This window comes from Methanobacterium aggregans, assembly GCF_017874455.1.
In the GTDB taxonomy this organism is placed as follows: domain Archaea; phylum Methanobacteriota; class Methanobacteria; order Methanobacteriales; family Methanobacteriaceae; genus Methanobacterium_C; species Methanobacterium_C aggregans.
Genome location: NZ_JAGGLN010000003.1, coordinates 1 through 57,671, shown reverse-complemented (window position 1 = coordinate 57,671; position 57,671 = coordinate 1). Strand labels below are relative to the sequence as shown.

Below are 57,671 nucleotides of genomic sequence, written 5' to 3'. Positions count from 1 at the left end.
AAGGAAGGGGTTGTGCCACCCATGGGACCTGAAAAATAGAATTCCATAGATCCTATACATGATCTAATAATCATCCACAAAATCCAAGGAGGTGAAAGCTTGTACTTAAGCGAGTTTATCAAAAAAACAGTCATAAATCAGGAAGGAAATAGATTAGCCCGAGTTAAAGATGTTATAGTGTCCTCAGACATTCCATATCCAATAATAAAGGCTTTGAGCATAGAAACGTCTTCAAAGGATCAGTTAACAGTTCCCTGGAAGTACGTAGATGAAATGAAAAGGGAAATAAAGCTCAAAACAGATTTAGATGGTATTGAAGAGTATAAAATTACCAGAAGCGATATAAGGCTTGTGGAAGACGTGTTGGACCGACAGGTTGTTGACATAGAGGACAAGAAGATAAGACGGGTTAACGATTTGAAACTGTCAGCCACCAATGGTTATTACCACGTGATCGGGGTGGATATAGGGGTTCACGGCATATTGAGAAGACTGGGCTTTGAAAGGATCATAAAAACCCTTGGCATAAAAACGGAAGAGGACATAATTGCCTGGAATGACATAGACACCCTTAGAAGTGACTACTCAAAGGTAAAACTCAAAGTACCAAAACAGAACCTTAAAAAGCTTCACCCTGCAGATATAGCAGAGATTGTGGATCAGCTGGGCCTTAACGAGTCCATAACAATACTGAATTCATTGGATGATGAAGCTGCTGCAGACACCCTTGAAGAAGTTTCACCTGAAAGACAAGTATCTCTCCTTGAAGGAATGGACAGCAAACGTGCCGCAGACCTCCTGGATGAAATGTCACCTGACGATGCTGCAGATCTTCTCGGAGACCTTCCTGATGAAAAAGCAGAGGAACTCTTAACCTTGATGAAACCTGAGGAGTCCAAAGACCTCCGAAAACTTCTTGAATACCCTGAAAACACAGCTGGTGGAATAATGACAACAGAATTTGCATCAGTTGAGGAGGATATGACTGTTCAGGAGGTTCTGAACTTTTTAAGGAAACTGGGGCAGGATGTTGAAACCATTTACTACATCTACGTGAAATCGGTTTCTGGTGATCTTGTGGGGGTAATGTCCCTCAGAGAACTTTTACTTGCAGATCCAACCAAAAAAATCTCTGATTTCATGGTGACGGACATAATAAATGCTGATGTTATGGAGGATCAGTACGAGGTTGCAAAGAAGATAGCCAAGTACAACCTCTTGGCACTGCCCGTGGTTGAGAATGAGAAAAATATAAGGGGAATAATCACTGTTGATGATGCAATAGACATAGTACTGCCTACAGCATGGAAGAAAAAAGTTCCAAGGATGTTCAGGTAGTTTATACGGATTTCATGGCTGATAATTGATAGAATCAGTTTTAACAGATTATTTTAAACCTCTTACTCTTATAATTTAAGATTTGTTTCAAGATTAGTTTCAGTTAACATGTTTATTTAAAAGTTCAGATCCCTTAAAAGATAAGATACTTTAAAATTTAAAAATAATGAGTAACAGTGTTCTTAAGGATTTCAGACTTTACAACTTTGATAGTTTCAACGATCTCTGAATTGGGGATGATACATTGGATTTCAAAATTTTGCTTAGATCATTTAAAGGCCCAAGAATGGCCAGTTTAATCCTCTTTCTGTCAATTATGGGTCCTGGTATAATAACAGCCACGGTTGACAACGATGCTGGGGGAATAACCACATACAGCCTTGCAGGTGCCAACTTCGGCTACACCCTGCTCTGGACCTTCATACCAATGCTAGTAGCGCTTGCTGTTGTACAGGAAATGGGAGTGCGTATGGGTGTTGTATCTGGAAAAGGTCTTGCAGACCTTATAAGAGAGAAAGTTGGGGTTAAAATCACATTTTTCGTGATGATAGCCCTTCTGGTGGCCAACTTCGGAAACACCCTGGCTGAATTTTCAGGTATTGCAGTGAGCACAGGAATGTTTGGGATACCCAAGTACATTGCCCTGCCAGTAGCGGCCCTATTTGTCTGGGGACTAGTTATAAAGGGCAACTACCGCAGTGTTGAGAAGATATTCATAGGCGCATCCCTTGTGTACCTTTCCTACATCATTGCGGGCCTTCTTGCCCATCCTAACTGGGGACTGGCCCTTCACAGTGTTGCGGTGCCCCAGATAGACATGAGTGCAGCTTACATAACCATGGTAATAGGACTGGTGGGTACAACCATAGCTCCCTGGATGCAGTTTTACCTCCAGTCCTCGGTTGTTGAGAAGGGAATCTCCATCAAGGATCTGAAGTACTCCAAAATCGATGCAATAGTTGGGCCTGCATTCACATGTATCGTGGCATTTTTCATAGTCCTTGCATGCGCATCAACCATATTCTCAAACGGTGTGGTTGTAAACGATGTTGGAGATGTTTCAAGGGCGTTGCTTCCACTTGCAGGGCAGTATGCCAGTGGACTTTTTGCACTGGGATTTTTAAATGCATCACTATTTGCAGCAGTTATACTACCTCTGTCAACTGCTTACTACGTCTGTGAAAGTCTGGGTCTTGAAACCGGAATTTCAAAAAGCTTCAGGGAAGCACCGGTATTCCATGGACTGTACCTGGGAATTATAGTGCTTGCAGCAATCGTTATAATGCTCCCTAACATCCCACTTTTACCTATACTCTACCTTTCACAGGTTGCAAATGGAATATTGCTCCCATTCATCCTGATATTCATGCTGCTCATAATAAACGATAGAAGTATCATGGGGGAATACGTTAACTCCAGGATTTTCAACTACATAGCCTGGGCCACTGTGATAATAGTCATTGGGTTAAGTCTGGGCCTTGTTGCAACGAGTTTCATGTGATCCTACTTCAGAAGGGGATTCATGTAGCTTCAGCTTAAAAAAAGAGATTATGTATTTAAATATGTATTTAAAATTATTTATTTAATCATATCTTTTTATTTTATTATTTTTTTTATTTCTTTAAAAGATGTATCTACTTTAAAATTCCAGTTATAACTACAATCTCTTCAAAGAAAGCATGCTCCTTTGCAGTTATGCTGGCTTCAAATCCCATACTCTCCAGTTTTTCAAGGGTTTTATCATTATCAGAGAGTGAAGACTGAACGAGCTGAACCCTTCCATTGGAATTCAGATGTTCAATGAGATCATCAAGAAATCTGTCAATAACTTCTCTTCCATCTTTGCCCCCATCCCACGCAGCATTTAACTCGTTTTCAATAAATTCATCCTCTCCAGTTGGAAGGTATGGGGTGTTGAACAGGATTAAATCAAATTTCTCACCTTCAACAGCTTCGAAAAGATCTCCTCTCCTGAGTTCAACATTGTAGGTTCTGTTGGTTATTATGTTTTTTGAGGCACATTCAATTGCATGGGGGTTTATGTCGGTTGCAACAACGTTCATGGATTTTTTGGCAGCAGTGATTGCTATTAAACCGGTTCCGGTTCCTATTTCAAGTACACGATCTTTTCTACCAGTTTGAAGGTTGCTGGCAAGGAGGAATGTGTCCTCTGCAGGTTCATACACGTTTTCGTGGATGTAGTAGTAAGTTTCATTGTATTCAAACATTTCTCTCATCTAAAATCACCTTACACAATTGAATTTTGTTATTGTCCTCTTCAGGGTATGATCGGCTTGCAGAAACAGTAATTGAGGGCCTACTACTTTCTAGAGATGCTTCGTGTTTACATCAAACCCTTCAACTGCAGCTGGAAGACATTCCAGTACATTTGCAAGGCCTGAAAGGTGAAGGTTCATTGCAACTGCACCAATCACTTCTTCCCTTTTCGCACCAGATTTCTTGGCCATAGCTGCATGCATCTTAACTCCCATGGGGTTTTTATTTGCAGTTTGGATGGCTATGTTTATTAACTGCTTAGTTTTTGGGTCCAATCCTTTTAAATCACGCTGTACTTCTACCAAATCGTTGAAACGTGCTGCAAGCTCAGGAAGTTCCTTTTGAAATAACTCGTAGGGATTTTTGTTCATTAAAACACCTTTTTACACTAAATCCTCTTTAATATAAAATCAATTAATTGATTAGGGGTAAAACCATTTAATTATTATGGCCCATGATAGGAACTAATCTTCCAATTTATCTAAAACTGATCTTATTTCCTTTGAAATCTCCAGTATTTCCTCAGGATTTAGATTAACAGCTCTTTCATTAATAATATCAGAATTTAAACCTGTAACAATCGTTTTTGCTGTTTGTTTGTCAGTTTTGCGTATCTCATGGAATGAATCAAGGAGTGCGTTCCCCACCTTTTTACGTTTATGCTGGAAGAGGGCCCTTGAAGTTCTAATAAAGATATCATCGCCACATGCATTTTCTTTTTTGTCAGGAGTTAATTTGATAACTGCAGATGATACTTTAGGTGATGGAATGAAGGCAGATGGTGGAACCTCAAAGAGCATCTGAACCTCTGCACAGAAGTGCATCATAACAGACAACCTTGAATAATTCTTTTCACCGGACTTTGCAATCATTCTTTCTGCAAATTCCTTTTGATACATGAGTACCGCAAAATCGAAGTCATGTTCAAGGAGTTTGAATGTTATTGGGGATGAAATTTTGTAGGGAAGGTTTGAAACAACCTTGTTGAATTCAGGAAAATCTATCCGGGTTGCATCTCCCACAACAACCTCAACGTTACGAATATCAAGGTCATTGATCCGTTTTTTCAGAACCTGTGCAATTTTATTGTCCTGTTCAACAGCCACAACCTTTTTTGTCTGTTCTGCAAGGGGGATGGTCAGTGTTCCAATACCCGCCCCAATTTCAAGAACAGTATCTTCAGGGGATAGTTCTGCACTGTCAACTATCCTTGATAGTATACCTTGATTTATGAGGTAATTTTGTCCCTTTCTTTTGTCAAGCCTTATGTTGTTGGATTTCAGTATGTTGGTGGTTTGAGACATTAGGTTCATATTTGACTCCTGAAAAAAATAGTTAAAATAATTAAAAAAAGTATAAGAATTGGTGTTGGTTATTGGAAACACCTAAAGATTAGAACTGACGTTTTGGAGGTCTTGTAAAGAGCACATATTTTCTCTTTCCTCTCTTATCGTCTGTTACTTCGAGTTCAAGAAGAACACGTTTCACAATAAGTTTTACAGGGTCTGATAACATGGGAACTCTTTTTTTGATATCATCAAAGCTCTCGAACTTCTTCTCCTGCCTTGCATTTATTATGTCCCACATGTGTTTCTTCCCAATTCCGGGCAGAAGTTCGATCTGGTGAAGTCTGGTGGATATTGGGCCGGCTTCATTGAAGAATTCCACGAATTTACTTTCGTTGTCCTTTATAATTTCTTCAATAACGTATCCCAGTTCTAACTTTGCTGTGGCAGTTAGTTTATCATTTCGCAGACGTCTGTTCACACGGGCTATTTTGTCCCTTTTTCCAGGGCCAATGTAAACCTTTTCATGTATGTCCAGTTGAACCATGTCCTTTGGAATAAGTTCGAGGATAGTAAATTCCTCTGTGCCCACGGCCTGAGCTATGGGTTTCCTTTTAAATGAAGGCGCACCTTCCTTAAAATAACCTAAAGGAAGATAGTCAAGAATAATCGCATGATCTTCCATTCAACCACCCGGATGGTTTTTTGATGTTAGACTTAAGTCTTGGGGGGACTCCCCTTCAATTTTTTTGTTCCGAATTATTCCCTGTACTTATCAACTATCTCTAATATCTGTTCTAAATCTTCCTTTTTATGTGAACCCCTCTCCTTTGCAAATATCAACCTTAAATCTGCGAGATCCACAGGCATGAGGTCTGCTATTTTAATAGCTTGACTTTTTTTAGCGATTTCCTGAAGCTCTTTCACTAGTTTTACTGCAGATTCTTCTTCTATTTTTGAAAGCTTTGTAACGTGGTCTAAAGCAAGGTTTTGTTCGTAAGTGAGTTCATAAGATTTTGAACGTTCCTCAAGCATGGTTTTAACTTCTACAATTGTTACAGGATCAGTTTCTACCACTTTTTTTCCAATCATCAATATCACTCTTGGATTTTGAGGTGTTCTGGTCTTATTATTAATTTTTTAGCTTTGTTACCATCGTTTATTTCTACTATGTATGCACTTCCCCTTTTCTTAGCCACTTTACCTGTTTTACCATGGAAACGTGGGTGGGGCTGACCTCGGTGTATGCTTGAATCGATTATTATGTGAACGATATCATTTGCATCAAAGGTTTGTATTTTTTTGGTTATTTGGTTTGGCCTGTTTGGCCTGATACTTCTTTTAAGTTTTGAACGTGTTCTACTTCTAAAACCTCTTGATCTTTTCACCATGTTTGAACCTCCATTTCAACCTTTTATAAGGTTGATTGAAATATGACTAAATGTCAGTTTTATCATTAAGCTAATGATTATTTTAGATTATTCATCTTTTTTAAACTTTTTTCATACTACAACGTGGATTTTATCTCAAATAAAAACTGATTCAGGAATATTACACAAAATTCGTTTTAAATCAGGCATTTGAAACTGGATGAAGTCTCAGTTTCAGGGTTATTTTAAATGATTAAATCTTTTTGTAGTTGATAGATGAGTTTGCATGAAATCCATATATATAATTGATCATTCAGTGGTACTTTTCGCTATATATTAATATTGATAATTACACTCTTAAATGTTCACTTCCATGACATCGAGCTTCTTGCATACCGCAGGGATTCCAATGACTTGGGATACACTGGGGTTTGTTCTATCTTCATCTCCAGATATGAGCTCTTTTATGTAGAGTCCTCCTTCACAGTGGATTAAAAGTTCGAATAAATTTGAATCCAACCTTTTAAACTCCAGATTTTTCACGTGACGTGTTCTTATTTTGTCTGCACGCCTGTGGGATACACGTATGGGGGTGCGTTGTTTTATCACGTCCAAGGATTTTAATGGTTCCAGATCTTCCTTGGCAACATCTCCTTCAGTCTGGACCAGTGCCCTGTAAACCTTGTATGTGTCTGTTGAAGATGTTTTTATTTGACTGCGCCTGTTTTTACCTACGAACTTCAGGTTCAAAACTTCAACTTTGCCCTCTGCATGCTGGTTAACCCTGTTTTCAAGTTCCTCAAGGTCTATGCTGCGAATATGGGGTTCCTTGATCTCCAGAACAAATGGTCTTCCACTACCGAGCATTTTAACGTCAATATCCTCACGGCCCGCACCATGAAACTTGGCAGAAGTTCCATTAGTCATTTCAAGCGCATCCTTTGATATGAATTCTTCAACGGTTTCTAGGTACATTTTACCGGTGTAATTACACCTTTCACATCCTCTGCCTTTACATGCTGTACATGGCCATTTTGTCTGGGGGATGCCCCTCACAAGTTTCCTGTATCTGCCTTCAATGAACAGGGGATTTGTCTGGAGCTCGATGTTCTCATTTTTAAAATCCACCATTACAACGAGATGGGGGTTGTCAAATTCCACTTCTCTATCAAGTCGAATGGACAGATCCTTACCTATCTCCCTGTTGATCTCCTTTTTAATGTTTTCAACGTCGAGGTCCAATGCATCATGAATTTCCTTTTCCCTATTGAGGATTTCAGGATCCACACGGCAACCAACGAGAAAGTTTGAAAATTCAATTTTAGATTCATCTATTCTTTTGATTATTTTGTCTGTGGTGCTGTTCTCTGTAGCATCAATCTCATCCAATAATCCGTTGCATACGTAACATGGATTCGGACTTCCTGCAGAGACCAGGTCCTTGGAAACTTCAGATGAAACTTCAGATGAAACTTCAGATGAAACTTCAGGTGCATTTTCAGACAGCAGATGTCTAACATATTCGCCCCTTTCCAGGTTTCCATCACCTTGAACTGTTTTTGAGAAGTTTCTACCTAAACAACGGCTGCATATATGTCCGTCACACATTTCAATAATTTTAAATGCGTTATTCATTATTTCAATTATTTCTGATTCCATTTTTACCTCATCCATGATAAATAAGAATTATATGTAGATCATTAGGGATTATCAAGTTTTTTTATTTTCAATGGTTTAAAATAAGGATTTTAACCCTATTCATCCACTTTTAACTAATTCCGTGAAAATTAGAAGTTAATTGATAATAATCCAGTAAGTAATGTTGATTTTAATGTTCATTGATTCACTCAGTTATAACAAACTTTAAACTCTAAATTTGAAATCAACCTCTAAAAAAAAGGTTTCATGGAATTGAAACCAATTTTCTATCAGCGCATCATCTGGCGCATCATCTGGCCCATGGGTCCGCCCATTTTTCTCTTTCCAAAACCCTTCATAGCCTTTTTTGTGGTGCTGTAGTACTTTAAAAGCTCTTTAACATCTTCATTTCTCATACCAGATCCGCGTGCTATCCTTTTGACCCGGGACTGTTTTATAACGTCAGGGTGTTCCAGTTCGTATTTTGTCATTGAATCCATGAGTATTTTGTACTTATCCAGCTTTTCTTCAGTCACCTTGGATGCATTCTTTGGGAGCTTGGCACCCATACCAGGGATCATGTTCATAACCTGCTGCATGGGCCCCATTTTATTCATCATCTCGAACTGAGAGTACATGTCCTTTAGTGTGAATTTACCGCTGAGCATAGCATCAACACTGTCCATATCCATGTCTTCTTCTGCTATTTCCTCGGCTTTTTCTATTAGGCTTTTGATGTCTCCCATTCCAAGTAGTCTTGATATGAAACGCTCTGGATCGAAGGCTTCAAAGTCGTCAACTCTTTCTCCAGTTCCTATGAATTTGATTGGAGCACCAATTTCAGCAACTGCAGACAGGGCACCTCCACCCTTTGCAGAGCCGTCAAGTTTGGTTATGATAATGGAACCAATGTCCGTGGTTTTACTGAATGCAAGGGCCTGTTCTTTGGCTTGTTGTCCTATGGTTCCGTCTATAACGAGTATAACTTCATCTGGTTGGACTATGGATGAGAGACTTTCCATCTCATCCAGAAGATCCTTCTCCTCCTTATGACGTCCTGCAGTGTCCACAATTACCAGATCTTTCTTCTTGAACTCTTCCAGACCCTTCCTTGCAAGGTCAAGGGCGTCCTGATTATCAGGGTCACCGTAGAGTGGCACGTTCATGGGCTCTGTGAGCTGTCGCAGCTGTTCGTATGCTGCAGGTCTCCAAGTGTCTGTACAGACTATTGCTGGGTTGAAACCCTTTTTCTGAAGGTAACGTGTGAGTTTGGATATGGTGGTTGTTTTACCGCTTCCCTGAAGTCCCATAAACAGGATTCTGTAGGGTTTTTTGTTAATTTCAACTTCCTGAGCCCTTTCCCCAACGAGGTTCACCAGTTCTTCATAGACTATTTTTATGACATGCTCTTTGGGAGTAACACCTTTCTGAGGCTCTTCATTCAAAGCCCTTTCCTCTATGGTTTTTGAAAGGTTGAGAACCAGTTTGATGTTAACATCCGACTGGATCAAAGCTCTCTGTATATCCTTTATAACCTCTTTAACGACTTCTTTGTCTATTATGCTCATTCCTGCCAGTTTTTTCATGGTTGTGGTCAGGTTTTTGCCAAGATTGCCCAGCATGATTTTCACCAATTTTTGTTGATCTGAATTAATAATAATCTAAACATGCTTTGAATTGCATGAATCATTCTAATAACCTATTTTTAAGTTTTAAAAGTTTGATCATTATTTTTAAGTGTAAATTGCCACTTCTGATTAAGTATAATTATTATTAAGACTTGGATGTTGATATGAATTTTATTTTTTTCTAATTTCATTTATTAAATCCTTGTTAAATTCTCTCATCAATTTATATTACAATCAACATTATAATAAATTTAGGTTAATATAATATGGTTGATAAAAATTTTACTAGAGAAATTTTTGCATATCATAAGTCATTAAAAATTCTATAAAATGTATATAATAATATAAAATTGTTTAATAGATTAATTCTTGTAACATAAATTTGAGGGATTATAGTATTTTAACCATTAATTAAAATTCTAATTTCCACTTTAAACAGTTTTAGGTGATAAAATGTTTGAAAAACTTAAAAAAAGTCTTATAGAATCTCCTGTAGTAAAAAAAGGAGATTATGATTATTTTGTACATCCTGTAACAGATGGAGTTCCTCTGGTAGAACCTAAAATACTTGAAGAAGTTGCAGACGGTATTTCAAGGTTTGGTAATATGGATGTTGATAAAATAGTCTGTGTTGAAGCCATGGGAATTCACATAGCAACAGCACTGTCCCTTAAAACAGGAAAACCCTTTGTTGTTATCCGTAAACGGTCTTATGGCCTTGAAGGTGAAGTTGCAGTACATCAGATGACAGGTTACAGTGAAGGGGAACTTTACATAAACGGACTGGATAAGGGGGATAAAATAATCCTGGTTGATGATGTTGTAAGCACTGGGGGGACCATGATAGCTGTCTTGAAAGCCCTTGAAGCCATGGAAGTTGAAATCGTTGATGTTATGGCGGTGATAGAGAAGGGAACTGGTAAGTACACAGTTGAAGACGAAACAGGTGTCACCGTCAGAAGTCTTGTGAAGTTGAACGTAGTTGATGGGAACGTTGTAATAGAGGGAAGTGCTGATGAAACCCTTTAATGGCAATTTTTCAGTAGGATGTAGGGGGCATTTTGTTGGGTTATGAATTCGATATAAAAAAGGTCATAGAAACCATAAAACAGTTCGATGCAGAAGTTGTTGGACTGCAGTTTCCAGAGGGTCTTAAAGTACATGCAACCAAAATTGCAAGACAAATTGAAGACGAAACTGGTTCAACCGTTATAATATCTGCTGATCCATGTTATGGAGCTTGTGATGCCGCTGATGTAGATATGAAGGATGTTTCAGACCTTTTAATTCACTTCGGCCACACTGCCCTGCCAATTGAGTATGATCTGCCGGTTATCTTCGTTGAAACGAAATCAGATATGGATGTTAAAGGAGCATTAATCAGTGCAGTGGAACTTCTTGGTGCTTATAAAAGGATAGGTTTGGTTACAACTGCTCAGCACCTTCATCTTCTCCCTGAGATGGAGAACTTTCTGGAAGAAAATGGGAAAGAGGTTGTTATGAAGGAGGGGGCAGGTACTCAGAAGGGCCAGATCCTTGGTTGTAACTTCTCTGCCATAAAAGACCTTGATGCTGATGCATTTCTTTACGTTGGAAGTGGAAACTTCCACACCCTTGGAATAAAACTCTTCACTGACAAACCAGTTGTAATAGCAGATCCCTACATCAACGAGGCAAGGGATATTGATGAATTTGCAGATAGGATTATGAGAATTCGTTTTGCAAGAATAGCCAAGGCTATGGATGCTGAAAGCTTTGGAATCATTGTTTCTTCCAAGAAGGGTCAGTCCAGAATGGAACTTGCAAAAGTTTTAAAGAAGATGATCCATAAAGAAAAAAAAGAAGCATTCATACTGATCATGGACGATGTTTCCCCAGAACTCTTAACGCCATTCATGAATATAGAAGTATTTATAATGACTGCATGTCCAAGAATAGCCATTGATGATGCTAATATGTACAAAAAGCCACTCTTAACCCCTCAGGAGCTTGAAATAGTCCTGGGTAAACGGGATTGGGAAGACTATGAAATGGATGAAATTGAGTACTGATACATGCAACTTCATGATCCTTTATTAACAATGTATAATACATAATAAAAACACATAAATAACAGTTTGTGGAAAATAATTTGATTCTTATGGTTTGCAGCATGATGTTTCATGGTGCCAGCATATGGATCAGGTATCAATCTCATGATAACTCATAGACTTATTTTAAGTTGAGGTGAATCAATGAAAACCAGATCTGGAGATTTTGTTCTACCCGGAGATTCTTTAGGGGTTACTGAAGAATTCCTTCCATCTGACTGGACCTATGAAGAGAACGGCGAAATAAGGTCACTCATTGCAGGAACAGTTTCAGTGGATGACAAAGAGAAAAAAATATCCATAATACCAAAAACCAGCTCCCCATCCATTATTAAGAAGGGAATAGTTGTTGTTGGCCAAATATCTGATGTCAGGGGTCAGAGGGCCCTTATGAAACTAGACAGTATCAAGGATAAAAGCAGGGGCCTTGTAACATCTTTTTCAGGTGCAATACACATATCCCAAGCTGAAAAGGGTTATGTGGATAAATTAACCGACGAATTCAGAATTGGCGACCTTTTAGAGGCAAGGGTTACTAAAGTCATGGGGATCGACAACGTTGACCTGACAACAGCAGAACCTGAACTCGGAGTTTTAAAGGCCATGTGCACTAACTGCAGACACTTCATGAAGCAAACAGGTAAAAAAGAAGTTACATGTCCAAATTGTGGAAAAAAAGAGAAGAGAAATCTTTCTTCAAAGTATGAGGGATAATTGCCCTTAATTTTTCATTTAAAGCGCTATTTTTCCTAATAATTTCTTCATATGGATAATATACCCTCGCTTTTTTCAAAAGCGTGTAAAACGTTACTTCGAAATGATCCTTTTGTTCTAGTGAGAGGGGGTAACATGAAGGTATTCCATAAAGTAGGAGATGAAGAAATATTCAAAGAGTTTTGTTTTGATCGTGGAATTAGAAAAGCTACTATCAGTGGTTATAAAGATGCTTTACAGAAGTATTCTAATTTTACAGGTAAAACACTAGAAGAATTAATTATAGAAGCCGAAAATGACGAAGAAAATGGTCTTAGATTAAAAAGACGTAAAATCAATAAATATCTAAGGAATTTTGAATTATATCTTAGAGAATTGGATTTTTTGGAAAGTACTGTTGAACAAAGGTTATTGCTTGTAAAATCTTTTTATAGACACAATGAGATAGAATTACCCCGAAATAAAAAGACAGGAGTTAGAAAAGCACGAAAACAGGAAACTATAGAAGATCTTCCTAAAATGGAAGAAATTAGAAGATTTATGGAACATTGTAATAGTGTTTATAAAGCAATGATTGTAATGGGTATTAGTTCAGGTATGGGAAGTAGTGAAGTTACTAGTTTGACATTTAGGCATTTATATAAAGCAACTGAACTTAAAACATACCCTGAAACGATAAAGCAATTAATAGAACAATTAAACGCTAAAGGAGATTTCATTCCTACATGGAAGATTATTAGAATCAAGAAGAATCATGAATATACAACTTTTAGTTCTCCTGAAAGCGTTAAGAGAATTATAATCTATCTTGAAGAATTAAATAACAAGTATCCGGATTATAAACCAGAATTAGAAGATAAACTTTTTAGAGGTTTACGTACTAATAAACCGTTAACAGCCAATGATTTCAGTGGTATGTTTGTATACGTAAACAAAGCATATTCTTTTAGGAAAACAGATGATGATCGTAACTTAATAAAGACTCATTCCTTAAGGAAATTTTTTGCTTCAACTCTGGAGAGAAATAAAGTACCCCATTTAACTACTAGACGGTTGTTAGGGCATAGTATTGATTCAACTACATCTGCATACTTTAAAGTCGATCTGAATAGTCTAAAAGAAGATTATTTAAAAGTTGTAAATGAATTGATGACAATTGAACAAAAAGTAGTTGTAATAAATAGATATGGTCATAAACATGAATTTGGTACTTTAAACGGGATTGTTTTAGAAAGTGGTTATCTTCCTCAAGATATCTTAGATCGTCTGAATTATGATGAGTATAAACTGAATCATGAGGAGTATAAGCTGACTCATAAAGGAGTTTATTGACTCCTTTTCTTGTTCAGATTTTTTATAAAAATATTAGTAATTGTTCAGTATATTGAGTTATTAGTTGTTACTTCGTTTAATTTATTAACTTTTTTATATTTTTGATTATTTAGTCATTTTTTGACCATTTTTTGAGTTTAAATTTTCTTGTTTTTCTTCTTTCCATCTCTATTTTTTAAATTGAAGGATTATTTTTATAACGAATCATGATTCTTATTGGTTCGTAAAATCTCAAATAGTTTTTAATTTCTTTATTTTCCTTGAAATCTTTATTTACCTAATGCGAATTTATTTAAAATTTGATTCGTAATTAAAATTTGATTTTATGAATGATATAATGCTTTTATAAATCTCAGAATTGCTATTACGAAAGGGGTCTGAAAAAAGTGCCAAAAAAATAAAAGTTTTTTTTATACCCCACTGTAAAAAATTTTAAAAAATGAACATTTTTCATTTTAAGCAAAAAAATATTTTAAAAAAATAGTAAATAAATATAAAAAAATTTACTCAATAGAAGGCACGATCTTTTTTTCTTGAGGGGTTTACTTAGTTTTAAACCAATTTAATATAAATATACTGCGTATTTGGGGCGACATTATGTTTTTGAGGAGTATATACCGTTATAACTTGGTTGGCTATAGAACAGGGGGTATACTTGGGATTTTTTCGCTGGTCGGTTGTATGATTTTACTTCGTCATAGATACATATAACGAAGTTAATGTTCAAACATTTTATTTATGTTTTTTATAATTATTTATAGTTTATTACATTGGTTAGTGGATATGAAACACTGTTGAAGTAGTTGAAAAATAATGCCTTTAATTAAAATGAATAGTTCCTTAATTTATTTATTAGGTTAGGATAATTCACTCTTTTATTTAATTGGAACTATGTATTTAATGAAAGTGTGTTGGATAGTTTGTATTCTCTGAATTGTAGTTGTATTAATAGTTTTTCAAAATAGTATTAAATGGTTATAATGTTTCATGGAGTATCATGTATGTGCATCAGTTTAGTACGTTTTACAAGGGATTATATCTGGCAATGTCGAAAAAAATGGAATCTAAAAATTTAAAACCTGTTCGTTGGGTGCATAATCTTAGATTTAAGCATAAAACTAAATATTAAATTTATACTATATTTCCATTTAAGGGGATTATTTTTATTTTATAAATGTCTAAACTACTTAAAATAATAAATAAAAGAATTTAAAAGTTATATTTCATTAAATTCTCCGTTTGAATTAAATAGAGTATAATCTAAAAGATTATCCTTATCTATTTTCATAATCAAATCAGGTCTATTGCTATCTCTGGCTCTTATTAATTCAAAATCATAATGCCTTTTATCATACAATTGCCATGTTTGATAAATATCTAATATTGAATCAATCTCATTGTCAAGTTTTAAGGGTCGCGCATCATTTGAATCTCTGATCATGTTTAAATTATCAATTACTTGCGATTTCAAAGATTTTACTGGTAACAAATAAGCGTTTATTAAAGAATTTTCAAGTATACTACCTCTAGGTTTATCATATGTATTTCTAATGAAAAACAAATAATCAGGATTCCTTTTAGATAATATACCTTTAATTTTAATATCCCTCCCCTTTGATTGCTTCTCTAATAAAACATCTTTATCATACCACTTTTTAGGTAAAAATTCCATTAACTTAACGAATATATGACCATCATTATCATAACTTCCAAAATTATTCGATCTATAATCCATAGAGAAAAAACCTTCATTGAAAGGTTTCACTCGTTTAAAAGTTAGAGGATCTTCTCCAGGAATTTCTCTAATACTTAATATATCATCTATTCCAATTTCAATACCTTCACAACCATCCAGTAACCTTTCAGGACATAAAGGCTGAGGATTATACCCAAATCCTCTTAATATACGTCTGCCTAGCTCCATAATGTCCTTATCCTTTCGACTGGATAAAAACTGATTTCTTCTTGCGTTTTCACTATATTTACCAGATACATCTTTTACTTTTTCTATTTTCATCATGTTGTTTTTCCTGAGGCTAACTTCATTAGTTACCCTCACTCTAAGAATAAGTATTTTCGATGTAACGTTTCAAGAAATTCGATATTGTGCTACGATTTTTTTTGAATGTCTGAAAAATTTTAAATTAATAACCTTAAACTTTTAATTTTATTAATAAAAGTTAATATTATAAATAATAGAAGTTAGCGTAGGTTAACTATAGATATTCTAAACGTAGGTGAAATCATGACGGAATTACCAATTGCTCCGGTTGGAAGAATCATAAAAAATGCAGGTGCTAAAAGAATAAGTGATGATGCAAAAGAAGCTTTAGCGAAAGTTCTTGAAGAAAAAGGTGAAGAAATAGCTTCACAAGCTGTTAAACTTGCTAAACATGCGGGTAGAAAAACAGTAAAAGCGTCTGATATCAGAATAGTACTTAAAGGAAGCAATGGTAAACTCTATGAAAGGAATGAATATGATTAAAGTTATAGAATGGGATTAGATGAATAATAAATTTGAAAATTTGAAAATTAGCAATATAGTAGCTTTTGAGCCTGGTTTTAAATTCAGTCCAGAAAATATTGATGCGTTGCGAAATAGTCTTATATTTAAATTTAATACAGTATCTGTATCTGTTAAAGAAACGAAGTTATGTGAACGAATATACTCTGAAATGTTTGTAGGAAGGTATCCTAAAACACTAGACATTCTTTTAAAGATTAATATTGCGGAGTATATTGATGAAATTAAAAGCATTCCAAATCCTAAATTAGAAAAGGAAACTTATAAATTCTTAAACTTAATATCAGAAAGTTGTAAGAATAATTATTTATCCCAATATGTAAAACTTAAAATTTGTTTTGATAAAATGGGAATAAGTAGTGCTAGATTTGATTTTTTAGTAAACCAACCCCTTGAAGCAAATGAATTAATAGATACAGCTCATAATACTGCTAGTTTCATAGATATCTTTCTTTTTCCTGAACTAAATAATTTGATGCGTTCAATTCCAAATGTAATTGATAAAATTACATTAAAGGTTCATGATACGTATACTGTGATTAGTTCTAAAAGTTATAATTTTGAGGATCGAAAGTTTGAGGATCGAAAGGAAATTGCTGGAATAATATCTTTAAATAAACATTATCTGCATTTTAATGATGAAATAGTTAAGAAACAAATGGAAAATTCATTTTATCTTTATGAAGGTGCTTTAATTGTTTTTGGTTTTTCGGCAACCTTAATGTTATTCCAAAAACCTGAAAGATTTACTGAAACTCCTGATGAGTACATTGATGATCGTATACTTGCTTTAGAAATGTACCATAGACAAAAAAATCTTTTAAAGACCATAGATATCTCTTTAGATAACACTATTAGAAAGTTAGAAAGTAATCTTAGAAAGTTAGAAAGTACTCCTCATAACCTTAACAGTCTGAAAGACCAAATGGCCATAATAAAAAAGCCTCAAATTGATATACAATCCAAATTAGAAATTTATAGAAATACTAGAATTTCTACAAAAGAATCTTTTATAACATTTTTTGATATTCTAAATAATGCATTTTATCTTGATAGACATTATAAATTTGTTTTAGAAAAATTGGATGCTTGTGACGAGATATATCAAGAAATATATGCTGATGCACGTAACGAGTTAATGGAAGACATACAAGTAATAGTGGCGATTTTAGGTATTTTATCACTTGTTATCTTATTTATAGATGTAATAATTGATGCAGAGGGATTAATTCAGTTAATATTAATTCTGATTTTTACAGGAATAATATGGATTTTAAGAAGGAACATTATTCAAGCATTTAACACTTTAAAAAAACAGTTAATAAATTCGGACTAGTCTTTTAATACCTTTTTTTAATGTCAAGAAAATTTTTATTTTTATAATCTATCTTAACTGTTTATTCTTAAATTTATACATAATTTCAATTTCAATCCCTATATTTTCTACCTAAATAAAAGTTTATTTACATTTGTAATCTTATGATTTAATTTATAATGGTTCTAAATCATTTTAACACGTTAATAAATACATTATTTCTTTATTTTAATCATAATTCTTCTTAGATTAGTAGTTTTTTAAATCATGAACAATATCTTTAATAATTTGATTTTAAAATTCTAAGGATTATATATAATGTCCATATAATGTAATAATATGAATAATGGTTTTTATAATGGAATTGAAGAATTATTTGATTCTATAATCCTTTTTTTAAATAAATTTAATAAATCTAAAATACTACAAGAAGAATTCTATGCTATATTTAAATCTACTGTATATGGAAATATAATTCAAAACTTTTTTTTAAATTTAACAGAAGAAAACATGTCTGAACATGATATATCCTCTGAAGAAGTTGATAATTTTAAATCAAATTTTTCTAATGTACTTAAAGATGTAGAAAGTTCTTTATCCGCCAGTAACTCAAAAATTGGTGACACATATTATAAAAGTGTTATAAAAAATATCAAAGATAAATTTCCTGATTTTTACAATTTTTTTGAAGAATTTGAGGATGAATTGGGTATAAAGGAATTAGACAATTACCTGCTAGAGAAAAAACAACTAATGAAAAACACTGGAAAAGATGAATCGGACATAGAAATTGGTATACAAACTAGAATGCTTGAGGAAGATATTCAGAATAGTGATGGTTTAACTCCTAATTTCAATTTATCAGAAGATTTTTCTTCAAAAATAGTTGATGAGTTAATGGAAAAAACTATGAAACTTACAGAATGGAATATTTGGCATTCCCATTCCAGTTTTTTTATAGAGGATAATTATGAATTAGAAGATGTAGCTTACAACCTTGTTAAAAGTGATTTATGTCCACTAGTTTTTAGTCAAGATTTAAAAGTTTTGTGGAAGGAAGAGGGGGAAGTTAAAGAGGAGTATATAGAAATTTTGGATTATGAACGATTTCAGGTTAAAGTACCTAAAATTTCTAATGAATATCTTTTAGAGGGTTTATGGGAATTTTTAAAAATGAGTCATGCAGAATCAAATTTATTAAAGGCAAAATATCTCAATTCATTTAGTTTTATCAGATGTTTTATGAATCCTTGTCGTTTTAAAAGTGGCCAAAGACCAGTTATATTGTATCCTCAAATTAAATTATATAATAATGGCACATTTAATATCTCCCTCAGACAAATCTCACCTACTTTTGAATATCCTGTTGAAAGCTTCATAGAAAATGAAGTCAACATCTTCACGAATAAGATTGATGAAATGGAAATGGCTCCAGAAATAATGAAGTTATCAAATAGATTTTATTTTCATGAATATTCATTCAAATTTAAATTATATAATTTATTCAAAAAAAATGCTATTTTTGAAAATATGGATAAAGCTATTGAAGAAAACACGCAACATGTCAAAGAAGGTTCTTTTTCATTTTATTTTACAAAAGCTATTCAGGAAAAATATGAATTTGATGATTTATTTCAATATTTTAGATTCGCTCTTTTATATGTAATTAATACAAATAAAAAAGGTAAATTCAGTTTTTTTAGTAAATTGAACTATAATTTTGGTTATTACTGGATTTTAAGACCCTGTGTCTATATCACTGATTTTTTAAATCAACCTTATCGAAGTATCAAAATTCCTGAAGATTTTGGAATTCATTTAGGAAAAATAATGGCTCGAAAAACTCAGCCATTTTATATGGATTTTACTAAATTTTTAGGAAAAAATTTACGTGAATTTGAAGATTATTGCCTTTATATGAATAATGCACTAACTTTATGGGTTTTTAGTAAATCTGGAGTTGATTATAACAAGAAAAATGACCCTAACATGAGTTTAATTTATGAAAAGCAAGTTCAAGTAGAATGTATTGATCATTTAAATATATCACTTAAACGTATGTCTGAAATATCTTCTAATTTTTATTTATCCTATGAATCCGTTCTAAACAATCAGTTAAAACAAGATAATTTAGAAGAATTTTTCATGGAGGACATTTCAAATTTCGGAGAAATAAATAACATTTTTGAATATGCTTCCAATGAATTAAACTGGGATAAACTAAGAGAACTAATTAAAAATAAGTTAGTGACAAGATCACAGTATTCTATAACTAAAAGAGATGAATTTTATAAAAGACTAGCAATTTTAGTCACTATAATATTTGGATTTGCAGGGGCTTCTACATTTTTTGCAAATTTAATCCCCTATTTTAAATCATGTCTTGGGTTTATGTTAAAAAACCAAAATATAATACTTTCCGCTCTTACAATTAGTCTTATAATATTATTCATTAGATGGCGGACAAAATCAATCGAATTTAGGGTAAAATAGTTATTTTAATTAATTGTTAGATAACTCTTGAAATAATTCATAGAACTAAAGATATAGAGTGTAAGCTATGTATGAAACTTTCAGAATTTGGTTTTGAGTCACAAATATAATTTATAAGTAATATAAGACTTAAAAATGTATTTTTCCCTTATTTCACTGTCATATTCCTATTTTAGATGGAGCATGTATAAAATGTGGAAAAAGTATATAATGTCGAAAACTATATAATCTAATTTAATAAAAGATTTCATACTATTAAATGAAATTTGGCAACGTTATTATACTGGGCATGTTATTTATTTTATGAATATTATGAATTTATTAGTAAAAAATTGGCATAAATGAAGAATTTCCATATTTTATGAGGGATAAAATGAAGATAATAACTGATAAGAGAAAGGAATTAGAGATAGAAATTACAGGTGAAACCCACACACTCTGCAACGCCCTGAGAAAAACTCTCATGGAAGATGAGGATGTTGAAGCTGCAGCTTACGTTATAGAACACCCAATCATAGGAGAACCAAAGCTCCAGATCAAGGCTAAAAATCCAAGAAAATCACTTAAAAAGGCTGCAGAAACCCTTAAATCAAGATGTGATGAGTTCAAAGCTCTTGTAGAATCTTCAGAATCCTAATTTTTTTATAAATTTTCTTCAAATATTTTCTTTAAATAAATCCTGAATGTTTTAAAATGAAAACTGAAGGAAATCAAACTGAAAATATTCTGAAAAGAAATTTTCGGTCGATAAAACAGGAAATAAGAATTCTTGGAGTTGATGATGCTCCGTTCACTCCCCACACCAGTGATCCAGTCATGGTAGTTGGAACTGTATTTAGAGCAGGCAAATGGTTTGATGGTGTTTTGAGAACCTTTGTACATGTGGATGGTGAGGATGCAACAGAAAAAATAATCTCCATGGTAAACGATTCCAGGCAGAAAGAACAGCTTGGAATTATAATGCTTGATGGAGTTACCTTTGGAGGTTTTAACGTTGCAAACATTCCCCAGATATTTCAGGAAACAGGAATACCTGTAATTGTGGTGATGAGAAAGCAGCCAAACTTCGAAAGGATAAAAAAAGCCCTTAAACGATTCAAAAACTGGGAAGATCGTTGGAAGAGCATTCTTGAAGCAGGAGAAATTTACAAGGTTGAGAAGGACAGTGAACCAGTTTACATCCAGATATGTGGAATGGAACTGGAAGATGCAGTGGATGTTGTGAAGCTTTCTTCAACCAGAAGTGCCATACCAGAACCAATAAGGGCAGCACATATAATAGCTGCAGGTGTCACAACTGGAGAGTCCAGGGGAAGTGCTTAACATTTTAAACTCTTAAAATTATTTAAACAAAACTACGAGCCTTTAAAAAACAGCTGAACTAATTTTTAAGGAAGTGTTACAATCAGAAATCCTTTTTTAACTGTTGATACTTTGATTTACCATGATAATATTGATGGTCGTGATGTTTGTAAGGAATCAGTATGTTTTGTACTTATAAAACGTAAAAATGAACCTTACAAAGATTTTTGGGCCCTCCCTGGGGGTTTCGTTGAGTACGGTGAAACAGTGGAATCAGCAGCTTCAAGGGAAGCTAAAGAAGAAACAGGGCTTGAAATAGATTTAAAGGGCATTATTGGAGTATATTCCGATCCAAAAAGAGATCCAAGGGGGCACACAGTTTCCATAGCATTTCTGGCCCGTAAAGCCTATGGTGATCTTGTTGCAGATACAGATGCCAATGATGCCAGATATTTCGGCATTGATGAAATTAGGGATATTGATCTGGCCTTCGATCACAGACAGATAATTGAAGAAGGTATTAGCATGTTTAATAGGAATGAAGAGGGTTTTTACAGAAATTTAGAATAATATATGGAGTAAATAATTTTTATTTCCCAGTGGTTGGATTGAAGTTAAAGCAGATTTTTTAAACCAAAGGATTTAAAGGGAATTAGTAAAAATTAACTGTGTTGAAATTTTAAATTGATTGAAGATTCTTTAAATTAAAAAAGAAAATTTATTAAAAAGGGAATCATCAACATTTATGAATACCCATATTAGTACCCCAATTAATTCATTATAAATAAAAATTAAATTAAAGAATCAATTTATTAATAAATAGTTTAAATAAATAGTTTAAACTTTCATTGAGGTTAGTTTATTATTAGGAGGATTTAAATGGAATTTTGCCCAAAATGTGGAACAGTCATGTTTCCTAAAGGTGACTGTTTCGAATGCAAGAACTGTGGACACACAAAGGAAATGACCAAGGAATCTGTGAGTAAGTACGAGGTTTCTGAAAAGGTGGATGCAAAGGAAAGTGTAATATTTACAAGTGGTGACATTCAGACACTGCCAAAAACAAAGGTTAAATGTTCTAAATGTGGAAATAACGAGGCTTACTGGCGTTTAAGGCAGACAAGAAGTGCTGATGAATCTGAGACAAGATTCTTAAGGTGTACCAAATGCGGACACACCTGGCGTGAGTATGATTAGATTAATTAGTTAATGAATGATCAGTTAACAGCAGTTAACAATATCAGTTAATGTTAGGTTCGCACTGAACTGTTTAGTACAGGAAACATTACAGACTGCAATGTTTTAGAGGTTAAGGGGGACAAGAAATTGGCGGAAGATTCAGATGAAAATTCAGAGAAGGTTTCAGAGGATTCAGATAAGTTGAAATCTCAAAAGGAGAATATTGATGCATCAGAAGGTTCAGATTCCAAAGGATCATCATTTGGTATAAAAAAGTTCTTTAAAACTCAGAATTTAAATGATGAAGAAGGGAAAAAAGACCCTGAAAGAAAAACAGCATCTGAAGTCCCTCAAAAACCTGAAACAACTGAAAAACCTGAATCTTCTGGAGAACACCATGATCATGATCTCTCATTCACACAGGCATTCACAGGTCATGCAATTTTTGAGGATCTGAAATCTCATAAAACCCTGATAATCCGGGCACTGTCCACGTTACTGGGTGCATTACTGATAGTGTACGGAATGTTTCTTTTCTTAAGCCCGACCATTAAAGTAGCAGATAATGTAATGTTTGGAGATGAATCTGCATTTGCAGTTTTATTAATTCTTTTGGGTATCATTGTGATTATTTCATCATTTGCAAAGAGATTATTTGGTGGAACTTTCTTCCACACCATACATAAGGAGATTGAAGCTGCAGAGAAGAAAGTTGTCAATGATAAAACAGAAGATAAGGGCAAGGATTCAAAATCAGATAATTCCAGTGTAGGATCAGATGCCCATGTTCATGATCCCTCAAGCAGTACTGATGATATAAAGGATAATAATGATAAGAATAATAAGGATATTAGATCAGAAGATTAAAGGTAGACAGGAGGATGAAAATGTTCAAAGCGGTTTTAAGCGATTCAAACATTTTGAAGACGAGTTTTGAGGCAATATCTTCAATTGTAGATGAAGTTCAGATGAAGGCAGATGGTGATGGATTAAGGTTGGATGCACTTGACAGATCCCACATCACATTCGTGCACCTTGAACTCAAATCAGCATTATTTGATGTATTTTCATGTGAAGAGCCACTGAAGATCAACGTGGATACAGAAGAACTCATGAAAGTCTTAAAAAGGGCAAAATCTGAGGATATTGTTGAATTAACAGTTGATGAAGGTAATTTAATACTTACCTTTGAAGATGAGGCAAGGCGTACCTTCAAAATCAGACTTATAGATATAGAGTACGAGGCACCAAGCCCACCTGAACTTGAGTATCCAACTGAATTTGAAATACCTTTTAATCTTCTTAAAAACTCTATTCAGGACATAAGCATAGTTTCTGATAAAATTGCGCTTATTGTGGATTCTGATAAATTCATTGCATCTGCGGAGGGTGAATTTGGAGATGCCAAGATCGAGTACCTCCACGGTGAAAAAATAACTGAAAATGCAAAATCAGTCTTTTCACTGGAGAAAATAAAAGAAATGCTTAAAGCAGATAAATTCTCTGAAACAGCTGTAATGAGACTTGGAAACGATATGCCATTAACCCTATCTTTGAATATGGTTGCAGATGAGGGCGAACTCAGTTTCCTTTTAGCTCCAAGGATAGAAAGTGAGGAATAGGGTTGGATGAATTTTTCCAAAGATTGAGGGAGATCCAAAAAAAAGAACGTAGTGTAAGTGGTCTATCCAGTGTTGGGGACAGCTTTTACACAGACGTTTCAAACTACCTCAATGCCTTAATGAGGAAGATAGACGACAATCCATTTTCCTTTGAATCCTATCTTTTAAGGGATGCTCAGAGGATAGTTGAGGAAATATGTGAGAGAAGGGAGCATAAAATTGCAAACAGTGCAGTTATGAATGTTCAAAGGGCACATCAACTCTTCAAAGAATCCAAGGGTAAAAAATCACGGATTAAAAAGGAGAACCCTATTACAGTCCCAGTGAACTCCACTCCCGAGGAAGAAAACCTTTACTTTGAAATTGTTGATTCTCTGGTTAAGTACAGGGCGAGGATGACCGAGCCTTTACGTTCATATCTCCATAAGAATCAAGAAAAGTCGTTTGGAGGTCAAGGGGAGGATCATGGGGAAAGTTCACAAGATCTGGGATCTGCAGGTGCTGGAGGGTTGGAAAAAATTGGAGAACTGGATACAGCACTGCCAGAAGACTCAGTTAATGAAGGGTTGGCTTCAGAGTCTGGGTCTCGTAGGAAATCTAAAAAATCAGTTAAGGGATTTGGTGATGAAGCTGCCTCTGGATTTGAGGATCAGATATATGAGATATACGGTTCAGAACCCTCAAAGCAGGCTTCAGGAAATAATGATCTGAAGGGGGCTGATCTTGGGGGTTCCAAGCAAAGGACTTCTGAAACACGTGATGCTTTAAATTCTGATGAGGGGGCTGTTGGAAGTTCAGCTGTTTCAGATCATGGAAATTCCATTACAGTTGGGATGAATGAGCCTTCAGATAAATTAAAATCTGATAATTCAGTTGAAAATGGGCCAATAAAGACGTTGCTTATACTTGATGAGTTACCTTCCATTTTAGGTGTTGATAAAAATGTTTACGGCCCTGTTATTCCCCAGGACATTGTTACCCTGCCTGAAGCAAATGCAAAAATACTAATAAAAAACAGAAAGGGCATGGCCATCCAAAGATATAAATAAGCAATGAATAATAAATTAACATTAATATAAATTAGACTTTTTATCAAACAAGTTTAATGATCAGTAGTTTAAATAAGTTTCAAATATCAAAATAACTTATTTTTACATTTAAGAGGTGATTATATGAAAATTCCTAAAGAAAGGAGAACTTACTGTCCAAGTTGCAAAAAACATACAATTCACGAAGTATTCGAATCAAAAAGAAGGAAAGCAAGCGAATTAAAATGGGGTCAGCGTCAGTTCAGAAGGGTTACAGCAGGTTACAGGGGTTACCCAAGGCCGCTACCATCAAGGAACAAACCAATTAAAAAACTTGACCTCAGGTACAAATGCAAAGAATGTGGAAAGACCCATATCAAACGATCCTCATTCAGAGCTGGAAAAGTAGAATTTAAAATGTAGGTGGTTTTCATGGCAAAGTTCAGAACTCAAAAAAGCAATTTTTTAAGGGTTAAATGTGTGGACTGTGGAAACCAGCAAGTGGTCTTTGACCATGCTGCATCCAATGTTCAGTGCATAATCTGTGGAAAAACTCTTGTAAAATCCAAGGGTGGAAAATCCGAGATAAAAGCCCAGATAACAGAAGTGCTGGATTAAATCCAGTAAAATCAAATTCAGTAGCAATACAGGGATCTCAGGATCCCGGGATTTTAAATCCCAATTACTTTCATACACTAATTCATGCAATACTCACTTAAATTCAGTTAAAACTTTTTTATGCAATTTTTCATGGCTAATGGAAAGTTATTTGAAGGGTGTTGTAATTAATTTATAAATTAATGATGTACTTACATATCAAGTATATTTATTAGACATATTAGGTGTTCTAATGGTAAGAATGAGAAAACAATGGCCAGATGAAGGAGATCTTGTGGTTGGAACTGTCCACAAGGTTTTAAACTACGGGGCCTTCGCAAGACTCGAGGAATACGAGGGAAAAGAAGCTTTTATCCATATATCCGAGGTTTCCTCTGGTTGGGTGAAGAACATAAGGGACTACGTACGTGAAAATCAGAAAATCGTTGCAAGAGTCCTGCGGGTCAACCCAAAGAAGGGACATGTAGATGTTTCCCTTAAAAGGATAAGGGAAGATCAGAGAACAAGGAAGATGCAGCAGTGGAAGATCGAACAGAAGGCAGAGAAGCTCCTGGAATTTTCTGCAAAGCGCCTGGACAAAGACATGGAAACTGCCTATGAAGAGGTTGGATATCCTCTCATGGAGGAGTTTGGAGATCTTTACGGCGCGTTTGAGCTAGCTGCAGAAGAAGGTGTAAGTGCACTTGATGAGAGCGCCATAACTGATGAATGGGCCGAAGCAATCACAGAAGTTGCCAAGAAAAATATATCCCCACCTGAAGTCCACATAACAGGGTACGTTGATCTGAAGTCCTACGCACCTGAGGGTGTTGAAGTTATAAAAAAAGCATTAAGTGTTATAGATGAAGAAGAAATTTCAGTACAATGTGTTGGAGCTCCAAGATACAGGTTAATGGTCAAATCATCGGACTACATAACAGCAGAAACCATACTCAAAGAAGCTGCAGACAGAGCAATAGCTTTAGTTGAAGAAGAAGGTGGAGAAGGTAGTTTCCACCGTGAACTGGAAAAACAATGAAGATGAGAAAATGCAAGTCCTGCAGGGAGTACACTCTGAAGGATGTTTGCCCACACTGTGGTGGAGATGTGGGAGTTATTTACCCTCCTAAGTATTCTCCTGAAGATAAATACGGGAAATATAGAAGAATACTCAAAAAACAGCTCTTAGAGAGCGAAGGAGTTGGTTAGATGGATGGAACTTTCATAAAAATGATCAAGGACGTTGAACTAAATGAGCCCATATTCATAGAGGCACTCCCTGGAATTGGACACGTGGGAAAACTGGTTGCAGAACACATGATTCATGAACTGGATGCAGAAAAATTCGCAGAACTTTACTCAACCTCATTTCCACCCCAGGTTTTTGTTAATGAAAATGGAATCATAGAGCCAATGAACAATGAGTTTTATTTCCTTAAATCACAGGGAGAATCAGAAAGAGATTACATAATCCTTGTTGGAAACACTCAGGGCCTCAGTCCAGAGGGTCAGTACGAGATATGTGGAACCATAATGGATTTTGTGGTAGGGTACGGTGTTAAGGAAATGTTCACCCTTGGAGGTCTTGGAACAGGACAGCCAGTTGAAAATCCCAAGGTTTTTGGGGCTGCAACCACAACGGAACTTGCAGAAAAATTAAAGGAACATGAAGTAACCCTAAGATCTGCAGATGGTGGAATAATAGGTGCATCAGGATTATTATTAGGTCTTGGAATGTCTAAAGGTATTGCTGGTGCATGTTTAATGGGTGAAACCCCTGGATACTTTATAGATGCCGATGCATCAAAGGCAGTTCTTACAGTACTTCTTGATCTGCTTAACATGGAGTTAGATATAGCCAAACTTGAAGAAAGAGCTGAAGAAACCAGAAAAATGATATCTAAAGCTCAGCAGATGGAAAGAGAAGTATCTGAAAGGAGTAACATAGTTCCAGGTGAGGAAGACCTCAGATACATAGGATAAATATACTAAAATATGAGAGCTTCAATTTCAGAGCCTTTCCTATTTCTCTAATCTATTTTTTTAAATAAACCTTAAACATGCTTTAATTAACGATTTTTTTATAGTCAAATCATTTATTGAAGTTTTAAACATTTTTAATCAAATATTTTTTTTAATAAAATTTTTTTCACTGGGATCTTTTTTTTTATCTATTCAATGAAAAAAAATCTTGAAGTTCAGTGGAGTTGATCTATTTTAATGATTATAAACTATCAGAATCAAAGGTAGAAACATGATAGTAAACGCTGATCTTCACATACATGGCAGGTACTCCATGGCAACATCCAAGAACATGTCGCCTGTTACCATGGCGCCCCAGGCAAAACTCAAGGGCCTGGATATTGTGGCAACTGGTGATGCACTGCACCAGAAATGGCTTCAGATCATAGAGGAAACAACAGAAGAAACGTCTGACGGAATATTCTCATTAAAAGATGGAATGATCCCTGAAGAGGGATCTGATAATCAAATTAAGGTTTCAGATGATGATTTATGTAAATTTATCTTAACAACCGAGGTTGAGGATATAAAAAGGGTTCACCACGTTATAATATTTCCCTCATTGGAATCTGCCTATGCCCTGCGCAGCAAGCTCAAGGGGAACATGGATGCAGATGGAAGGCCCAGAGTCCGAATGAGGGGTGATGAAATTATGGATGCAGCCCATGGGGAGGGATGCATAATAGGTCCATCACATGCCTTCACACCCTGGACAAGCATATACAAGGAGTATGACAGTGTCTGTGACTGCTACGGTAGGAGGCCAGATTTTCTTGAGCTGGGACTTTCAGCCGATACTGACATGGCAGACAGGATTGAAGAACTTCAGGACATACCCTTCTTAACTAACTCAGACGCTCATTCTCCGTGGCCCCACCGTTTGGGTCGTGAATTTAATGAGATGGAAATTAAAGCATTAACCTTCAATGGGGTTAAAGATGCAATTTTAAACAATGACATACACTGTAACTATGGATTTGATCCACGTTTAGGCAAGTATCATAAAACAGCATGTTCCAAGTGTTACAGAAAGTATGAAATTTCCGAGGCAATAAAACTGGACTGGCGCTGTCCATGTGGAGGTAAAATAAAGAAAGGTGTGGACTACAGGATCTACGAACTTTCCAAGTGGGATGAACCACACCATCCTCTGGAGAGACCTCCTTATGTCCATATACTGCCCCTTGCAGAGATAATAAGCTCAACCTACAGTAAGGGCGTTACAACTGTTTTCGTGCAGAAGATATGGAAAGAACTGGTTTCGAAGTTTGGAACTGAGATAAATGTCCTTATTCACACGCCACTTGAGGAAATTGAAGTTGTGGATCCAAAGCTTTCAAAGGTTATAAACGCCTTCAGAACCAACACCCTCCACATAGAAGCAGGTGGTGGTGGAAAGTACGGGGAGATAATGTTCGAGCAGGACACCCTGGACAGCTACTTATAAAAGAGTTTTTAAAAGAGTTTAGATTTAAAAGGACTTATTGAAAAACTTAAAATTTGAAATCATTTTTTATTTTTTATCATATTTAAGGGTTTGAATGCAGGAATATTATGTATTGCGAACTCTTGGGGAATTTTAAAGCCGTAATCAGTTCATTTAAAAAAATGTGTCCCTATGGCATTTTATTGACTTCAACATCTTCCTTATTTCTCCCATTTCACTGGCGGGAACAATTCCAGTAGCTGTAATCGTCAGTTTTGATTTATCACAGTACCACTTAGTTTCAAAGAGGTCTATTAAAACTCCATTGATATTTATTTCTTCTCTGTCAAGTTCTACAGGATGATCATCAACGGTCATGTTTTCCTTTACAATAATGAGATTAGCACTTTGGGTGGTGGTGTTGTTGAAGGAAGATTTGATACTTTTTATTACCTTTTTATCAGGATCCTTAGTTGCTCCAACAATGAATAAATCCAGTTGGGATGATCCTTGGTAAAGGAGGAATGTTGAATTTTCTGTTGTGTTGTTACCAGATAGTTGATAGTTTGGTGGAATGTAACCTGGTCCATTAAAGTCTTCCAAGCTATCATGTGATAGGTACATGTTCACTGCAACTGAACCTAAAAGTAAAATCACTAAAATTCCTGCAATGTAAAACAACTTCCTCATTAAAACTTCTCCAATTCATAAAAATTTTATCTTACAAAATTTGTTCTTATTAAACTTAAATTTCCTAAACCTCAAATCAATTTATTATTTAATTAAAATAGCCCCATTTTAAGTTATACATCTACTTCATATATCCTTTTCGATTTTTAGGATGATATTAAGCCAGATTTAATGGATATCCCCATGAACAAAATATATAAAGAATGAATTAGTACATCTTTATAGATCGAAATTACATTGTAAGAAACATTTTAAGTTGGTGTAAAACATGGAACATACAAGTTTAATTATAACAGTTATCGTTGTTGGAATGGTTTTAGTTTCTCTCATGACACAGTTACTCAACAAAGATGCTGTGGACTGATGGTATCATAATCTATTTTTTAAAAAAATTTTATAAAAATTATTTTAACTCATTCTAATTCATTTTTCTAGAAATTTAAAATAGAGGGTAATCACAGTCTTATTTTTAGAAATAACGCTTTTTACAATTAAATGTTTAATTGATTTAAGTTTTTAAATTTCTGAGATCTGAAGTTTAAAATCAGGTAATTATAATATTAAACAAAACTAAAATGAGATAATTACCATTTAACTGGCAATATTATAAAATTAACGGACCCGGAGGGATTTGAACCCTCGACCCTCAGATTAGGAGTCTGATGCCCTGTCCAGACTAGGCTACGGGCCCTTTTGAGTTTTTACAGTTACATTAAATACCTGTAAATTAATTTTTTTGTTGTTCCACTTTCATGGTCAACTTCAATAATTTTTTGATGCTACATGAAAATTTGATACAATATCTATGTATCTGTAGATAGTTCTACCTATCTGTATGCAATTTCTATAAAAGAAGTTTACATTAACGGACCCGCCGGGATTTGAACCCGGGACCTTCGGATTAGAAGTCCGACGCCCTATCCAACTAGGCTACGGGCCCCTGTAATTACATGTATATTGGAGTCTCTGGCTCTCCTTGAACGTGTTTTGCAAGTTCCTTGAGTCTTGCTTCGATCTCCTCTGCTTCTTTTATGAGTGGGTCTGCATTCACTTCTATATTCAACATGGTATTTAAAACATTCACTACACCTGCTGCAGCTCTTGGATCAGGGTACTGATTCAAGACCTCTGCGAAGAGACATGATGCCGGAATATTTTTTGAGGCAGTTTTTGTGAGTAATGTGCCTGAAAGACCTCCAAGATTTCCAAATGGAAGGATTGGTAAGTCCATATCAGCTAATCTCTGCAGCGCTTCCTGAGAATTTGCAGCACCTGCAACTCCACTATTTTTCTGGGGTACAACCATGCTGTTGAATGTTATAAGTTCTTTGCTTTTATTTCTATTCATCCAATCAACTATAACATTTGCCATGTCGTAGGTAACATTTGGTGGAACTATGAAATCTGAGAGGAATAAAACTATTCCCTCTGAACTGTATATTCTGAATGGATGTATTGCAACCCCTTTGTAGAGAACTGCCAGTGGTGGAAAGTACTTTGAAGTTATATGGCCGATCTGTTTCATCTTAAGCTCTTCAACAAGGAGCCATCCAACGATGTTACCTATAAGACCTAATCCTGGTGATCCTTCAAGAACCACAGCATCTTCCACATCTTCTGATACTATTTTACAGCATTCCACTTCTGTTTCAACCATTTTTACCATTACGCAGTACCCCCTGTGACAACACCGGTTTTAGCATCTACTTCAATTTCACCGGTTACTTTTCCATTGTCTATAACAGGTACGGTGTAATAGGTTCCATCGGAAGATAATTTTGGTGTACCTGCTTCTGCACCTTTTACATCTATAGCATTTTGTGCCGCTGTTTTAGCTGCACTGGATGATATCACGTTACTACCTCCTGTCTGGCTTTCTCCACTTGAAGTTCCTGTACTCTGAGATTGAACATCTCCTTGACTGGATGATCCAGCACTGGTCTGAGATGAATCGTCTGTTGAACCTTGACTCTGTGAAGTTGAAGTTGTGGGCTGCCATAAACCAGGAGTTTTAGTGGTAATCTGATAACTGGCCGCTGCAAATCCTATTAAGAGCACGATTACTACTGATAGAATGATTTTTTTATCTATCACAGTTTCACCTTTTGCATTTTACCACATCATAACTTTATTTTACATCATCACTATCTATGCCATTTCAATTATATGTATGTTAATCATCAAAGATATAATTGTTTATGATGGATATATTTAACTTTGAGCCTTTTTCCAATCTGATGACTCTCACAGATATTCATGTCAATTTACATGAATCTCCTAACCTCACATAACCAATATATATTTAATTAAATTAAATACAGGTACATAATGGGTTTATCTGCATTTACAACAGTTAATATAGATTACAATTCTAAATATTGATTTTTTGTAAAGATGCACCCTTTTTAATTCCCATAAAGGAATTTATAGTTTAGTTATTCATTATATATATATTTTTCATTTTATCTTCCAAAGAAAAGTTTATAATAATGTATATAATCAATTGAAATAATGATGTTCATTATATAAAAATAAGAGGTGATACATTTGAGCGAAACTATTGTGATCTCGCCTACATCACGGCAGGAAGGACACGCAGAACTGCGTATGGAAGTCGATGATGAAGGGATTGTAACTAAAGGTCAATACCTTAGTATAACTCCAGTAAGAGGGCTAGAAAAAATGGTTACCGGTAAGGTACCAGAAACTGCACCAGTAATGGTACAGAGAATATGTGGTGTTTGTCCAATACCCCACACTTTAGCTTCAGTAGAAGCTATAGATGACTCTTTAAATATTGAAGTGCCAAAAGCAGGTAGACAATTAAGGGAGCTTACATTAGCAGCACACACCATTAATAGTCACGCTATTCACCACTTCCTCATAGCAGCCGACTTCGTACCTCCAGAACTTTTCGCAACCGCTGTAAAATCAGTTTCCGAAATAAGGAAAACAGTACAGACTGTTGTTGACACAGTTGCTGGTGAAGGTATACACCCATCCGATGTAAGGATCGGTGGAATGGCTCAGAACATAAGCGAAGTAGCCCGAAAAAGGCTCTATGCAAGGTTAAAAGCACTTAAACCAAAAGTAGATGAACACGTAGATCTCATCGTTGGTTTAGTTGCAGATAAAGGATTACCTGAAGGTTTAGGTGTCCACAACCAGCCAGTCTTTGCAACACACAGGACATACGGTGACAGGACCAAATTTGACATGGACAGGTTCACAGAAGTAATGCCTGAAAGCTGGTACAACGACCCAGAAGTCGGTAAAAAAGCATGCTCAACCATACCACTTTACGACGGTGTAAACATAGAGGTAGGTCCAAGGGCAAGAGCAGCAGTCTTTGACGGTTTCAAAGGTCAGGGAGTTGTTGCACAGCACGTAGCAAGGGCAATGGAAATGAAAGTAAACCTTTCAAAAGCAATAGACTTACTTGCAGAGTTAGACACCTCCGCACCTGTAATGGCTGACTTCGATGTTAGGGGAACAAACAAACTCGGAATTGGTTCTGTAGAAGGACCAAGGGGATCAGACACCCACCTGGCAACAGTCAATCCTGACGGTAAAATTGGATTTTACAGTGCACTCGTACCAACAACCTGGAACATCCCAACAATGGGACCAGCAACTGAAGGTTTCCATCATGAATTCGGACCACACGTAATAAGGGCATACGACCCATGTTTATCATGTGCAACCCACGTTATAGTGGTGGATGATGAGGATAATAGCGTTTTAAAGAACGAAATGGTCAGAATTTAAGGGGATAACATGCCATACGAAGCAGAGATAATGGTTGTTGGTTGTGGAAACGTCCTTTTTAAAGATGACGGATTCGGACCGGCAGTCATAAAGGCCTTAGAAGAATACAAAGAGAAACACGGTTTACCAGAGAACACGATGCTTATAGACGCAGGGACCGGAGGTCCACATTTTATATTCACACTTCCAAACGAAGCTTGGAAAAAGATGATAGTCGTGGACATTGCACAGTTTGGAGCTGAACCAGGAACAGTAAAAAAATTCACTGTTGATGAGCTACCAGAAGGTGCCTATGAAAACGCACATTCATGGCCAGTAAGCCAGCCTTTGCATGACCTCAGCAAGCAATGTGAAGTCATGGTCATAGGTTGTCAACCAGAATATGTCTCTGCTCCTGATGTTGAACTGGGTTTAACAGAAAGTGTGGAAAATGGAATTCCTAAGGCCATAAAAATGATTTTAAGGGAAATAGGGGTTTAAGCCAATGTTAGCCCGGATAAAAGAATTTTTAGGAATGGAAACAAAGCCTAAGGAAGTTGTTTCAAAAGAGGAGGTTGAAAAAGTGGCTGAAGAAAAAACCAAACCAAGGATCGGATACATCCACCTCTCAGGATGTACCGGAGATGGAATGTCGTTAACTGAGAATTACGATATACTCGCAGAATTACTAACAGAAATGGTGGACATAGTCTACGGACAAACACTGGTAGACCTATGGGAAATGCCAGAAATGGACCTTGCATTAGTTGAAGGTTCATGTTGTCTGCAGGATGAACACAGTCTACATGAATTAATGGAAGTAAGAGAAAAAGCAGGATTAGTTGTTGCTTTCGGCTCATGCGCTGCAACTGGATGTTTCACAAGATACTCCAGGGGAGGCCAGCAGGCACAGCCAAACCACGAATCCTTTGTACCAATTGCTGATCTCATAAAAGTTGACTGTGCAATACCAGGATGCCCACCATCCCCAGAGATAATTGCAAAAACAGTTGTTGCCGTCATAAACGGTGACATGGACTACCTGCAGCCAATGATAGATCTTGCAGGTTACACAGAAGCATGCGGATGCGACTTACAAACAAAAGTCGTGAACCAGGCATTATGTATCGGATGTGGAACATGTGCAATGTCTTGTCAGACCAGAGCAGTCAGTATGACCAACGGAAGACCAGAGATCAACAGTGCACGTTGTATTAAATGTGGTATATGCTACGTCCAGTGCCCTAGAAGCTGGTGGCCAGCTGACAGGATTAAAAAGGATTTAGGGTTATAGGAGGATGAGAAAATGGTATTAGGAACATACAAAGAAGTTGTCACCGCAAGGTCAACTGATAAACAGATCCAAAAAGTTTCACAAGATGGTGGAATAGTATCTGCTCTCTTCTGCTACGCCCTTGAAGAAAAACTCATCGATGGTGCAGTTGTTGCTGGACCAACCGACGAATTCTGGAAACCAGAACCAATGGTTGCAATGAGTGCAGATGAAATAATAGCTGCAGCAGGAACCAAATACACATTCTCACCAAACGTTTTAATGCTAAAACAGGCAGTAAGGCAGTACGGTCTTGAAAAAGTCGGTACCGTTGCAATTCCTTGCCAGACCATGGGTATAAGGAAAATGCAGTCTTACCCGTTCGGTGTAAGGTTCCTTGCAGATAAAATAGCACTACTTACAGGTATATTCTGTATGGAGAACTTCCCATTTGTATCTCTTGAAACCTTCATTTCAGAGAAAATGGGAATTAGCATGGAACTCGTTGAGAAAATGGACATAGGAAAGGGAAAATTCATAGTAGAAACCCAGGACGACGTCCTAACAATCCCACTCAAAGAAACCCACGGATACGAACAGGCAGGATGCAAAGTCTGTCTTGACTACGTTGCAGAACTTGCAGATGTTTCAACAGGTTCAGTTGGTTCCCCAGACGGCTGGTCCACAGTTTTCACAAGGACAGAAGGCGGAGAAACAATATTCAAAGCTGCAGTTGAAGCTGGAGTCATAGAAACCAAACCTGTAAACGAGGGTAAATTCGGTCTTGAGATGCTCACAAAACTCGCAACTCAGAAAAAAGAGAAAGCGATGAAGGAGATCGACAAAAGGAAAGGAATGGGCTTACCTGTTCCATTCAAAGCAAGCAGCGAAAAAGAAGACCCACTTGCAAACGTATAAAATCTGTAAATGGGATGAAACATTCCCTTTACAACATTTATTTTTTTTGATGAGTTTGTTAAATTTTTGATTCTTCTAACTTTAACTTAAAGTTCAAATTAGAACTGAAAATTTGATTTTAGTCTAATTTTTATGAAATCAGCTTTTTTCATGAATATTTTTTTATGAATAAAAATTAATTAAAAAAATCAATTAAAAATAAAATTCTGTATTCAAACAAATTTTAGAATTATTTCTTGAATAAAAATTAAAATAAAAAAAGTTTTTAAAGTTTTTTTTAAGATGAATCACTCAGTTATGACCTTGCATCCATCAGCTTCAACTATGACTGTGTGTTCAGATTGGGCAACCCTTGCACCACTTTTCTCCCTGAGCACGTGGTATGGATAAACTGCCCTTGAGGTTATGAGTTTCCTCATGGCCATTTTGAATTTAGGATTTGGAGCGTCATTCACAAGCCATCTCTCTGCAAATGGAAGGCTGCTGTAATTTTCTTCTATGGTGTTCAGGAGCTTTCGGGCCTGGTTCATACGTAACGGTCTTTCTCGGATGAATTTGAATATGTAAGTTTCCTTCATATCCACAACCCTTCCTACTCCATTGGTTACGAAGGGTTCTATTGCAAGAACATCTCCCTCTTCAACTACGTGATCATTTTTTTCCCTAACATTTGGAATTGAAAGCCCAGAGTGAAGTATCCACTGTTCCATGCTGTGACCTGTTAAATTGGAAACCGAGTTAAATCCTCTGGCATTTATGGTGTCTTCAATTGCAGTTCCAATGGCTCCAAGGGTAGCACCATCACGTACTGTACTGATGGCACTTTCAAGTGCTTCCTGGGATGTTTCAATGAGATTAAGGCTTAATTCAAGCTCTTCTTCACTGAGGGGCGAGTTTTCTGGTGAACTGTCTGTATCCATTCCAACCAGCACACTCGCAGCTGAATCTGCGATGTAACCATCAACATGGGCACCAAGGTCTATTTTGACAAGATCTCCCCTTTTAAGAAGGGTTTCATCACCGAGAGGTGATGTGTAATGGGCTGTAACCTCGTTTATGGAGATGTTGCACGGAAAGGCAAGCATCCCTCCAAGTTCCTTTATGTTTCCTTCAACAAATTCCACAAGGTCTAAAACCTTCATATCTTCTTCAACATAATCCAAAGCCATTTTTCTTACTTTTGATACAATTTGCCCTGATTTTTCGTACATTTCAATCATATAACCACTATAAAATACTTTTAGATCTATTAAAACATAAAAAACATTATTTTGGGTTCTTTTTTTTTGTTTAATGCGAAACCACACAAAAATTTTCATAAATTTAAAATAATATCATTACAATTTAACTATATAAAAACCATAACTTATATTTGTGTAGTGATTCATTAACCAAATTAGTAAGGGAATTAATGAAAAGGCAGGTCATGCTTAGAAGGGGAGTGTTTAGACATTCAAAAAAGAATAAAAAAAGATGCAGAATACATCACGCCTGCATTTCTGCCAACGATCCTATTCACAGGAAACACAGGAATATTCATTTGCTTAGTTTTTCTTTTAGTTATTTTAACAGCAGTTTTAATAGTATACCGGGCATATGAAAAGAAAAAATCGTCTGAAAAAGTTGAAAGGCGCTTATCAAATATTAAAACACAATTTGCAGGTCTAAGTGATGATTTTGATTTTGATGAGGAGGGTGGATGGTTGAACAACAGGGCTGATGATTCATCTGATTTTGATGAAAAAATGTTTAGGAAGTAATTTAAGGGTTATTCCAACTTATTTGTGGTAGGAATCAGTTAAACATCATCATGGTTTTAAGGGGAATAGAACGTGCTCGAAATGAATTATAAAACATCATGCTTATAATAAAGAGTTTTTATAAATAATAAGGGGGGGATTATATGCAGACAATTCCGCAAAACGTGTTTTATGTAATTATTGCTGTGATAGTGGTTGTGGGGCTTATTGTTGTGCTGATGCAGTGGAGGCGTGTTAGGGAGGCTCAGAGTAATGTGGAGTTCCTGGCAAAGCAGGCAGAGCTTAGAAAGGTTGAACTTGTTGAGAAAGACCTTGAATCCAAGCGTATGATGGGGAACATTTCCCTTACAAGGGAAGAACAGGAAAAACTATCTGGAATAAGGAAAAACACATCAGATCTCATGCAAAAAGCAGGATACCTGCACAGTGAAATCAACGAAAGAGTGAACCGCCTCGAAGTCCAGACAGAATATGCAAAACTCCAAAAACTACTCACAGACATAGAAAAAAAAGAAAAAGAATTAGAAAAGAAGGGTAAAATCTGATATGGGGGAATTAATTCATGGACGCACTTGAATTATTCGCTATCCTTGTACTTGCCGGTGCAGTTGTTGTACTCCTTTACTACTACTTGCAGGATGCTAGAACTGGCTCTCTTTCAAGAATAAGTTCAAAGGTTACAGGAACAAATATAACATCAGGATTTGATGAAACAGTTTCTGTAGTTGGAGAAAAATTCAAAGGAGCAGGCTCAAAGGTTACAGGAACATCTGAAACATCTGAAGGCGGAACAATGGCTGGAATGAGTGAGAAAATGGCTGGAATGAGTGAAAAGATAATGGGAAAAGTTAAAGAAGTTCCAATAAGCACAGACGTCCTTTCAGCAAGAATAGAAGTATTTCTGGATGAAAAAAGCGACCAACTCATAAAGGACTGGGATCTTGCAACCAAATCAGACGTAAGGGACCTTGAAAAAAGGTACAGTAAGGTATCAAGGGATGTTGGAGAACTTGAAGGCAGGTTCAATGAGTACAGGGGTTACACCAACAAGAAGATCAAGACCATTGAAACAAGGCTTGAAAAGCTCGAGTCTGAAGAATAAAAAAATCGAAGATGGATTTTAAATGATTTGAAGGTATGAATGGAATTCTTTAACCCCTTAATTTATTATTAATCTTTCAATTTCATTTTTATTTTAAAAAATGGCGTTTAACTAAAAAAGATAATATTATAATAAGTATGAATGGAAAGCTTTATATACTGTGAAATGTAAACAGTAATCTACAGCGGGGTGGGGTAGTCTGGTGATCCCGCGGGGCTCATAACCCCGAGAGCCCTAGTTCAAATCTAGGCCCCGCTATTACTTTTAACTCATTTTAAAATTAACTTATAGAATTAAATTCATTGTTAAATCAAGTATTTAATTCGGGATATGGTGTGACAAACTTTAAATTGAACCATCTCCATAATATTATATTGAACGTTAAATGGCAAGCCGAAGGGCAGCCAACGGTTTTTACATTCACTTCTTGTGGTTGTAATCAAACTGAGGAAACTCCACACATCCTACAGAACCGTGGTGCTATAAAGCACAAGCCGAGAGGCATGACACTGGAGCAGAAACGACACGTCTTCTGGTGAATGAACATGATGCGCAAGCTGAAGACACCAGAAGGAACGGTGAAACGGCCATTCCGCGGGATGCAAGGGCAAATACTGTCAGTGAATCCTGTATGAGGCAGAGGTAGCTCGCAAAGATGAATGCTGCTGGAACAGAATGTGGGTTATTCTCGGCATGCCTTTAACCTTCAAATTATTTTTAACATTATCATTCCCACCCAAATATTTCTAAGAATTGGATACATCAAAAATAATTAATACAATTAGAAATTTTTTTATAGATTCTACAAGAAATATAAAGTCACGATGGGAATTTACAGCTTATCATACAAAAATCTTCGAAGAAACAGGATGAGAAACCTTTCAACCCTTCTGAGAATAACCTTTGGAGTGCTGGTTTTAACCCTCCTTCTGAGTTCGGGAATAGGACTCAACAGCACGGTTAAACAGGTTGAAAATTTAACAAGTGATGTTATAGCTCCTGAAAATCAGAATCAAAACACCAACACAGTTGAAATCATACTGAACTCCGCAAAGGATGCTGTGAACTCTGTTTTTGGAACCCAATTCACAAGCTCTGAATTCTCAAAGGGAGTGGCAGACATTTTAATGAACCTTATCTACTTCCTGGATTTTCTTGCAAGCTTAGTGTTCCTTGTGGGATTACTGGGTATCCTGAACGCCATGAACCTGAACATGCTTGAGAGAAAACGTGAATTTGGGCTTTTAAAGGTTATGGGATTTACAGAGAATCAAGTTATCCTCACCACAATCCTGGAAGCCGGGATACTGGGCTTAATTGGAGCAGTTGCAGGAATTATTATTGGTTTTGGTGGAATAACCTTAGTCTCCAAGGTACTCAACTTCAACCAGCTCTCCATCCTGGTACCATGGTACCTTCCCCCAGGAATTATCTTTATAACAACCCTCATGAGCATGTTGATAGCGTTTTATCCTGCATGGTACGGCTGTAGAAAGGATATTTCGAATTCGCTGCGTTATGAGTAACCTTCATTTTACAATTATAGTTTCAATAACTGATTATAATTTGTAGTTTAGGTTGCATAGAATGTGTAAAGGGTGGTTATTATTATAAAAAGTAGACATGTTTTACACGCCCTTAAACTCATCATAAACCCTTAAAGAACTTGCTAAAGCTTTAGTCTCTGTTATGAAGGCACCCATCATTATTGTCAGAAGGATCTGTTCATCCGTCGCTCCAAATCCCCTTGCAACCTCCACATGTGTTTTAAGGCAGTGTTCCGCTCCAAGTGCAGATGCAGCGCCTATTGAGATAAATTCCTTGGTGACTGGAGGCAGAGAATCATCCTCCATGAAACACTCTAATTTTTTAAAATAAGCATTTAAAGCACGTGGATTTTCACTCAAAACCTGAAATATCTTCGGAACAAAACCGAAGTACGTCGTTATTTTTGCAAGTATCTCCTCAACATTTATATTGTTTAAATTCTCTTCGTCTTTGCTTTCCATGGTGGACATTAGATCATCTCATTTCTTGGATCATCATTCAAACTTCAATCTAATGATAGTATTCCTTGATAAAATAAATAGTTTCCCTATATCACATTGTTATATTGATCTTAGCTTTAATTTAATGAAAAGTACTTTTGAATGAATTGTTACAATTCAAATGGAAGTTGAGGGAACAATCAATAAGAATAGAATTCAGTTTAAAAAAAAATTTAAAAGAAAAATTCAAAGGATTTTAATGAAAGTTCAGTGACTGATTACATCCTTGAACTTATCGAACAATCCCTTCTGCTCCTCGTAGATCTCGTCCCCACTGACTTCAGCAAACTCCTGCAGAAGTTCCTTCTGTTTTGGGCTGAGCTTCTTGGGTGTTACAATTTTAACCTTAACGTAAAGGTTTCCCTTACCATTCCAGCGCAGATGTGGCATTCCATAACCTTTCATACGAAAAGAGGTTCCTGTTTGGGTTCCTGCAGGTATTTTAAGGTCTACAGCACCGTCAAGTGTTGGGGCTTCAACTGTGTCACCAAGGGATGCCTGAACAAAGCTTATTGGCATTTCGTAGGTGAGATCTGAACCATCCCTCTGGAAGAGCTTGTGCTTTTTGACCCTGATCATCACGTAAAGGTCTCCTGGAGGTCCGCCCCTGACACCTGCATCTCCCTCACCTGGAACACGTAGGCGACTGCCGTCCTCAACTCCTGCAGGGATGTTGATGTGTATGGTACTTGTCTTTTTGATTATGCCCCTACCGTGACATTCACTGCATGGTGTTTCAATGATCTTTCCCTCACCTTTACACACGTTACATGGCCTAACAGTTGCGAACTGGCCTAGCGGAGTGTTGTTCACGTGTCTGACCTGACCACTTCCTCCGCAGGTTTCACAGGTTCTGGTGCCTGTTCCAGGTTCTGCTTTTTCTCCGTGGCAGTGGGGGCAGATCTTCTTGTGGGGAACTTCTATGTCCCTTTCAACACCTGTTGATGCATCTTCAAGGGTGATCTTCAGTTCGTAGCCCACATCATCGCCCTGGCGGGGTCCGTTTCTACTTCCCCCTCCAAATCCGAAGAGGTCGAAGATGCTTTCAAAGCCACTGCCTCCTCCACCTGCACCTCTGCTTCCTCCGAATCCAAAACCTCGGAATATGTCTTCGAAGTTCACGTTGTTGAATATGTCTTCCTGGCTGAATCCTCCCATACCTGCATGGCCGTACTGGTCGTAGGTCTGCCTTTTCTCTTCATCTGAGAGTACAGCGTAGGCTTCGCTTATTTCCTTAAATTTTTCAGTTGACTCAGGGTCGTCACTCACATCTGGGTGGTACTTCATGGCCATTTTACGGTAGGCTTTTTTAATTTCTTTTTTATCTGCACCCTTTTCTACTCCAAGGACGTCGTAATAATCACGCTTCTCTGCCATTATAATCTTACCTTCAATTTTTAGTTTAAGGCTGACGAACTGTCAAGCCGTAATGAATTTTATGAAATTGATACAGCTAAAAGGATTCTTTTTAATATGAATCTTAACTGACAAATGATTTTGAATATTAGAAAATTAAACTTCATCCCTATTTAATGGTACGATTATCAACATGATTGAAATGATCTTATCAATCTCTCATTTTTGAAATGAATATTTTATAAAAATTTTAATGAATATTATAAGTAAAAATTCTATTTCTAAATATGATCTTATGTTAAGGTTCTTAAAATAAATTAAAATAGGGAGATGGAATTAACCAACTCCAAGTTTAAAACACTTACTTTTTGACTTCGTAGTCAGCATCTATTGTGTCATCGCCGTCATCTTTACTCTGACCTGCATCCTGCTGTTCCTGACCCTGTGCCTGTTCCTGCTGAGCTTGTGCCTGTTGTGCTTCCTGGTATATCTTTGCACCAACTTCCTGCACTGCCTTGGTTAGCTCATCTGTTTTAGCTTTGATGGCTGCAAGATCGTCCCCTGTTGCAAGTTCCCTTAGTTCCTTGACGAGGCCTTCGATCTTGGTTTTCTGGTCTGCCTCAACTTTGTCTCCAAGTTCGTCCAGGGTTTTCTCTGAGGTGTAGATCATTGAATCTGCGTTGTTGCGGACCTCAATTTCTTCCTGACGTTTTTTGTCTTCCTCTGCGTGCTGTTCAGCTTCATGGATCTTCTTGTCTATTTCATCTTTTGAGAGCTTGTTTGGAGCTGTTATTGTGACTTTCTGCTCTTTACCTGTTCCCATGTCCTTTGCAGAAACATTCATAATACCGTTTGCATCGATATCAAAGGTAACCTCAATCTGAGGCATTCCCCTTGGTGCTGGTGGAATTCCAACAAGCTGGAACCTTCCAAGTGTGGTGTTGTCTGCTGCCATTGGCCTTTCACCCTGAAGCACGTGTATATCAACGGATGGCTGGCTGTCTGCTGCTGTTGTAAAGACCTGACTTTTCTTGGTTGGTATGGTGGTGTTCCTCTCAATCAACTTGGTGAAAACTGCTCCAAGGGTTTCAATACCAAGGGATAATGGGGTAACATCGAGAAGAACAAGGTCTTTGACTTCTCCAGCCATTACTCCGCCCTGGATTGCCGCTCCTGTTGCAACACATTCCATTGGGTCAATTCCCCTTTCAACAGGTTTTCCAATGTACTTTTCAACGAACTTCTGGACAACTGGCATCCTTGTTGGACCTCCAACGAGTATGATCTTACTTATGTCAGATTTGCTCATTTTTGCATCGGATATTGCCTGTTCCATAGGTCCTGAACATCTTTTGATGATGGGATCAACGAGTTCTTCAAGTTTTGCCCTTGTAAGGGTTGCTGTAAGATGTTTTGGACCGTCTGCTCCTGCTGTTATGAATGGGAGGTTTATATCGGCTGTGAGGGTTGTTGAAAGTTCAATTTTAGCTTTTTCTGCTGCCTCTCGAAGCCTTTGAACTGCCTGGTCATCATCAAGAAGGTTTATTCCGGTCTGAGATTTGAAGTCCTCTGCAAGGTGTTTCATTATGGAAACATCCATGTCTGTTCCACCGAGTTTGGTGTCTCCGCTTGTTGACTTAACCTCGAAAACTCCTCCTCCGAACTCCATCACTGTAACGTCAAGTGTTCCTCCACCTAAATCGAATACCATTATTTCAAGTTCTTCATCTTCTGCTTTGTCTATACCGTAGGCCAGACTTGCTGCTGTTGGTTCGTTAACGAGACGCACTACTTCAAGGCCTGCAATTGTACCTGCATCCTTGGTTGCTGTTCTCTGGTTGTCGTTGAAGTACGCAGGAACTGTTATAACTGCTTTGTTAACAGGTTCGCCCAGGAAGGACTCTGCATCTTTTTTGATCTTCTGGAGGATGAATGCAGATATTTCCTGGGGTGTGTACTGTTTTCCAAGGACAGTTACCTTGTGGTCTGTACCCATACTCCTTTTTATAGCGCTTATAGTATTTTCAGGGTTGGTTACTGCCTGTCTTCTTGCAGGTTCTCCAACAAGTTTTTGTCCCTCTTTTGTGAATGCAACGTAGCTTGGGAAAGCTTTACCGTACTGTGTTGCTCCTTCTGCACTTGGTATGATGGTTGGTTTACCACCAACAAGTACAGCAGCTGCTGAGTTACTTGTACCCAGGTCTATACCAATTATTTTTTCTGTTTTAGCCATAAAATTCACCTCTTCTTATATAATTAAATTACAAAATGCATATCATAAAGAAATCATTGTACATAAGTTTCATGTACAACTCATTCTGCATTTTTTGATTAATTCATAATATTGATTTTAATTCATTTTTTAATTTTTTATGAGTTTTAACTTGATTTGGGCGGTTTAAAACCATTAAGATTTTTTTTCATGTCTTAACTTAATTCTTTCACTTCTTCTTGCAGACTTTGACTTTCGAGTATTTTATAACCTTGGAATCTAATGTATAGCCCTTTGCAAGTTCTTCAAGGACGGTTCCATCTTCAAAGTCATCGTTGTCTTCAACCATCAGGGCCTCGTGTTTGAAGGGATCGAATTTTTCTCCTTCGCACTCGATTTTACGGAGGCCTTCTCCCTCAAGGATCTTTTTGAGCTTTTTATAGATTATTTCAACTCCCTCCTTGAGATCATCGGATTTTTCAGTTTCAAGGGCCCTTTCAAAGTCCTCATAAACATCCAAAATCTTCAGTATCAATCCCTCATTGGCGTATTTGATGTACTCCTTAATATCTTTCTCAGACCTTTTTTTAAAGTTTTCAAAGTCAGCCTGGAGGCGATGAGTCTGGTCTCTGTAATCCTCGATATCGTTGTCCTTTGTTTGGATCTCCTCAACCTTCTTCTGGAGTTCATCATCCTTTGCTTGAATCTCCTTATCTCTATCCTGGATCTCAGATTTTAAACTGGCCAGATCCTCTTTTAAATTCTTTACTTCATCTTTATCGGTCATTTATTCACCTTTCACATGGTATAAAAAGAACAGTAACCTTTAACTATTATAGTTACCAAAGGTTATATAAACCTTTCGCACAACTTTAAAGTAGGAAGGATTCAAACATTCAACAAATATCACTAATATATAATCATAAATTTAAAGGGAGTAAAACATGGATCTTGAAGCTATACTTGATGTAATGGGTTGTAAAACCCGAAGGGACATATTAGATCTTTTAAGGGATGAACCTCGTTTTGTAAGTGAGATATCACGTGAACTGGAGGTTGGACAGAAGGCAATAATAGAGCACCTCCGTGCAATGGAGGACCTTGGACTTTTAAGTTCATCCTTCAGGAAGATAGAGAGGGGAAGACCCCGTAAGTACTACGATATCTCCAAGGATATAGAGATTCAGATATTCATAGGTCCCGGCACAATAAAGATGAACATCATAGGGGATGAGTTCTCAGAACTCCAGAGGATACAGAACAAAATCCAGATGGGAGATGTTGAGGTTGCAGACGAACTCATAAACCTCATCAAGAAGTATGCAGAGGCTAAAAACTACGCAGAGTACCTCTTGGCTGAAGTTGTGAGGCGTAAACAGATCAAGGCCCTTCAGGAATATAAATAATAAATACAGGGATATACATTATCAAATAGTTGAATTAATGGATTAAAGATTAACAATCAATAAAAAAGAATTCATTATTACCTTCAATATAAATTCAGTTTGATTTTATTCATGATTATCCCCTATAACAATTTTATAATTCAATTAAAAATTATACTTAAATTTTAATCCTTTTAATATTATTTAAGATTATTCTAATAAAATTAATATTTAATGAAGAAGTTGGTCATTCAAAGGATCCAAACTTATTATGGTGCCATGCAGCTGCAGCGGCCTGTCCCATGGATACAGAACCGTCACCTGCACAGCTGTCACGGTGCTGGAGGAACTTGTAGCCTTTAGATTCAACAAAATTTTTTATGGTCATACTCACAGCTTCGTTGTAGAAAACACCGCCGGAACCACCTATAAATTCCACACCAGTTTTTTCTGCGCTGCGTACCGCAAGATCTGCAAGTCCAAGGGACACAGCTCTCTGAGCAGCCTGCGCTATATCTGCAATTGGCTTATTTTTATGCTTCAACTCAAGAACGTTCACGAGTATTTTTGGGGTGTCCAGAACTTCCATGCCATCCTCTTTTTTTATTTCATATGGAATTTCAATGGAATCACTGCCCTGATGCCCAACTGACTCAAGTTTCATGGAACACTCCCCCTCATAGGTACGTTCTCCACAGATTCCAAGTGCAGAGGAAATTGCATCAAGAACACGACCGGTACTGGTTGTTTTAGATAGGTTGAAGCTGCGTTCAAGCTGTTTGGAAACAAGTTCCACCTCCCTCTCACCGTGCTTGAAGTAATCAAGATAGTCACGTTTCATGAGTTCTACAAGCTCCTCTGGATCGTAGTGATCGTGAAGCATGGACATGACCATTCTAATTGGGTACTTGGTTGTTAAATCCCCACCAGCCATCTTCTGGGGCATAAGGCTTCCAAAACGTTTATATTCATCCCTATTTATGTGGAGTATTTCCCCTCCCCATGCAGTTCCATCAGAACCGTAACCAACACCGTCCGCTGCTATGCAGATCATCTCCTCAACATGGTTGTCAACACAGAGGGCAGCTGCATGGGCATGGTGGTGCTGAACATTGAAAACAGGACATCCAAACCGTTCACCCAGCTCCTCTGCAAGTTTGGTTGTGAAAAACATGGGATGAAGGTCTGAGGCAACAACATCAACAGAATCGGTCTTGGTTATTTCCATGAGGTGATCTACAGCGTCCTTCATTGAAAGGAAGGTTTCATATTTGGTTGTGTTCCCAATGTACTGGGAAACGTAGCAGTTACCCTCCTTGAGTATTGAAAAGGTCACATCTATCTCAGGACCCAGTGCAAGAACGTTCAGATCCTTGCTTAACCATGAAAAATCGTAGGGCTCAGGCACGTAACCCCTTGAACGCCTTATGAATGCCATTTCACCTCCCCGGAATCTGACAACAGAATCATCGCACCTGTTAACGATCCTGCGGTCATGGAGTAGGTAACAGTCTGCAACACCCTCAAGCTTCTCAATTATGTCCCTGTTGTGAATTAACATAGGCTCTCCAGGCATGTTAGCAGAGGTCATGATGAGCCCAGGTTCCTGAGTGTATTTGAAGAGGAGATGGTGCAGTCCAGAGTAGGGAAGCATAACTCCAAGGTTGTGGAGTTCCGGTGCAACTGAGGGGGCCAGATAATAATTATCATTTTTATTCAGAACAACTATGGGGCGCCTTCTGGATATTAAGGCTTTTTCCTCAAAATCTGCAACTTCTGCAAATGTTCTTATGGTTTCAAGGTCAGGGGACATGCATGCAAAGGGCTGGTTAAACCTTCCAAGCCTTTTCCGAAGCTCTGAAACAGCATCATCATCTGTTGTTTTCACAACGAGGTGTGTACCTCCAATACCCTTAACTGCAAGAATTTTACCATCATCTATGAGTTTTACAGCCTCTTTTATTGGATTTTCCACATCAAGCCGTTGATCTTTGTAGATGAAGACTTCAGGTCCGCATTCTGGGCAGCAGGTTGCCTCTGCATGATAACGTCTGTCTTCAGGATCTTCATACTCGGCTGTGCAGTCTGGACAGAGTGGGAAATCATCCATAGAAGTTCTCTCACGGTCGTAGGGCACAGACTCGATCACCGTGAACCTGGGGCCGCAGTCTGTACATGCCGTGAATGGGTACTTGTAGCGCCTGTTATTGTCATTTAAAACTTCTTCAAGGCAAGTATCACATGTTGCAAGGTCTGCAGGTATCACAGATGATCCTGAGAAGTTTTCAGAACTTGAGAGTATGTTGAAATCAGCAAATTCTCCTGAAACATTTGAATCCACCCATTCCAATTCAAGGGAATTTATCACGGAAATTGGGGGTTTATTCAGCTTCAGATTTTCAGCAAAATCTTTTATACTATTTTTATCTCCCTCAAGAACGATTTCCACGATGTTTCCAAGGTTCCGAACGTAGCCCGCCAATTCCATGCTCTTTGCTATTCTGTAAACTGTGGGTCTGAATCCAACTCCCTGAACTATTCCCTGAACTAAGATCCTGGCTCTTTCCAACTTCACACCCCACATATTTCTGTTCTCATGATTTCAATGCTTTAAACGGCTTTCTGGTTCATGCAGCCAAAAGCTTTTATTATATCATTTTATATACTATAGAATTCTTTTTAACACTCCAGATTTATATATTCTGAATAGATAAGATTAGTGATACCATGAAGGAAATACTTCAAAAACTTATGAAAGGAGAAATCTCCACAGAAGAAGCGGAGAAAATGCTTAAAACCATGCAGATCCGCGAGTTGGAAGATTTTGCAAAGATCGACACAGGCAGGGACATCCGTACCGGTGTTCCAGAGGCCATCTTCTCAGAGGGTAAGAGCAACGAGGAACTCATTAAGATAGTACTGGGATTTGCAGACAAGGGTCATGTAATTCTAACCCGCCTTGAAAAGGAGAGATACGATATCATAAGGGCTGATCTGAAAGTTCTGGAGGATCAAGGCCTGGAATTGGATTACAATGAAAGGGCAAGGATACTGGTTGTTCGGGACCATGAAATAGAGAAGAATGGTAAAATCGGCGTAATAACCGCAGGTACATCAGACATTCCAGTTGCAGAGGAAGCCAGGATAATAGCTGAAGAAGCAGGATGTGAAGTCATAACCTCCTACGATGTTGGAGTTGCAGGAATACACCGTCTTTTTGGCCACGTTCGCAGAATGCTTGAAGAAGATGTTAAGGTCATCATAGTGGTGGCAGGAATGGAAGGGGCACTGCCATCAGTGGTTGCAGGCCTTGTGGATGTTCCAGTTGTGGGAGTACCAACCTCTGTAGGGTACGGGGTAGGTGAAGGGGGATTTACAGCCCTTTATGCAATGCTTCAGTCATGTGCACCTGGAATAGCGGTTCTGAACATTGACAATGGATTTGGTGCAGGCGTATTTGCAGTTACAATTGTTAAACAGGTCTGTAAGTCATGAAAATCTGCATCAGACCTTGAAAATTCTAAAAGATTTTTTTTGTAATTTTTTATAATATTCCTTACAAAAAAAGTTAATTTAATTTTAATAAAAATCTAATTCAGCACTTATTTTTATCCCAATAACTTTTATTTCATTCCATGGGGGCATGCGTAGATGCACATTCCACAGACTCCAGGTTTATCCATCTTCTCAAGGTCCTGGAGGTACCTTTCACATCTGCGTGCATCGTATCGTGATTCACGGGCCTCTTCTGGATTGAACTGTGTCCCTGTGAATGCGTTGACTGGACAGGCATCCACACAGTCTGTGCATTTACCGCAACGATCCTCCATAGGGGCTTCTCCAGCTTTAAATGGTGCATCTGTCAGAACAGTTCCCCACCGAACCCTGGGTCCTGCTTCAGGGGTTATTAGAAGACAGCTTTTACCTATCCATCCAAGGCCTGCAAGGTTTGCTGCAAGCTTATGGGAAAAAGCTGCTGCAATCTTTTTATCATCCACACGCTTAGATGAGGGTATTGGAAGTGCCCTATAACCCTCATTCTGGATCAAACTTGCAATGCGTGAGGTTACAAGGTCCAACCTGAGATTTATAATATCGTGGGCATGGTGGCGGTAGTTCACTGAAACTGAAGGATCGTGACTGTGGGGCAACTCATCCACGATGGTGTCAAGAAGTCTTATACCAACTGAAACAGCCCGCGGATACCTTGCAATATTTTTACCGCCGTATTCGAGCATGAAACTACGTGCACTGCTCAGATCTGCCACTCCAAAGAAATCTGCACCCAGTGCCCTTGAAAATTCATCCATTCGTTCGTCCAGAAGCAATTTTTAACCTCCAATTGGATAAAATCAATTTTAGCTTTTAGTCTTTAATACAACCTTTATATCTAACAAATTCCCTATTGAGGATTATTTACTTTTAGATGTGCACTTTACGCCCCGCAATAACACAGTACTCGTAGTACTTGTAAAAAACATCCACATCCCCAAAACCAATTTCATCAAACCATTTAAGTGTGGTGGCCAGTGTTGCAGGATTATCAAGCTGTCTGCGTTTATAGATGGTTGCTTTCTGTTCTTCTGTTAATGGTTGGCTTTCAAGGTTTTCGTCATGTTTTCGTTGATACTCACGTTCTGCCCTGCCGGTTGAACCCCGTACTTCATCTGCATTTATGAAAATACCTCCCATGTTCAGGTTATCGTAAACCTTTTTGTAGAGAAATTCCTTGTTTTCATGGCTCAGGTGGTGGATGGAAAGGGATGAGATCACGATATCGTAGGTACCCTCAAAATCCTCTTCAACGTAATCCTCCTGGATGTACCTGAAGTTTGAATGTCCTTCAAATCGCTCCCTTGCAACTGCAAGCATCTCACCAGACAGATCCATTAGGGTGAACTCTGCCTCAGGGTACCTTTTGAACAGGTACTCTGTGAGAAGGCCTGTTCCTGCCCCGAGGTCCAGCACACGGGGCTTCTCATTGGAGCTGTGTGCAAGGTCCGCTGTTACCTCGTAAAGTTCGTCTAAATGGGGGATAACGGCTCTTCGGTGCTGGTCATAGTCACGTGCAGCAGCATCAAAGCTTTTTCTTATCTTTTCATGTGGCAATAATCACCCTCCCTACACTTTTAAATCAGTACATGGATTGTCAGCAGCTGCCGGCAATTTCACTGAAAGTACTGATAAACCTACTAATTAGAATGTTTTATAATCTGTGATTTATATAATAAAATATATTGGATATACGATATTTTGTTCCTTAATGGGGGTAGATTATATGGATGTATTTGAAGCGGTGAAGGAAAGGAGGAGCATCAGGAAATACAGGGACGCTGAGGTTGAGGAAGAAAAGCTTCAGAAAATACTGGAATCTGCAAGGCTGGCACCTTCAGCTGCCAACAGACAGCAGTGGAAATTCCTGGTTGTTAAGAGTCAGAAAACACGTGAAAAACTTGTTGAACCCGCCCATGGTCAGCAGATGGTTGCCCAGGCACCAGTGCTTGTTGTGGCATGTTCAACAGAATCTGAACATGTGATGCCATGCGGACAGCCAGCTTACACAGTTGACCTGTCAATTGCAGTTTCATTCATGATTCTGGAAGCTCAGGAACTTGGACTTGGAACCTGCTGGCTTGGAGCCTTCAGTGAAGATGCATTCAAGGAGATACTGGAAATACCTGATGATATAAGGATCGTTGCTGCGTTCACACTTGGTTATGCAGATGAAGATCCCGATCCAAGGCCGAGGAAGGCAATTGATGAGATAACGTCTTACGAGAAGTACGAATAAATAATGAAGGCCATAACTCCAGGATATTTTAAACTGGATGTTTTAATTTTTTTTTAAAAACTTTTTAATCATTCATAACACTTTTTCATGAGTATAAACGTATTTTTCGGCTGAAATGCCAAATCTCTCACGTATATCAATCTATTACTTGGTACCACGATCGTTAATATTTTAAAGGATCAACTTCATAAATATAGGATGAAACATGATTAATTTTATCTGAAAATTCAATTGAAGTTCACAGTATCTTGTTTAAAAGGTTTCAATGGATTTAATATCTTTAATAAGATTCTGAAACGTGATGTAACCTTTAATTCAGGAGAATTATTGACTATTGAAATTTATTTTTTGGCACGTAAATCATTGAGGGGGCCAAAAACTTCTAAAAGCCTATTCAAAAACCTAAATTAAATGAATGGTTATAAGGAGGGAATTCAATGTCAGATCTTAAATTAAGTCCAGGTAATGACGTGGAAACTAGTGATTCTAAGTGGGCTTGGCTCTATAAAATTGGGGGAATTGCTGCACTGGTCATAGTGGTAATTATTCCCATACAATCTTTTATATTTGTCACCTGGCCTCCACCAACCACAGTATTGGGTTACTTCACCTTATTTCAGAACAAATGGTTCATTGGACTCTTAGACATGGATCTTCTGTACCTCCTTGTCAGTGCTCTTATGCTACCTGTATATCTTGCACTCTACCTTTCTCTAAAACGAATCAATGAGTCTTTCATGGTAATTGCTTTGGTTTTGGGACTTGTAGGGATAGCAGCCCATTTTTCATCCAACACTGCCTTTGAAATGCTTTCTCTCAGCAACCAATACGCGGCTGCAACAACAGATGTGCAGCAGTCTATTTTATTGGCGGCAGGACAGGGAATGCTTACCACATTTCAGGGTACTGCCTTTGACGTGTATTACATCCTCAACGCAATCACACTTATTATAATCTCATTTGTCATGCTAAAAAGCAATATTTTCAGTAAAAAAACTGCTTATTTGGGGCTACTGGCTGGTTTATTGATGTTGGTGCCGTCCACGGCAGGGACCATAGGTGTTTACTTTGCATTCGCATCTCTCGTTCCATGGGCGATATTTTCAGTCCTGGTGGCAAGACGGTTGTTCCAGCTAGGTAAAAGTTGAAATAAGGTGGGCGTTCTTTAAATAGACTAATTTTATCATTCTTGGATAAAGAGATCAAACATGAATGCCTTTAAGGTCACTCTGGACATGGATATAAGATTAGGGATGATGCTTGACTTAATAATGCTCTTCTTTGATACATTTTTCTTTAAAATTTTAGAAAAGGATTTTAAAAAAATTATATGGGGTGTTTAATTTTCATCTGAAGGCTCGAATGTAGCATAAAAACCATCAGTATCCGCATAAATTGCCCTGAAACCGTATTCCTCAGCATGTTTCATGGTCTTTTTAATGAAATCCCTTCCCCATGCAGTTACAGCTTCAGCACATTCTATTCTGTACCACCTGAATCTGGAGTATCCGTAAACACCGTACATGGAATTTGCAAGTCTTTTAAGGGCCTGCTGCTGCACGTCCAGTATCTGCTTCTCCCTGGGATTCTCTGAAGCCTTCATCATGGTCTTGATTCTAACACGTTCCCTGAGTATGTTGCCGATTATGGAGGGAACAAAGCCTACAGGTTCTTTCAGGAATTTATGGCCCACCTCAGGTGCGATGTAGCATTCATCCTCACTGCACTCTGAAACCAGGGTGTCTGGAGAAACGTTCTTTGAGATTATTATGCTGGGGTACAGGCTCCTGAAGTCGAAGGAAACTATGTTCTCATGGAGTCCCTTAACAGGGTCTTTAACGTAGCCTCCAGCAGCTCTTTTACCCCTTCGCTCTGAGTACTGTGTTGAAGAGGGTTTGTTAGGCACTATATCTCCGTATTCATATGCCTTCCTTATGAGGTACCATTCAACCATTTGTCCCGTGGTCATACGTGCTATATCAAAGAATGGCTGGCCAACTATACGTGTAAGCTCCAGGCTCAGAGGCAGCATCTTCTCTCCGATCTTGGTAACTGCCACAGCATCGTCCAGGGAGTATCTGAACAGGGTGTCCAGCTTTTCTCCACCATCATCCCAGTACTGGTAGATCTCATCACCTGGAACATCCTCCTTCTCCTCATCGAAAAGTTCCCTGTAAACCCTTTCAAGGGTGTAACGGTCCAGTGTTAAGTAACGGCGCATTAAAAGGTAAAGATCAACGTGTATCCTTCCCTTGATAAGCCCGGCGTTTGCAAAACCCCTCCTCATGAACTTCAACTTGGAGCCGTCAGTTCCCATATCCATTTTAACCCCGATTTTATCAGCCCTGTCATTTATGTAGGGCATGTCGAAGTTGTCTGAGTTGTAACCAATGAGAAGATCAGGGTTTTCAGACTTCACGATCTCAACGAACCTTTCAAGCATTTTCTCCTCGTTCTCTACGGTTTCAACAAAATCAAGTTCTGATTCCTTGGTTGAAACCACTTTCTCCAGTCCCTGATTGCTAGAGAGGCTTATCATTATGATCTTATCAACTTCAGCCTGTGGCATGCCCTCAGGGTTGTAAACCTCTATGTCAAAGCTCAAAATCTTCAGATCCGGAAATTCCGATTCAACTGGACGGGCTTCACCCTCAATTTCGAATACGCAGGTGTCATCTGCACATCTGAAACTGCAATCTTCCTCACCCACAAATTCACCATCCACCTCAACTTCTGCCATTGGAAACAGTCCCTTATCTATAAGGTAACGGCGGTAGAAAGGTATGTCATGCTCCCTGATGTCATCCACAGAGTCCAAATTCCTTATTTTATCCCTTAACTTTGGAACGTCCTGGGGATGTTTCAGCGTAACCTTCAAAAAGTCTTTAACATGCCCTATGTCATTTTTACGGGTCCATTCAACACCCTCAACATCCAGTTCATTGATATCATTCACACACTCCTCTGGTTCATGGGGGAGAACGTAAATGTAGGGTTTGAAACCCTTATCAACTGCTATAACAGATCTTCCATTTTCATTGCCTTGTAGTTTGCCGAATAACCGGACAACTGCTCTGTCGTCTTCTGTAATGTAATCAATGTCCAGAAGCACGAATTTTCTGGTTTCCATAGGCTTTTATTTATATTGACGTCTGTATATATTTGTTGAATAATAAGATCGCAGATCTTACCATGAATTTCAAATGTAAAAATGCATTGAAAAAAATCATATTTGGATTGTGTTATTAGTAAAAATTTTATTAGTAAAACTTGTTTAATCATTTTAATATTTCAAGGAACGTTTTAGAGATGAACATTGAAAAACTTGACACAGGAAGGCATGACCTTCAGCTGGTTTCAGAACTGATCTATGAAACAGATACGGACCTCTTCAGAATATTCCTGGATGAAGACAGGCAAAAAGCCATTGAAAAGCTTCAAAAACTCATAGTGGCTGGAAGGAATCCCTATGGTCATGAGAACATCCACGTTGCAGAGGATGAAAATGGGCAGGCCGTGGGTATTTTAGTTGCCTACAGAGGGGATGAAATAAAATTCAGGGATGAAGCAAAGGTATACATGGACACTATGAATTTTTTACAGTTTTTAAAGCTAACACTTGTGAAACCCATCTTTGACAGGATTTCAGCCTCATCCATAAAAGGGGATGACTATTATATAGGCAACATAGCAGTTAATCCTGACGTAAGGGGTAAAGGAACTGGAACCTTCCTTTTGAAGCAGTCATTCCAGATTGCAAGGAAAAAGAACTGCAAAAGAATGGTGTTGGATGTGCTTTTCTACAACAGGAAGGCTCGTGCATGGTACGAGAAACACGGGTTCACTGTTTACGGTGAAAAAAACTTCAAATGGTTTGGTCTGGAGGATGGAACCTGGGGAATGGAATGTTTGCTCTGAAAAATTTAAAAATAACATTTAATCATGAATTAAGTTATTTATGGGCTGATTTTTTTTGAATTCAATCATTACTCCTTATTTAATTTTTAATTTCTAATTTTAATTCATTTCCATCTTCAGTGATCATGATACAAATCTGAAACCCTCAACTCCCCTCCAAACAAACCCAAATTATAAATAGTACCTTGCAATATACAGTACCTTGTAAAAGTACAGTGATACCATGAACACCCAATTTAAGAAAGGAGTGCTGGAAATCTGCGTTCTGGCAATACTCGACAAAAAAGACTGTTACGGTTATGAAATGGTCTCTGAGATATCCGAGAACATCGCAATCTCAGAGGGAACCATTTACCCCCTTCTTAAAAGGCTAAAAAAGGAAGAGCTAGTGACTTCTTACCTGGAAGAGTCCCAAGGTGGTCCTTCAAGGAAGTATTATAAGCTCACAGATTTAGGAAAACAAAAAAAAGAGGAATTAGTTGCAGAATGGGATAATTTCTCCGCAGGTGTTAATAGATTACTGTACTCTAAAACTGCTGATATTTTGGAGGAACTTAAGGATGAATAAATGGGAATATCTTGAAAAACTCGATGAACTGCTGAATGAACTGCCAGAGGAAGACAGGGAAGATATACTTTCAGACTACGAAGAACACTTCCAGATAGGTCTGGAAAACGGTAGGACTGAGGAAGAACTTTCAAGGGCCCTTGGAGATCCGAAAACAGTTGCAAAACAGATTAAAGCAGAGTACATGATCACTAAAGCTGAAGATAAACCTTCAGCAGGCAGTATGCTGGAAGCAGTGTTAGCTGCGGCAGGATTGGGACTTTTCAACATGATATTTGTGGCAGTGCCTGCTATGGGATTTGCAGCCATTATGGTTGCGCTGTTCGTTGTAGGACTGGCAGTGGTTTTCACAGGGATTTTGGCAATATTCTCACCACTCCTGAATGTGATCTTCCCAAACTACATCCACCTACCTGTGAGTAAGGGGATATTCGGCACACTCATAATGATAGGTGGAGGCATGGGTTTAACTGTTCTGGGCACAGTCTGGGTGGTTATCATGGCCTACGTGTCTAAGTGGTTCTACGATCTTGCAATTAGATACTTGAAATTGAACTTGAGGATTATAAAAGGACGAGAGGCTTCAAACAGCTAATAAAAATAAGGGTAGTGGATGTTATGGACAAATTTCTTTGGAAAATAATCGCCAGCACGAAGGGAGGAAACAACCGTGCCAGGATAATAAAAGAACTGGAAAATCGACCATACAATATTAACAAACTTTCTGAAAAACTTTCCCTGGACTACAAAACCGTTAAGTACCATATAAATGTCCTGGAGGAGAATGAACTTGTCACATCACCTGGAAAAAACTATGGGGCTCTTTACTTCCTCTCGGAGAGAATGGAGGATAGCTACGATTCATTCCTTGAGATATGGGATGAGTTTAATGGGGATTGATTGAGGTCATGGATGATGTTGATCTGGAGATGGATTCAACTCCGGGATGAGGTTAGTATTGATAGGGATGTACCATCCAGGATCCTGAATAATTATAATTTTTGTTCATAATTAATTTAGCATACTACTTATTTTTAATACTCCTTTAGAATCAAAAATTGTGCAAATTGGCATGAAATCATTAAAATTTTTGTTAAGGGCCAATTCTTGAATTTTTAGTTATTTTTTCACGATTTTTGAGGGTTTGAAGGTGTTGGGTACTATAAATGGGGATCCTTGATTGAGAAAATTCTAATATCTTTTAATTTATCCATATAATTATTAAAAATGAGTGTATTCAATGTTTTAATGGATTATTGGAGGTTTTTTAGGCTTTTTTTATATTTTACTTTCTATTTGCTTGCTGTATCATGTAACTCTCCTTTTTACTTGTTTTTTCCGGAATATTTATATACTACTTTCTTTAATTCATTTTATTATCGTATTATTGTAGTATTGTTTTTGTTGATTTGTAATAATTGTTTGTGGAAGGTTTTTAATGATGGATGGGAAGTTTAATGTAATTTTAGTGTTGGTTCTGGTTGTTGTGGTTTTGACTCCGGTTGTTTATGCTGGTAATTTAACTGGTTCCTGGAGTGGAACTGTTAATAACGGTGGTAAAAGTGCTACTGTAACGTCTCAGGCTGGTAACGTTACTGTTACAGGTGTTGTGAGTACTGTGGGTAATATCTTAAAATGGTGGTAATAAGATGGGAATTTTTGATCCTTTAAGGTCTATTGATAGTTTGAAGAAGAGTTTGGTTGATGAGTTTGGTTATGTTG

At 37.3% G+C, this 57,671-nt stretch carries 61 protein-coding genes, 3 tRNA genes and 1 other RNA gene (1 of these 65 running past the window's edge); 42 read left to right on the top strand and 23 right to left on the bottom strand.

From position 1 onward, the window contains the following. The 3 genes from J2756_RS05390 to J2756_RS05380 all read left to right on the top strand — a co-directional run. A protein-coding gene (locus J2756_RS05390) for an Lrp/AsnC family transcriptional regulator (protein ID WP_209583373.1) crosses the window boundary here: on the top strand, positions 1 to 39 show its final stretch. 414 nt of this gene lie to the left of the window's left edge; only the last 39 of its 453 coding nucleotides appear in the window; the start codon falls outside the window, past its left edge; the stop codon is at positions 37 to 39. 60 nt (positions 40 to 99) lie between these two features. Then, positions 100 to 1,338 (top strand): magnesium transporter, encoded by a 1,239-nt coding sequence (locus J2756_RS05385; protein ID WP_209583371.1) that lies wholly within the window; start codon positions 100 to 102, stop codon positions 1,336 to 1,338. Between the two features lie 244 nt (positions 1,339 to 1,582). Then, positions 1,583 to 2,839 (top strand): Nramp family divalent metal transporter, encoded by a 1,257-nt coding sequence (locus J2756_RS05380; protein ID WP_245315951.1) that lies wholly within the window; start codon positions 1,583 to 1,585, stop codon positions 2,837 to 2,839. Between the two features lie 133 nt (positions 2,840 to 2,972). Here the strand turns inward: J2756_RS05380 and J2756_RS05375 are convergent, their stop codons facing one another. The 8 genes from J2756_RS05375 to J2756_RS05340 form a co-directional block, all read right to left on the bottom strand. Next, positions 2,973 to 3,566 (bottom strand): HemK2/MTQ2 family protein methyltransferase, encoded by a 594-nt coding sequence (locus J2756_RS05375; protein ID WP_209583911.1) that lies wholly within the window; start codon positions 3,564 to 3,566, stop codon positions 2,973 to 2,975. Between the two features lie 99 nt (positions 3,567 to 3,665). Next, a complete protein-coding gene (locus J2756_RS05370; protein ID WP_209583369.1) occupies positions 3,666 to 3,986 on the bottom strand; it encodes a carboxymuconolactone decarboxylase family protein in 321 nt (106 codons plus the stop codon). A gap of 93 nt (positions 3,987 to 4,079) precedes the next feature. Next, on the bottom strand, positions 4,080 to 4,928 hold the full coding sequence (rsmA, locus tag J2756_RS05365) for a 16S rRNA (adenine(1518)-N(6)/adenine(1519)-N(6))-dimethyltransferase RsmA (RefSeq protein ID WP_209583366.1): 849 nt from the start codon (positions 4,926 to 4,928) through the stop codon (positions 4,080 to 4,082). Between the two features lie 79 nt (positions 4,929 to 5,007). Continuing rightward, the gene (locus J2756_RS05360) at positions 5,008 to 5,586 is read right to left on the bottom strand and encodes a DUF655 domain-containing protein (RefSeq protein ID WP_209583364.1); all 579 of its coding nucleotides are present in this window, start codon (positions 5,584 to 5,586) and stop codon (positions 5,008 to 5,010) included. A 74-nt stretch (positions 5,587 to 5,660) separates the two neighbouring features. Further along, positions 5,661 to 5,993 carry an RNA polymerase Rpb4 family protein gene (locus J2756_RS05355; RefSeq protein ID WP_209583363.1) on the bottom strand — a complete coding sequence of 111 codons (333 nt, stop codon included), beginning with the start codon at positions 5,991 to 5,993 and terminating at the stop codon, positions 5,661 to 5,663. Between the two features lie 5 nt (positions 5,994 to 5,998). Further along, entirely contained in the window at positions 5,999 to 6,289 is a 291-nt protein-coding gene (locus J2756_RS05350) for a 50S ribosomal protein L21e (protein ID WP_209583909.1), read from the bottom strand. Between the two features lie 339 nt (positions 6,290 to 6,628). Then, positions 6,629 to 7,930, bottom strand: coding sequence for a tRNA pseudouridine(54/55) synthase Pus10 (locus tag J2756_RS05345; protein ID WP_209583361.1), 1,302 nt, complete (start codon positions 7,928 to 7,930; stop codon positions 6,629 to 6,631). Between the two features lie 269 nt (positions 7,931 to 8,199). Next, positions 8,200 to 9,531 (bottom strand): signal recognition particle protein Srp54, encoded by a 1,332-nt coding sequence (locus J2756_RS05340; protein ID WP_209583359.1) that lies wholly within the window; start codon positions 9,529 to 9,531, stop codon positions 8,200 to 8,202. Between the two features lie 459 nt (positions 9,532 to 9,990). On the opposite strand from J2756_RS05340, the gene hpt reads away from it, so the two are divergent. From hpt to J2756_RS05320, 4 genes are all read left to right on the top strand, one after another. Then, positions 9,991 to 10,566: a hypoxanthine/guanine phosphoribosyltransferase gene (gene hpt, locus J2756_RS05335; protein ID WP_209583356.1), complete on the top strand. Its 576-nt coding sequence runs from the start codon at positions 9,991 to 9,993 to the stop codon at positions 10,564 to 10,566. A gap of 32 nt (positions 10,567 to 10,598) precedes the next feature. Then, complete coding sequence (dph2, locus tag J2756_RS05330; RefSeq protein ID WP_209583353.1) at positions 10,599 to 11,588, top strand: diphthamide biosynthesis enzyme Dph2; 990 nt, start codon at positions 10,599 to 10,601, stop codon at positions 11,586 to 11,588. A 183-nt stretch (positions 11,589 to 11,771) separates the two neighbouring features. Continuing rightward, on the top strand, positions 11,772 to 12,341 hold the full coding sequence (locus J2756_RS05325) for an exosome complex RNA-binding protein Csl4 (RefSeq protein WP_209583351.1): 570 nt from the start codon (positions 11,772 to 11,774) through the stop codon (positions 12,339 to 12,341). 135 nt (positions 12,342 to 12,476) lie between these two features. Further along, entirely contained in the window at positions 12,477 to 13,673 is a 1,197-nt protein-coding gene (locus tag J2756_RS05320; RefSeq protein ID WP_209583349.1) for a tyrosine-type recombinase/integrase, read from the top strand. A gap of 1,216 nt (positions 13,674 to 14,889) precedes the next feature. Here the strand turns inward: J2756_RS05320 and J2756_RS05315 are convergent. Further along, positions 14,890 to 15,693, bottom strand: coding sequence for a hypothetical protein (locus J2756_RS05315; RefSeq protein ID WP_209583347.1), 804 nt, complete (start codon positions 15,691 to 15,693; stop codon positions 14,890 to 14,892). A 225-nt stretch (positions 15,694 to 15,918) separates the two neighbouring features. Between J2756_RS05315 and J2756_RS05310 the strand changes: the two genes are divergently transcribed. The 16 genes from J2756_RS05310 to J2756_RS05235 all read left to right on the top strand — a co-directional run bounded on the left by J2756_RS05310 (position 15,919) and on the right by J2756_RS05235 (position 29,202). Continuing rightward, on the top strand, positions 15,919 to 16,158 hold the full coding sequence (locus tag J2756_RS05310) for a histone family protein (RefSeq protein WP_209583345.1): 240 nt from the start codon (positions 15,919 to 15,921) through the stop codon (positions 16,156 to 16,158). A 19-nt stretch (positions 16,159 to 16,177) separates the two neighbouring features. Then, entirely contained in the window at positions 16,178 to 17,533 is a 1,356-nt protein-coding gene (locus J2756_RS05305) for a hypothetical protein (protein WP_209583343.1), read from the top strand. Positions 17,534 to 17,851: 318 nt separating this feature from the next. Beyond that, positions 17,852 to 20,005, top strand: a complete 2,154-nt coding sequence (locus J2756_RS05300; RefSeq protein WP_209583341.1) for a hypothetical protein — start codon at positions 17,852 to 17,854, stop codon at positions 20,003 to 20,005. A gap of 373 nt (positions 20,006 to 20,378) precedes the next feature. After that, a complete protein-coding gene (locus J2756_RS05295) occupies positions 20,379 to 20,642 on the top strand; it encodes a DNA-directed RNA polymerase subunit L (RefSeq protein WP_209583339.1) in 264 nt (87 codons plus the stop codon). Positions 20,643 to 20,698: 56 nt separating this feature from the next. Next, positions 20,699 to 21,328, top strand: a complete 630-nt coding sequence (locus J2756_RS05290) for an endonuclease dU (RefSeq protein ID WP_209583337.1) — start codon at positions 20,699 to 20,701, stop codon at positions 21,326 to 21,328. A 111-nt stretch (positions 21,329 to 21,439) separates the two neighbouring features. Continuing rightward, on the top strand, positions 21,440 to 21,877 hold the full coding sequence (locus tag J2756_RS05285) for an NUDIX domain-containing protein (protein ID WP_245315949.1): 438 nt from the start codon (positions 21,440 to 21,442) through the stop codon (positions 21,875 to 21,877). A gap of 309 nt (positions 21,878 to 22,186) precedes the next feature. Continuing rightward, positions 22,187 to 22,504 carry a transcription factor S gene (locus J2756_RS05280; RefSeq protein WP_209583335.1) on the top strand — a complete coding sequence of 106 codons (318 nt, stop codon included), beginning with the start codon at positions 22,187 to 22,189 and terminating at the stop codon, positions 22,502 to 22,504. A 129-nt stretch (positions 22,505 to 22,633) separates the two neighbouring features. Further along, entirely contained in the window at positions 22,634 to 23,353 is a 720-nt protein-coding gene (locus J2756_RS05275) for a hypothetical protein (RefSeq protein ID WP_209583333.1), read from the top strand. Positions 23,354 to 23,373: 20 nt separating this feature from the next. Next, complete coding sequence (pcn, locus tag J2756_RS05270) at positions 23,374 to 24,108, top strand: proliferating cell nuclear antigen (pcna) (protein WP_209583331.1); 735 nt, start codon at positions 23,374 to 23,376, stop codon at positions 24,106 to 24,108. Positions 24,109 to 24,110: 2 nt separating this feature from the next. Next, positions 24,111 to 25,157 carry a DNA replication complex GINS family protein gene (locus J2756_RS05265; RefSeq protein ID WP_209583329.1) on the top strand — a complete coding sequence of 349 codons (1,047 nt, stop codon included), beginning with the start codon at positions 24,111 to 24,113 and terminating at the stop codon, positions 25,155 to 25,157. A gap of 123 nt (positions 25,158 to 25,280) precedes the next feature. Further along, positions 25,281 to 25,559 carry a 50S ribosomal protein L44e gene (locus tag J2756_RS05260; protein WP_209583327.1) on the top strand — a complete coding sequence of 93 codons (279 nt, stop codon included), beginning with the start codon at positions 25,281 to 25,283 and terminating at the stop codon, positions 25,557 to 25,559. Positions 25,560 to 25,568: 9 nt separating this feature from the next. Continuing rightward, positions 25,569 to 25,754 (top strand): 30S ribosomal protein S27e, encoded by a 186-nt coding sequence (locus J2756_RS05255; RefSeq protein ID WP_209583325.1) that lies wholly within the window; start codon positions 25,569 to 25,571, stop codon positions 25,752 to 25,754. 232 nt (positions 25,755 to 25,986) lie between these two features. Beyond that, the gene (locus tag J2756_RS05250) at positions 25,987 to 26,772 is read left to right on the top strand and encodes a translation initiation factor IF-2 subunit alpha (protein ID WP_209583323.1); all 786 of its coding nucleotides are present in this window, start codon (positions 25,987 to 25,989) and stop codon (positions 26,770 to 26,772) included. After that, the gene (locus J2756_RS05245) at positions 26,769 to 26,942 is read left to right on the top strand and encodes an RNA-protein complex protein Nop10 (protein WP_209583321.1); all 174 of its coding nucleotides are present in this window, start codon (positions 26,769 to 26,771) and stop codon (positions 26,940 to 26,942) included. The genes J2756_RS05250 and J2756_RS05245 overlap by 4 nt, the downstream gene beginning before the upstream one ends. Continuing rightward, positions 26,943 to 27,716 carry a proteasome assembly chaperone family protein gene (locus J2756_RS05240; RefSeq protein ID WP_209583319.1) on the top strand — a complete coding sequence of 258 codons (774 nt, stop codon included), beginning with the start codon at positions 26,943 to 26,945 and terminating at the stop codon, positions 27,714 to 27,716. 271 nt (positions 27,717 to 27,987) lie between these two features. Then, positions 27,988 to 29,202 (top strand): TIGR00375 family protein, encoded by a 1,215-nt coding sequence (locus J2756_RS05235; protein WP_209583317.1) that lies wholly within the window; start codon positions 27,988 to 27,990, stop codon positions 29,200 to 29,202. A 153-nt stretch (positions 29,203 to 29,355) separates the two neighbouring features. On the opposite strand, the gene J2756_RS05230 is transcribed toward J2756_RS05235, so the two are convergent. From J2756_RS05230 to J2756_RS05210, 5 genes are all read right to left on the bottom strand, one after another. Continuing rightward, the gene (locus tag J2756_RS05230; RefSeq protein ID WP_209583315.1) at positions 29,356 to 29,871 is read right to left on the bottom strand and encodes a hypothetical protein; all 516 of its coding nucleotides are present in this window, start codon (positions 29,869 to 29,871) and stop codon (positions 29,356 to 29,358) included. 616 nt (positions 29,872 to 30,487) lie between these two features. After that, positions 30,488 to 30,562, bottom strand: a tRNA-Arg gene (locus tag J2756_RS05225). A gap of 175 nt (positions 30,563 to 30,737) precedes the next feature. Beyond that, positions 30,738 to 30,811, bottom strand: a tRNA-Arg gene (locus tag J2756_RS05220). Between the two features lie 6 nt (positions 30,812 to 30,817). After that, positions 30,818 to 31,537 (bottom strand): proteasome assembly chaperone family protein, encoded by a 720-nt coding sequence (locus tag J2756_RS05215; RefSeq protein ID WP_209583313.1) that lies wholly within the window; start codon positions 31,535 to 31,537, stop codon positions 30,818 to 30,820. Beyond that, on the bottom strand, positions 31,537 to 31,965 hold the full coding sequence (locus tag J2756_RS05210) for a PepSY domain-containing protein (protein WP_209583311.1): 429 nt from the start codon (positions 31,963 to 31,965) through the stop codon (positions 31,537 to 31,539). The genes J2756_RS05215 and J2756_RS05210 overlap by 1 nt, the downstream gene beginning before the upstream one ends. Positions 31,966 to 32,418: 453 nt before the next feature. On the opposite strand from J2756_RS05210, the gene frhA reads away from it, so the two are divergent. From frhA to frhB, 4 genes are read left to right on the top strand one after another with little or no spacing between them, the layout of a single operon-like run. After that, positions 32,419 to 33,639 (top strand): coenzyme F420 hydrogenase subunit alpha, encoded by a 1,221-nt coding sequence (gene frhA, locus J2756_RS05205; protein WP_209583309.1) that lies wholly within the window; start codon positions 32,419 to 32,421, stop codon positions 33,637 to 33,639. A gap of 9 nt (positions 33,640 to 33,648) precedes the next feature. Then, the gene (frhD, locus tag J2756_RS05200) at positions 33,649 to 34,119 is read left to right on the top strand and encodes a coenzyme F420-reducing hydrogenase, FrhD protein (RefSeq protein ID WP_209583307.1); all 471 of its coding nucleotides are present in this window, start codon (positions 33,649 to 33,651) and stop codon (positions 34,117 to 34,119) included. Positions 34,120 to 34,123: 4 nt separating this feature from the next. Continuing rightward, on the top strand, positions 34,124 to 34,912 hold the full coding sequence (gene frhG, locus J2756_RS05195) for a coenzyme F420 hydrogenase subunit gamma (RefSeq protein ID WP_209583305.1): 789 nt from the start codon (positions 34,124 to 34,126) through the stop codon (positions 34,910 to 34,912). Positions 34,913 to 34,924: 12 nt separating this feature from the next. Further along, positions 34,925 to 35,809 carry a coenzyme F420 hydrogenase subunit beta gene (frhB, locus tag J2756_RS05190; protein ID WP_209583301.1) on the top strand — a complete coding sequence of 295 codons (885 nt, stop codon included), beginning with the start codon at positions 34,925 to 34,927 and terminating at the stop codon, positions 35,807 to 35,809. A gap of 287 nt (positions 35,810 to 36,096) precedes the next feature. On the opposite strand, the gene map is transcribed toward frhB, so the two are convergent. After that, positions 36,097 to 37,029: a type II methionyl aminopeptidase gene (map, locus tag J2756_RS05185; protein WP_209583299.1), complete on the bottom strand. Its 933-nt coding sequence runs from the start codon at positions 37,027 to 37,029 to the stop codon at positions 36,097 to 36,099. 683 nt (positions 37,030 to 37,712) lie between these two features. On the opposite strand from map, the gene J2756_RS05180 reads away from it, so the two are divergent. The 5 genes from J2756_RS05180 to J2756_RS05160 all read left to right on the top strand — a co-directional run bounded on the left by J2756_RS05180 (position 37,713) and on the right by J2756_RS05160 (position 40,197). Next, a complete protein-coding gene (locus J2756_RS05180) occupies positions 37,713 to 38,114 on the top strand; it encodes a hypothetical protein (protein ID WP_209583297.1) in 402 nt (133 codons plus the stop codon). 17 nt (positions 38,115 to 38,131) lie between these two features. Further along, positions 38,132 to 38,671 (top strand): hypothetical protein, encoded by a 540-nt coding sequence (locus J2756_RS05175; protein ID WP_209583295.1) that lies wholly within the window; start codon positions 38,132 to 38,134, stop codon positions 38,669 to 38,671. 183 nt (positions 38,672 to 38,854) lie between these two features. Then, positions 38,855 to 38,929, top strand: a tRNA-Met gene (locus J2756_RS05170). A gap of 130 nt (positions 38,930 to 39,059) precedes the next feature. Continuing rightward, positions 39,060 to 39,368: RNase P RNA component (rnpB, locus tag J2756_RS05165), an RNA gene on the top strand. A 172-nt stretch (positions 39,369 to 39,540) separates the two neighbouring features. Next, the gene (locus tag J2756_RS05160; RefSeq protein ID WP_209583293.1) at positions 39,541 to 40,197 is read left to right on the top strand and encodes an ABC transporter permease; all 657 of its coding nucleotides are present in this window, start codon (positions 39,541 to 39,543) and stop codon (positions 40,195 to 40,197) included. A gap of 102 nt (positions 40,198 to 40,299) precedes the next feature. On the opposite strand, the gene J2756_RS05155 is transcribed toward J2756_RS05160, so the two are convergent. The 4 genes from J2756_RS05155 to grpE all read right to left on the bottom strand — a co-directional run bounded on the left by J2756_RS05155 (position 40,300) and on the right by grpE (position 45,074). Then, a complete protein-coding gene (locus J2756_RS05155; protein ID WP_209583283.1) occupies positions 40,300 to 40,689 on the bottom strand; it encodes a carboxymuconolactone decarboxylase family protein in 390 nt (129 codons plus the stop codon). A gap of 237 nt (positions 40,690 to 40,926) precedes the next feature. Continuing rightward, positions 40,927 to 42,096, bottom strand: coding sequence for a molecular chaperone DnaJ (gene dnaJ, locus J2756_RS05150; RefSeq protein WP_209583282.1), 1,170 nt, complete (start codon positions 42,094 to 42,096; stop codon positions 40,927 to 40,929). Between the two features lie 340 nt (positions 42,097 to 42,436). Beyond that, positions 42,437 to 44,308 carry a molecular chaperone DnaK gene (gene dnaK / locus J2756_RS05145; RefSeq protein WP_209583280.1) on the bottom strand — a complete coding sequence of 624 codons (1,872 nt, stop codon included), beginning with the start codon at positions 44,306 to 44,308 and terminating at the stop codon, positions 42,437 to 42,439. Between the two features lie 208 nt (positions 44,309 to 44,516). Next, positions 44,517 to 45,074: a nucleotide exchange factor GrpE gene (grpE, locus tag J2756_RS05140; RefSeq protein ID WP_209583278.1), complete on the bottom strand. Its 558-nt coding sequence runs from the start codon at positions 45,072 to 45,074 to the stop codon at positions 44,517 to 44,519. 157 nt (positions 45,075 to 45,231) lie between these two features. On the opposite strand from grpE, the gene J2756_RS05135 reads away from it, so the two are divergent. Next, on the top strand, positions 45,232 to 45,693 hold the full coding sequence (locus J2756_RS05135; protein WP_209583276.1) for an ArsR/SmtB family transcription factor: 462 nt from the start codon (positions 45,232 to 45,234) through the stop codon (positions 45,691 to 45,693). Between the two features lie 226 nt (positions 45,694 to 45,919). On the opposite strand, the gene hypF is transcribed toward J2756_RS05135, so the two are convergent. Beyond that, entirely contained in the window at positions 45,920 to 48,241 is a 2,322-nt protein-coding gene (gene hypF / locus J2756_RS05130; RefSeq protein ID WP_209583274.1) for a carbamoyltransferase HypF, read from the bottom strand. A gap of 158 nt (positions 48,242 to 48,399) precedes the next feature. Here hypF and larB point away from each other — a divergent pair, with 158 nt between their 5' ends. Next, positions 48,400 to 49,167, top strand: coding sequence for a nickel pincer cofactor biosynthesis protein LarB (larB, locus tag J2756_RS05125; RefSeq protein WP_209583272.1), 768 nt, complete (start codon positions 48,400 to 48,402; stop codon positions 49,165 to 49,167). 128 nt (positions 49,168 to 49,295) lie between these two features. On the opposite strand, the gene J2756_RS05120 is transcribed toward larB, so the two are convergent. Together J2756_RS05120 and J2756_RS05115 are read right to left on the bottom strand one after the other, a co-directional pair. Then, positions 49,296 to 50,000 carry a 4Fe-4S double cluster binding domain-containing protein gene (locus J2756_RS05120; protein ID WP_209583263.1) on the bottom strand — a complete coding sequence of 235 codons (705 nt, stop codon included), beginning with the start codon at positions 49,998 to 50,000 and terminating at the stop codon, positions 49,296 to 49,298. Positions 50,001 to 50,094: 94 nt separating this feature from the next. Then, entirely contained in the window at positions 50,095 to 50,781 is a 687-nt protein-coding gene (locus tag J2756_RS05115; RefSeq protein WP_209583261.1) for a class I SAM-dependent methyltransferase, read from the bottom strand. 169 nt (positions 50,782 to 50,950) lie between these two features. Between J2756_RS05115 and J2756_RS05110 the strand changes: the two genes are divergently transcribed. The 3 genes from J2756_RS05110 to J2756_RS11640 all read left to right on the top strand — a co-directional run bounded on the left by J2756_RS05110 (position 50,951) and on the right by J2756_RS11640 (position 52,806). Continuing rightward, positions 50,951 to 51,463, top strand: coding sequence for a nitroreductase family protein (locus tag J2756_RS05110; protein WP_209583251.1), 513 nt, complete (start codon positions 50,951 to 50,953; stop codon positions 51,461 to 51,463). 536 nt (positions 51,464 to 51,999) lie between these two features. Further along, positions 52,000 to 52,611, top strand: a complete 612-nt coding sequence (locus J2756_RS05105) for a DUF4386 family protein (RefSeq protein ID WP_209583249.1) — start codon at positions 52,000 to 52,002, stop codon at positions 52,609 to 52,611. Between the two features lie 60 nt (positions 52,612 to 52,671). Next, on the top strand, positions 52,672 to 52,806 hold the full coding sequence (locus J2756_RS11640; RefSeq protein WP_281063381.1) for a hypothetical protein: 135 nt from the start codon (positions 52,672 to 52,674) through the stop codon (positions 52,804 to 52,806). Here the strand turns inward: J2756_RS11640 and J2756_RS05100 are convergent. Beyond that, a complete protein-coding gene (locus J2756_RS05100; RefSeq protein WP_209583247.1) occupies positions 52,803 to 54,593 on the bottom strand; it encodes a DNA-directed DNA polymerase in 1,791 nt (596 codons plus the stop codon). The genes J2756_RS11640 and J2756_RS05100 overlap by 4 nt on opposite strands. 179 nt (positions 54,594 to 54,772) lie before the next feature. On the opposite strand from J2756_RS05100, the gene J2756_RS05095 reads away from it, so the two are divergent. From J2756_RS05095 to J2756_RS05075, 5 genes are all read left to right on the top strand, one after another. Beyond that, positions 54,773 to 55,381, top strand: coding sequence for a GNAT family N-acetyltransferase (locus J2756_RS05095; protein WP_209583245.1), 609 nt, complete (start codon positions 54,773 to 54,775; stop codon positions 55,379 to 55,381). A 223-nt stretch (positions 55,382 to 55,604) separates the two neighbouring features. Continuing rightward, on the top strand, positions 55,605 to 55,949 hold the full coding sequence (locus tag J2756_RS05090; RefSeq protein WP_209583243.1) for a PadR family transcriptional regulator: 345 nt from the start codon (positions 55,605 to 55,607) through the stop codon (positions 55,947 to 55,949). Further along, positions 55,942 to 56,544, top strand: coding sequence for an HAAS signaling domain-containing protein (locus tag J2756_RS05085; RefSeq protein ID WP_209583242.1), 603 nt, complete (start codon positions 55,942 to 55,944; stop codon positions 56,542 to 56,544). The genes J2756_RS05090 and J2756_RS05085 overlap by 8 nt, the downstream gene beginning before the upstream one ends. Before the next feature lie 23 nt (positions 56,545 to 56,567). Next, positions 56,568 to 56,849: an ArsR/SmtB family transcription factor gene (locus J2756_RS05080; RefSeq protein ID WP_209583241.1), complete on the top strand. Its 282-nt coding sequence runs from the start codon at positions 56,568 to 56,570 to the stop codon at positions 56,847 to 56,849. A 538-nt stretch (positions 56,850 to 57,387) separates the two neighbouring features. Continuing rightward, the gene (locus tag J2756_RS05075; RefSeq protein ID WP_209583240.1) at positions 57,388 to 57,594 is read left to right on the top strand and encodes a hypothetical protein; all 207 of its coding nucleotides are present in this window, start codon (positions 57,388 to 57,390) and stop codon (positions 57,592 to 57,594) included. Positions 57,595 to 57,671 lie beyond the last annotated feature (77 nt).

Bases quoted from the DNA above. Each gene is read 5' to 3' on its own strand.
- J2756_RS05375 (WP_209583911.1), bottom strand. From the start codon at position 3,566: ATGTTTGAATACAATGAAACTTACTACTACATCCACGAAAACGTGTAT.
- J2756_RS05370 (WP_209583369.1), bottom strand. From the start codon at position 3,986: ATGAACAAAAATCCCTACGAGTTATTTCAAAAGGAACTTCCTGAGCTT.
- rsmA (WP_209583366.1), bottom strand. From the start codon at position 4,928: ATGAACCTAATGTCTCAAACCACCAACATACTGAAATCCAACAACATA.
- J2756_RS05360 (WP_209583364.1), bottom strand. From the start codon at position 5,586: ATGGAAGATCATGCGATTATTCTTGACTATCTTCCTTTAGGTTATTTT.
- J2756_RS05355 (WP_209583363.1), bottom strand. From the start codon at position 5,993: ATGATTGGAAAAAAAGTGGTAGAAACTGATCCTGTAACAATTGTAGAA.
- J2756_RS05345 (WP_209583361.1), bottom strand. From the start codon at position 7,930: ATGGAATCAGAAATAATTGAAATAATGAATAACGCATTTAAAATTATT.
- J2756_RS05340 (WP_209583359.1), bottom strand. From the start codon at position 9,531: ATGCTGGGCAATCTTGGCAAAAACCTGACCACAACCATGAAAAAACTG.
- hpt (WP_209583356.1), top strand. From the start codon at position 9,991: ATGTTTGAAAAACTTAAAAAAAGTCTTATAGAATCTCCTGTAGTAAAA.
- J2756_RS05325 (WP_209583351.1), top strand. From the start codon at position 11,772: ATGAAAACCAGATCTGGAGATTTTGTTCTACCCGGAGATTCTTTAGGG.
- J2756_RS05320 (WP_209583349.1), top strand. From the start codon at position 12,477: ATGAAGGTATTCCATAAAGTAGGAGATGAAGAAATATTCAAAGAGTTT.
- J2756_RS05315 (WP_209583347.1), bottom strand. From the start codon at position 15,693: ATGATGAAAATAGAAAAAGTAAAAGATGTATCTGGTAAATATAGTGAA.
- J2756_RS05310 (WP_209583345.1), top strand. From the start codon at position 15,919: ATGACGGAATTACCAATTGCTCCGGTTGGAAGAATCATAAAAAATGCA.
- J2756_RS05305 (WP_209583343.1), top strand. From the start codon at position 16,178: ATGAATAATAAATTTGAAAATTTGAAAATTAGCAATATAGTAGCTTTT.
- J2756_RS05300 (WP_209583341.1), top strand. From the start codon at position 17,852: ATGAATAATGGTTTTTATAATGGAATTGAAGAATTATTTGATTCTATA.
- J2756_RS05295 (WP_209583339.1), top strand. From the start codon at position 20,379: ATGAAGATAATAACTGATAAGAGAAAGGAATTAGAGATAGAAATTACA.
- J2756_RS05290 (WP_209583337.1), top strand. From the start codon at position 20,699: ATGAAAACTGAAGGAAATCAAACTGAAAATATTCTGAAAAGAAATTTT.
- J2756_RS05280 (WP_209583335.1), top strand. From the start codon at position 22,187: ATGGAATTTTGCCCAAAATGTGGAACAGTCATGTTTCCTAAAGGTGAC.
- pcn (WP_209583331.1), top strand. From the start codon at position 23,374: ATGTTCAAAGCGGTTTTAAGCGATTCAAACATTTTGAAGACGAGTTTT.
- J2756_RS05260 (WP_209583327.1), top strand. From the start codon at position 25,281: ATGAAAATTCCTAAAGAAAGGAGAACTTACTGTCCAAGTTGCAAAAAA.
- J2756_RS05255 (WP_209583325.1), top strand. From the start codon at position 25,569: ATGGCAAAGTTCAGAACTCAAAAAAGCAATTTTTTAAGGGTTAAATGT.
- J2756_RS05250 (WP_209583323.1), top strand. From the start codon at position 25,987: ATGGTAAGAATGAGAAAACAATGGCCAGATGAAGGAGATCTTGTGGTT.
- J2756_RS05245 (WP_209583321.1), top strand. From the start codon at position 26,769: ATGAAGATGAGAAAATGCAAGTCCTGCAGGGAGTACACTCTGAAGGAT.
- J2756_RS05240 (WP_209583319.1), top strand. From the start codon at position 26,943: ATGGATGGAACTTTCATAAAAATGATCAAGGACGTTGAACTAAATGAG.
- J2756_RS05235 (WP_209583317.1), top strand. From the start codon at position 27,988: ATGATAGTAAACGCTGATCTTCACATACATGGCAGGTACTCCATGGCA.
- J2756_RS05230 (WP_209583315.1), bottom strand. From the start codon at position 29,871: ATGAGGAAGTTGTTTTACATTGCAGGAATTTTAGTGATTTTACTTTTA.
- J2756_RS05215 (WP_209583313.1), bottom strand. From the start codon at position 31,537: ATGGTAAAAATGGTTGAAACAGAAGTGGAATGCTGTAAAATAGTATCA.
- frhD (WP_209583307.1), top strand. From the start codon at position 33,649: ATGCCATACGAAGCAGAGATAATGGTTGTTGGTTGTGGAAACGTCCTT.
- frhG (WP_209583305.1), top strand. From the start codon at position 34,124: ATGTTAGCCCGGATAAAAGAATTTTTAGGAATGGAAACAAAGCCTAAG.
- frhB (WP_209583301.1), top strand. From the start codon at position 34,925: ATGGTATTAGGAACATACAAAGAAGTTGTCACCGCAAGGTCAACTGAT.
- map (WP_209583299.1), bottom strand. From the start codon at position 37,029: ATGATTGAAATGTACGAAAAATCAGGGCAAATTGTATCAAAAGTAAGA.
- J2756_RS05180 (WP_209583297.1), top strand. From the start codon at position 37,713: ATGCAGACAATTCCGCAAAACGTGTTTTATGTAATTATTGCTGTGATA.
- J2756_RS05175 (WP_209583295.1), top strand. From the start codon at position 38,132: ATGGACGCACTTGAATTATTCGCTATCCTTGTACTTGCCGGTGCAGTT.
- J2756_RS05160 (WP_209583293.1), top strand. From the start codon at position 39,541: ATGAGAAACCTTTCAACCCTTCTGAGAATAACCTTTGGAGTGCTGGTT.
- J2756_RS05155 (WP_209583283.1), bottom strand. From the start codon at position 40,689: ATGTCCACCATGGAAAGCAAAGACGAAGAGAATTTAAACAATATAAAT.
- dnaJ (WP_209583282.1), bottom strand. From the start codon at position 42,096: ATGGCAGAGAAGCGTGATTATTACGACGTCCTTGGAGTAGAAAAGGGT.
- dnaK (WP_209583280.1), bottom strand. From the start codon at position 44,308: ATGGCTAAAACAGAAAAAATAATTGGTATAGACCTGGGTACAAGTAAC.
- grpE (WP_209583278.1), bottom strand. From the start codon at position 45,074: ATGACCGATAAAGATGAAGTAAAGAATTTAAAAGAGGATCTGGCCAGT.
- J2756_RS05135 (WP_209583276.1), top strand. From the start codon at position 45,232: ATGGATCTTGAAGCTATACTTGATGTAATGGGTTGTAAAACCCGAAGG.
- larB (WP_209583272.1), top strand. From the start codon at position 48,400: ATGAAGGAAATACTTCAAAAACTTATGAAAGGAGAAATCTCCACAGAA.
- J2756_RS05110 (WP_209583251.1), top strand. From the start codon at position 50,951: ATGGATGTATTTGAAGCGGTGAAGGAAAGGAGGAGCATCAGGAAATAC.
- J2756_RS11640 (WP_281063381.1), top strand. From the start codon at position 52,672: ATGAATGCCTTTAAGGTCACTCTGGACATGGATATAAGATTAGGGATG.
- J2756_RS05100 (WP_209583247.1), bottom strand. From the start codon at position 54,593: ATGGAAACCAGAAAATTCGTGCTTCTGGACATTGATTACATTACAGAA.
- J2756_RS05095 (WP_209583245.1), top strand. From the start codon at position 54,773: ATGAACATTGAAAAACTTGACACAGGAAGGCATGACCTTCAGCTGGTT.
- J2756_RS05090 (WP_209583243.1), top strand. From the start codon at position 55,605: ATGAACACCCAATTTAAGAAAGGAGTGCTGGAAATCTGCGTTCTGGCA.
- J2756_RS05085 (WP_209583242.1), top strand. From the start codon at position 55,942: ATGAATAAATGGGAATATCTTGAAAAACTCGATGAACTGCTGAATGAA.
- J2756_RS05080 (WP_209583241.1), top strand. From the start codon at position 56,568: ATGGACAAATTTCTTTGGAAAATAATCGCCAGCACGAAGGGAGGAAAC.
- J2756_RS05075 (WP_209583240.1), top strand. From the start codon at position 57,388: ATGATGGATGGGAAGTTTAATGTAATTTTAGTGTTGGTTCTGGTTGTT.